The organism is Verrucomicrobiia bacterium, from assembly GCA_035495615.1.
In the GTDB taxonomy this organism is placed as follows: domain Bacteria; phylum Omnitrophota; class Omnitrophia; order Omnitrophales; family Aquincolibacteriaceae; genus DATJFP01.
Genome location: DATJFP010000017.1, coordinates 1 through 52923, shown reverse-complemented (window position 1 = coordinate 52923; position 52923 = coordinate 1). Strand labels below are relative to the sequence as shown.

General features: G+C 58.3%; 47 protein-coding genes. 5 read left to right on the top strand and 42 right to left on the bottom strand.

Going from position 1 to position 52923, the window contains the following annotated elements; genetic code table 11:
- From VL688_02055 to VL688_02030, 6 genes are all read right to left on the bottom strand, one after another.
- Positions 1-801, bottom strand: an 801-nt coding sequence (locus VL688_02055; protein ID HTL46827.1) for an ATP-grasp domain-containing protein, incomplete at its 3' end; no start/stop codon positions are given.
- Entirely contained in the window at positions 798-1970 is a 1173-nt protein-coding gene (locus tag VL688_02050) for a citrate/2-methylcitrate synthase (protein ID HTL46826.1), read from the bottom strand. The genes VL688_02050 and VL688_02055, both read right to left, overlap by 4 nt.
- 86 nt (positions 1971-2056) lie before the next feature.
- Positions 2057-2581 carry a gamma carbonic anhydrase family protein gene (locus tag VL688_02045; GenBank protein ID HTL46825.1) on the bottom strand — a complete coding sequence of 175 codons (525 nt, stop codon included), beginning with the start codon at positions 2579-2581 and terminating at the stop codon, positions 2057-2059.
- On the bottom strand, positions 2581-5334 hold the full coding sequence (gene acnA / locus VL688_02040; protein ID HTL46824.1) for an aconitate hydratase AcnA: 2754 nt from the start codon (positions 5332-5334) through the stop codon (positions 2581-2583). The genes VL688_02045 and acnA overlap by 1 nt, the downstream gene beginning before the upstream one ends.
- A gap of 48 nt (positions 5335-5382) precedes the next feature.
- Positions 5383-6318: a malate dehydrogenase gene (gene mdh / locus VL688_02035; GenBank protein HTL46823.1), complete on the bottom strand. Its 936-nt coding sequence runs from the start codon at positions 6316-6318 to the stop codon at positions 5383-5385.
- Positions 6319-6323: 5 nt separating this feature from the next.
- Positions 6324-7424, bottom strand: a complete 1101-nt coding sequence (locus VL688_02030; protein ID HTL46822.1) for an isocitrate/isopropylmalate dehydrogenase family protein — start codon at positions 7422-7424, stop codon at positions 6324-6326.
- A 197-nt stretch (positions 7425-7621) separates the two neighbouring features.
- Between VL688_02030 and VL688_02025 the strand changes: the two genes are divergently transcribed.
- Positions 7622-8401 carry an inositol monophosphatase family protein gene (locus VL688_02025; protein ID HTL46821.1) on the top strand — a complete coding sequence of 260 codons (780 nt, stop codon included), beginning with the start codon at positions 7622-7624 and terminating at the stop codon, positions 8399-8401.
- 50 nt (positions 8402-8451) lie between these two features.
- On the opposite strand, the gene VL688_02020 is transcribed toward VL688_02025, so the two are convergent.
- Together VL688_02020 and amrS are read right to left on the bottom strand one after the other, a co-directional pair.
- Positions 8452-9204: an alpha/beta fold hydrolase gene (locus VL688_02020; protein HTL46820.1), complete on the bottom strand. Its 753-nt coding sequence runs from the start codon at positions 9202-9204 to the stop codon at positions 8452-8454.
- A gap of 34 nt (positions 9205-9238) precedes the next feature.
- A complete protein-coding gene (gene amrS / locus VL688_02015) occupies positions 9239-10345 on the bottom strand; it encodes an AmmeMemoRadiSam system radical SAM enzyme (protein HTL46819.1) in 1107 nt (368 codons plus the stop codon).
- A gap of 67 nt (positions 10346-10412) precedes the next feature.
- Here amrS and mutY point away from each other — a divergent pair, with 67 nt between their 5' ends.
- A complete protein-coding gene (mutY, locus tag VL688_02010) occupies positions 10413-11462 on the top strand; it encodes an A/G-specific adenine glycosylase (GenBank protein HTL46818.1) in 1050 nt (349 codons plus the stop codon).
- Complete coding sequence (locus tag VL688_02005) at positions 11443-12426, top strand: hypothetical protein (protein ID HTL46817.1); 984 nt, start codon at positions 11443-11445, stop codon at positions 12424-12426. The genes mutY and VL688_02005 overlap by 20 nt, the downstream gene beginning before the upstream one ends.
- Here the strand turns inward: VL688_02005 and VL688_02000 are convergent.
- From VL688_02000 to VL688_01870, 27 genes are all read right to left on the bottom strand, one after another.
- Positions 12423-14000: a glycosyltransferase family 39 protein gene (locus tag VL688_02000; GenBank protein HTL46816.1), complete on the bottom strand. Its 1578-nt coding sequence runs from the start codon at positions 13998-14000 to the stop codon at positions 12423-12425. The genes VL688_02005 and VL688_02000 overlap by 4 nt on opposite strands.
- Positions 14000-15520 (bottom strand): hypothetical protein, encoded by a 1521-nt coding sequence (locus VL688_01995; protein HTL46815.1) that lies wholly within the window; start codon positions 15518-15520, stop codon positions 14000-14002. Before VL688_01995 ends, VL688_02000 begins: the two co-directional genes overlap by 1 nt.
- Positions 15517-16227, bottom strand: a complete 711-nt coding sequence (locus VL688_01990; GenBank protein HTL46814.1) for a class I SAM-dependent methyltransferase — start codon at positions 16225-16227, stop codon at positions 15517-15519. The genes VL688_01995 and VL688_01990 overlap by 4 nt, the downstream gene beginning before the upstream one ends.
- Complete coding sequence (locus VL688_01985; GenBank protein HTL46813.1) at positions 16214-16915, bottom strand: glycosyltransferase family 2 protein; 702 nt, start codon at positions 16913-16915, stop codon at positions 16214-16216. Before VL688_01985 ends, VL688_01990 begins: the two co-directional genes overlap by 14 nt.
- A gap of 86 nt (positions 16916-17001) precedes the next feature.
- Entirely contained in the window at positions 17002-18759 is a 1758-nt protein-coding gene (locus VL688_01980; GenBank protein HTL46812.1) for a hypothetical protein, read from the bottom strand.
- Between the two features lie 40 nt (positions 18760-18799).
- Positions 18800-20542, bottom strand: a complete 1743-nt coding sequence (locus VL688_01975) for a hypothetical protein (protein HTL46811.1) — start codon at positions 20540-20542, stop codon at positions 18800-18802.
- A complete protein-coding gene (locus tag VL688_01970; GenBank protein ID HTL46810.1) occupies positions 20539-21276 on the bottom strand; it encodes an SDR family oxidoreductase in 738 nt (245 codons plus the stop codon). The genes VL688_01975 and VL688_01970 overlap by 4 nt, the downstream gene beginning before the upstream one ends.
- Positions 21273-22844: a hypothetical protein gene (locus VL688_01965; GenBank protein ID HTL46809.1), complete on the bottom strand. Its 1572-nt coding sequence runs from the start codon at positions 22842-22844 to the stop codon at positions 21273-21275. The genes VL688_01970 and VL688_01965 overlap by 4 nt, the downstream gene beginning before the upstream one ends.
- A complete protein-coding gene (locus VL688_01960) occupies positions 22826-24142 on the bottom strand; it encodes an FAD-binding oxidoreductase (protein ID HTL46808.1) in 1317 nt (438 codons plus the stop codon). The genes VL688_01965 and VL688_01960 overlap by 19 nt, the downstream gene beginning before the upstream one ends.
- Before the next feature lies 1 nt (position 24143).
- Positions 24144-25025 (bottom strand): decaprenyl-phosphate phosphoribosyltransferase, encoded by an 882-nt coding sequence (locus VL688_01955; protein ID HTL46807.1) that lies wholly within the window; start codon positions 25023-25025, stop codon positions 24144-24146.
- Positions 25022-27457 carry a polysaccharide biosynthesis protein gene (locus VL688_01950; protein ID HTL46806.1) on the bottom strand — a complete coding sequence of 812 codons (2436 nt, stop codon included), beginning with the start codon at positions 27455-27457 and terminating at the stop codon, positions 25022-25024. Before VL688_01950 ends, VL688_01955 begins: the two co-directional genes overlap by 4 nt.
- Positions 27454-28629: a DegT/DnrJ/EryC1/StrS family aminotransferase gene (locus VL688_01945; protein ID HTL46805.1), complete on the bottom strand. Its 1176-nt coding sequence runs from the start codon at positions 28627-28629 to the stop codon at positions 27454-27456. Before VL688_01945 ends, VL688_01950 begins: the two co-directional genes overlap by 4 nt.
- Positions 28626-29246 (bottom strand): GNAT family N-acetyltransferase, encoded by a 621-nt coding sequence (locus VL688_01940; GenBank protein ID HTL46804.1) that lies wholly within the window; start codon positions 29244-29246, stop codon positions 28626-28628. Before VL688_01940 ends, VL688_01945 begins: the two co-directional genes overlap by 4 nt.
- Before the next feature lie 27 nt (positions 29247-29273).
- Positions 29274-31139 (bottom strand): asparagine synthase (glutamine-hydrolyzing), encoded by a 1866-nt coding sequence (asnB, locus tag VL688_01935; GenBank protein ID HTL46803.1) that lies wholly within the window; start codon positions 31137-31139, stop codon positions 29274-29276.
- A gap of 19 nt (positions 31140-31158) precedes the next feature.
- Positions 31159-32241 carry a UDP-N-acetylglucosamine 2-epimerase (non-hydrolyzing) gene (gene wecB, locus VL688_01930; protein HTL46802.1) on the bottom strand — a complete coding sequence of 361 codons (1083 nt, stop codon included), beginning with the start codon at positions 32239-32241 and terminating at the stop codon, positions 31159-31161.
- A complete protein-coding gene (locus VL688_01925) occupies positions 32238-33449 on the bottom strand; it encodes a glycosyltransferase family 4 protein (protein ID HTL46801.1) in 1212 nt (403 codons plus the stop codon). Before VL688_01925 ends, wecB begins: the two co-directional genes overlap by 4 nt.
- On the bottom strand, positions 33446-34831 hold the full coding sequence (locus VL688_01920) for an AMP-binding protein (protein ID HTL46800.1): 1386 nt from the start codon (positions 34829-34831) through the stop codon (positions 33446-33448). The genes VL688_01925 and VL688_01920 overlap by 4 nt, the downstream gene beginning before the upstream one ends.
- Entirely contained in the window at positions 34828-35868 is a 1041-nt protein-coding gene (locus tag VL688_01915; GenBank protein ID HTL46799.1) for a glycosyltransferase family 4 protein, read from the bottom strand. Before VL688_01915 ends, VL688_01920 begins: the two co-directional genes overlap by 4 nt.
- Positions 35865-37319: an O-antigen ligase family protein gene (locus VL688_01910; GenBank protein HTL46798.1), complete on the bottom strand. Its 1455-nt coding sequence runs from the start codon at positions 37317-37319 to the stop codon at positions 35865-35867. Before VL688_01910 ends, VL688_01915 begins: the two co-directional genes overlap by 4 nt.
- Positions 37309-38457: a glycosyltransferase gene (locus VL688_01905; GenBank protein ID HTL46797.1), complete on the bottom strand. Its 1149-nt coding sequence runs from the start codon at positions 38455-38457 to the stop codon at positions 37309-37311. Before VL688_01905 ends, VL688_01910 begins: the two co-directional genes overlap by 11 nt.
- The gene (locus VL688_01900; protein HTL46796.1) at positions 38454-39593 is read right to left on the bottom strand and encodes a glycosyltransferase; all 1140 of its coding nucleotides are present in this window, start codon (positions 39591-39593) and stop codon (positions 38454-38456) included. Before VL688_01900 ends, VL688_01905 begins: the two co-directional genes overlap by 4 nt.
- Positions 39590-40789, bottom strand: a complete 1200-nt coding sequence (locus VL688_01895; GenBank protein HTL46795.1) for a glycosyltransferase family 4 protein — start codon at positions 40787-40789, stop codon at positions 39590-39592. The genes VL688_01900 and VL688_01895 overlap by 4 nt, the downstream gene beginning before the upstream one ends.
- Positions 40779-41945 carry a glycosyltransferase family 4 protein gene (locus tag VL688_01890; protein HTL46794.1) on the bottom strand — a complete coding sequence of 389 codons (1167 nt, stop codon included), beginning with the start codon at positions 41943-41945 and terminating at the stop codon, positions 40779-40781. The genes VL688_01895 and VL688_01890 overlap by 11 nt, the downstream gene beginning before the upstream one ends.
- Before the next feature lie 14 nt (positions 41946-41959).
- Complete coding sequence (gene asnB, locus VL688_01885; GenBank protein ID HTL46793.1) at positions 41960-43828, bottom strand: asparagine synthase (glutamine-hydrolyzing); 1869 nt, start codon at positions 43826-43828, stop codon at positions 41960-41962.
- Between the two features lie 16 nt (positions 43829-43844).
- The gene (locus VL688_01880; protein ID HTL46792.1) at positions 43845-45635 is read right to left on the bottom strand and encodes an ABC transporter ATP-binding protein; all 1791 of its coding nucleotides are present in this window, start codon (positions 45633-45635) and stop codon (positions 43845-43847) included.
- A 190-nt stretch (positions 45636-45825) separates the two neighbouring features.
- Positions 45826-46383, bottom strand: a complete 558-nt coding sequence (locus VL688_01875; GenBank protein ID HTL46791.1) for a UpxY family transcription antiterminator — start codon at positions 46381-46383, stop codon at positions 45826-45828.
- Positions 46384-46510: 127 nt separating this feature from the next.
- Positions 46511-46666 carry a helix-turn-helix domain-containing protein gene (locus tag VL688_01870; GenBank protein ID HTL46790.1) on the bottom strand — a complete coding sequence of 52 codons (156 nt, stop codon included), beginning with the start codon at positions 46664-46666 and terminating at the stop codon, positions 46511-46513.
- A gap of 308 nt (positions 46667-46974) precedes the next feature.
- On the opposite strand from VL688_01870, the gene VL688_01865 reads away from it, so the two are divergent.
- A complete protein-coding gene (locus VL688_01865; protein HTL46789.1) occupies positions 46975-47475 on the top strand; it encodes a hypothetical protein in 501 nt (166 codons plus the stop codon).
- Positions 47476-47553: 78 nt separating this feature from the next.
- Here VL688_01865 and VL688_01860 read toward each other — a convergent pair whose 3' ends face one another.
- From VL688_01860 to VL688_01845, 4 genes are all read right to left on the bottom strand, one after another.
- Complete coding sequence (locus VL688_01860) at positions 47554-48699, bottom strand: DegT/DnrJ/EryC1/StrS family aminotransferase (GenBank protein ID HTL46788.1); 1146 nt, start codon at positions 48697-48699, stop codon at positions 47554-47556.
- A gap of 94 nt (positions 48700-48793) precedes the next feature.
- On the bottom strand, positions 48794-49003 hold the full coding sequence (locus tag VL688_01855) for a helix-turn-helix domain-containing protein (protein ID HTL46787.1): 210 nt from the start codon (positions 49001-49003) through the stop codon (positions 48794-48796).
- A gap of 117 nt (positions 49004-49120) precedes the next feature.
- Positions 49121-49675, bottom strand: coding sequence for an orotate phosphoribosyltransferase (gene pyrE / locus VL688_01850; protein HTL46786.1), 555 nt, complete (start codon positions 49673-49675; stop codon positions 49121-49123).
- Positions 49676-49709: 34 nt separating this feature from the next.
- Complete coding sequence (locus tag VL688_01845) at positions 49710-50465, bottom strand: RNA methyltransferase (GenBank protein ID HTL46785.1); 756 nt, start codon at positions 50463-50465, stop codon at positions 49710-49712.
- Positions 50466-50535: 70 nt separating this feature from the next.
- Between VL688_01845 and VL688_01840 the strand changes: the two genes are divergently transcribed.
- Positions 50536-51324, top strand: coding sequence for a glycerophosphodiester phosphodiesterase family protein (locus VL688_01840; protein HTL46784.1), 789 nt, complete (start codon positions 50536-50538; stop codon positions 51322-51324).
- Between the two features lie 27 nt (positions 51325-51351).
- Here the strand turns inward: VL688_01840 and VL688_01835 are convergent, their stop codons facing one another.
- From VL688_01835 to VL688_01825, 3 genes are all read right to left on the bottom strand, one after another.
- Positions 51352-51717: a hypothetical protein gene (locus tag VL688_01835; protein HTL46783.1), complete on the bottom strand. Its 366-nt coding sequence runs from the start codon at positions 51715-51717 to the stop codon at positions 51352-51354.
- Positions 51718-51762: 45 nt separating this feature from the next.
- On the bottom strand, positions 51763-52137 hold the full coding sequence (locus VL688_01830) for a hypothetical protein (protein ID HTL46782.1): 375 nt from the start codon (positions 52135-52137) through the stop codon (positions 51763-51765).
- 55 nt (positions 52138-52192) lie between these two features.
- Positions 52193-52923: RsmB/NOP family class I SAM-dependent RNA methyltransferase (locus tag VL688_01825; protein HTL46781.1), on the bottom strand; the 731-nt coding region annotated here is incomplete at its 5' end.

Here is a 52923-nt window from a genome sequence, read left to right as displayed (position 1 = left end):
TCCGTTCACGATGCAGCCGATGTTGCCGGTGAGGCCGACATAGCTGAGATTGTGCTTCTGCGCCTCGAGGTCGCGCGGGTCTTCCTGGCGCGGATCGTGGAGCGCCGCGATTTCCGGATGACGGTAAAGGCCGTTCTCGTCAAAATTGATTTTGGCGTCGATCGCGATGACTTCCCCGTTTTTCATGACCGCCAGCGGGTTGATTTCGATGAGCGAGCAGTCGAGGTCCACGAAAATCTTGGCCATGGCCACGAAAATATCCGCGAAAATTTTGGCTTTCGCCGGATCGCTGATGAGACGGTCGGCCGTGCGGCGCGCCTGCGCGGGATCAAGCCCGGCGGAGGCGGCGAAATGCGCCTTGAGAATCTTGGACGGGTCAGTCGCGGCGACTTCTTCGATGTTCATGCCCCCGGACTCGGAAACAATGAGGCAGGGCTTGGCAAAGCTGCGGTCCAGCACCACGCTCGCGTAATATTCCTTCGCGATGTCGGAGGTCGCTTCGACCAGGACCTTGTCCACGGGCTTGCCTTCGGGGCCGGTCTGCGGCGTGACCAGATTTTTGCCGAGAATGGCCGCGGCTTTCTCGCGCGCTTCTTCGGGCGTCTTGGCGATCTTAATGCCGCCGCCCTTGCCGCGCGCGCCCGCGTGCACCTGGGCCTTCACGACGAAATAATGGCCGGCGTCCGCGAGCTTCTGCGCCGCTTCGAAAGCTTCGTCCGGAGTTGAGGCCACGGCGCGCTTGTGGCCGGGAATGCCGTAGCGGGCGAAAATTTCCTTGGCCTGATATTCGTGAATGTTCACATGCGCTCCTGAATGGGAACGTAATGCTGCCCCATGGGGCCGACATACTCGGCCGAGGGACGGATCAGGCGGTTGTCTTTTTCCTGCTCAATGACGTGCGCGGTCCAGCCGGCCACGCGGCTCGCGGCAAAGACCGTGGTGAAATAATCCACCGGGAATCCGAGGATGTAGAGGACAGATGCGGAAAAGAAATCCACGTTGCAGGGAATTTGTTTCTTCTCCCACATGACTTTCTCGACCTTGTTCGAGATTTCCAGCCACTTGGTCTGGCCCTTGGACTCGCAAAGTTCACGCGCGATGCCGCGAAACGCCTCGGCGCGCGGGTCCTGCTTCTTATAAATGCGGTGCCCGAAGCCCATGACTTTCTTTTTGTGCTCGAGAAGGTCCATGACATAGGCCTCGGCTTTTTCCGGCTTGCCGATGTCGAGGATCATTTCCATGGCGTGCTGGTTCGCGGAGCCGTGCAGGTCGCCCTTCAGCGTGCCGACCGCGGACGTGATCGCGGAATAAAGGTCGGATTGCGTGGCGGTCGTGACGCGGGCCGAAAACGTCGAGGCATTGAGGCCGTGATCGGCCAGGAGAATGAGGTACGCGTCGAGCGCGGCTTCCATTTCCTTTTCGGGCAGCTTCCCGTTCATCATATAAAGGAAGTTCTGGGCGTGGGACAGCTTCGGGTCAGGCGCGAGGGGCTTCTTGCCCTGGCGCAGCCGGTAAATCGCGGCAATGATCGTGGGAAATTTCGCGGTGAGGCAAAGCGCCTTTTTCTGCGTCTCGACCGGGTCGAAGGTCTCGGCCTTTTTGTCCCAGAGCGCGATGGACGAGCACGCGGTCCGGAGCGCGGCCATGGGATGCGCGGTCTTCGGAAATTTCTTGATGATGTCGAGGACTTCCTTGGAGATTTCGCGCTCTTTGGCGAACTTGCGCTTGAAATCTTTCAGCTCGGCCGCGTTCGGGAGCTTGCCGAACCACAGGAGGTACGCGACCTCTTCGAAATTCGAGCGCCCGACGAATTCCTCGATCGAGATGCCGCGGTAATAAAGCCTGCTGTTTTCGCCGTCGACAAGGCTGAGCGAGGTCTGCGCGACCATAACGCCTTCAAGGCCTCTGACGACCTTGGATTCTTTGTGCGCGTCCTGCGCCGGAGCCGGTGATGATGAAGCTGTTCCCATAATTCCTCAAATTCCCTTGAATAAAGTAAGGGGTTATTATATCCAAATTCGAAGTTTGATCACGAAAAAAAACCGCGCGCGCGAAATTACAGCCGCGCGAACTTGCCGTCCAGATGGTCCGCCGCGTAACGCACGTAGCGCTGGGCCCATTTTTTCAAGCCCGCGATTTCCTCGCGCGAGAGCTTCCGCACTTTTTTCGCGGGCCTTCCGAAATACATGTGCCCGGCCTCGAGTTTCTGGCCGTGCGTGACCAGGCTTCCCGCGCCGAGCAGCACGCCCTTGCCGAGCACCGCGCCGTCGAGCACGATCGAGCCCATGCCGACCAGGCACTGGTCTCCGATTTTGCACGCGTGAAGGACCACGTTGTGTCCGACCACCACGTAATCGCCGACGATGCACGCCTTTTCGCGCTCGACATGCAGCACCGAAAGGTCCTGGACGTTGGAATAGCGGCCGACCACGATCTTGTTGATATCGCCGCGAAGCACGCAGCCGGGCCAGATGCTGGAATAATCGCCGAGGCGCACGTCGCCGATAACCTGGGCGGAAGGATCCACGAAGACCCGCTTGCCGACCCGGGGAAGGAGCGGTTCGCGCGGGCGCTTTTTCATTATTTTCCCAACAGCTGCCGCAGCACATACTGCAGGATGCCGCCGTGCTGGTAATAGGCAAGTTCGACGGGAGTGTCGATCCTGCAAACGGTCTGGAATTCTTTGGTGCCTTTGTCGTCAAGCGCCGTGACCTTGATCTTCTTTCCGGGTTTCAGATCGCCGGCGATGCCGTAAAACGAAAACAACTCTTCGCCCGTAAGCCCGAGCGACTGCCAGTTTTGCCCGGGCAAAAATTCGAGCGGCAGGATGCCCATGCCGATCAGGTTGCTGCGGTGGATGCGCTCGAAGCTCTCGGCGATCACGGCTTTGACGCCCAGAAGCATGGGGCCTTTGGCCGCCCAGTCGCGCGACGAGCCTGAACCGTATTCTTTTCCCGCGATCACGACAAGCGGCGTCTTGCGCTGCTGGTACGCGACCGAGGCATCGTAAATCGTCGTGAGCGAGCGCTCCGGAAGCAGGCACGTCATGCCGCCTTCGGTGCCGGGCGCGAGCAGGTTTCGCAGCCGGATGTTCGCGAAAGTCCCGCGCACCATGACTTCGTGGTTGCCGCGGCGCGAGCCGTACGAATTGAAGTCCTGCGGCTTCACGCCCTTGCCCATCAGGTACTGCGCGGCCGGAGATTTTTTGGAGATATTGCCGGCCGGCGAAATGTGGTCGGTCGTGACCGAGTCGCCGAGGAGCGCCAGGCAGCGCGCTTCTTTGATGTCTTTGAGCGCTTCCGGTTTCACGGGCATGTTCTCGAAATACGGCGGATGTTTCACGTACGTCGAATCCGGCTGCCAGGCAAAGGTGTCGCCGGTCGGGACTTTCAGCTCTTTCCAGAATTTGTCGCCGTCGAAAACGCTGCTGTACTGCTTGCTGAACATTTTCGCGTCGACCAGCTTCACCGCGTCGTGGATTTCCTTCTGCGAGGGCCAGATGTCCTTCAGGTAAACCGGATTGCCCTTTTGATCTTTGCCGAGCGGGTCATGCTGGAGGTCGATGTCCATGGTCCCGGCCAGCGCGTAAGCCACGACAAGCGGCGGCGACGCGAGATAATTGGCGCGCACGTCCGGGTTCACGCGGCCTTCGAAGTTGCGGTTGCCGGAAAGAACGGAAACGGCCACGAGCTTTTTATCGTTGATGCCCTGCGAAATCGCTTCGGGCAGCGGCCCGGAATTTCCGATGCAGGTCGTGCAGCCGTAGCCCACGAGATAAAATTTTAATTTTTCCAGCGACGGCAGCAGGTTGCTGGCCTTCAGATAATCCATGACCACTTTGGAGCCGGGCGCGAGGCTCGTCTTCACCCACGGCTTCACGGACAGGCCTTTTTCCACGGCCTTCTTCGCCAGAATTCCCGCGCCGAGCATGACCGCGGGGTTCGACGTGTTGGTGCAGCTCGTGATCGCGGCAATCACGACCGAGCCGTGCTGAAGCTGGAAAGACTGCGGCTCCGCCTGCACGGCCACCGCCTGCGCCAGGCTTCCGGCTGAAGAAAAAGATTCCGGGGCGGGCTGCTTGCCGCCTTCGAACCAGGGCTCGAGGCGCTTGGTGTCCACGGATTCATCCGCGGCTTTCACCATGGTGACGAGCGCTTCGCGGAACGCGCGGCGTGATTTTTTCAGAGGCACGCGGTCCTGCGGGCGCTTCGGCCCGGCAAGGCTGGCTTCCACGCTGCCGAGATCCAGCTCCAGCGTGTCGGAATAAACGGGTTCGGGCGACTGCGGCGTGCGGAAAAGGCCCTGCTCTTTGCAATATGCTTCAACGAGCGCAACGGTTTCTTCCGGGCGTCCGGTGAGCTTCAGGTAGACGAGCGTTTCCTGGTCGACCGGGAAAAAGCCCATGGTCGCGCCGTATTCCGGCGCCATATTCGCGATGGTCGCGCGGTCGGCAAGCGGCAGGCTGTCCAGACCCGCGCCGTAAAACTCCACGAATTTTCCCACCACGCCTTTTTTGCGCAGCATCTGCGTCACGGTGAGGACAAGGTCCGTCGCGGTCGTGCCTTCGGGAAGCTGGCCGTGCAGCTTGAAGCCCACGACTTCCGGGATCAGCATGGAAATCGGCTGGCCCAGCATCGCGGCTTCGGCCTCGATGCCGCCCACGCCCCAGCCCAGAACGCCGAGGCCGTTGATCATGGTGGTATGCGAGTCCGTGCCGACCAGCGTGTCCGGGCACGCCACCAAAGCACCGTCTTTTTTCTGCGTGAGCACGACACTCGCGAGGTATTCGAGGTTCACCTGGTGCACGATACCGGTTCCCGGCGGCACCACGGAAAAATCTTTGAACGCCTGCTGGCCCCAGCGCAGGAACTGGTAGCGCTCGACGTTGCGCTCGTATTCTTTCTTGATGTTTTCTTCCAGGGAAGTCGCGGTGCCGAACGAGTCGACCTGCACGGAATGGTCCACGACGAGCTGCGCGGGCTGAAGCGGGTTGATCTTCGCGGGATTGCCGCCCATTTTGCGGATCGCGTCGCGCATGGCCGCGAGGTCCACCACCGCGGGCACGCCCGTAAAATCCTGCATCACCACGCGCGCGGGCATGAACGCGATTTCCTTGTCGGACTTTTTCTTCGCGTCCCATTTCGCCAGCGCTTCGATGTCTTCCTTGCGCACGGAAAGGCCGTCTTCATTGCGCAGCAGGTTTTCCAGAAGAATGCGGATGGAATACGGGAGCTTTTCGAGGGAAAGGCCGGCTTTTTTCAGCGCGTCCAGCCGGTAAATCGTGTACGTGTTCTTGCCTGCTTTGAGGTCTGACTTGGCGCCGCAACTGTTCATGGCTCTTCTGATGGGTTGGGGAAAGGCGGGGGCAGGCCTTCCGAAAATTTAAACCGGGACGCTCAGTTTTCCGCAATTTTCGCGCACGTGATCGGCCGAAACCTGCAGCGCCTTCAATTCTTCGGGCGCAAGCTTCAGTTCGACCACCTGCTGCACGCCGCTGCGTCCGAGCCGCGCGGGAACGCCGCAATAAGTGTCCTTCACGCCGTACTGGCCGTTCAAATAAACGCAGGACGGGATCACGTCGCCGCGGTCCTGCAGCACCGAGCGCACCATGCGCACCACCGAAGAAGACGGCGCATAAAACGCGCTGCCGGTCTTGAGATACTTCACGATTTCGGCGCCGCCGTCGCGCGTGCGCTGATTGATGGCTTCGATTTTGTCTTTCGCAATGAGTTCCGTGATCGGGATGCCGCGCACGGTCGTGTACCTCGGGACCGGGACCATCTCGTCGCCGTGTCCGCCAAGCACCAGCGCGGAAACTTCCGCGGGCACGCATTTGAGCTCATCGGCGATGAAGTAAGCGTAGCGGGCGGAATCCAGCTCGCCGGCCATGCCGAAGACGCGCTTGGAATCAAAACCGGATTTTTTCCAGGCGAGATACGTCATGACGTCCAGCGGGTTCGTGACCGTGATGATGATGGCGTTCGGAGAGCGGCGCGCGGCTTCGGTCACGATGCCGCCTACGATTTCGGCGTTTTTGAACAGGAGATCGTCGCGGCTCATGCCCGGCTTGCGCGCGAGGCCGGCCGTGATCACGATCACGTCGGAATTTTTTGTGTCGTCGTAGCTGTTCGTGCCGATGATCTTCGCGGAAAATCCTTCGACCGGCGCGGACTCCATCATGTCGAGCGCCTTGCCCTGCGGCAGGCCTTCCACGACGTCGATCAGCACCACGTCGGCAATGTCTTTTTCAACGATTCGCTGCGCGGTCGTCGCTCCGACGAACCCGGCGCCTACTACGGTAACCTTGGGCTTGCTCATGGCAGTTAACCTTTTACTTTTGCGGTTTTGAGTTTGCGGATGATGGCGTCGCCCATTTCGCGGGTGCCGACGGCCGTGGGATCATTGCGGCTTTCTTTCATGTCGTACGTGACGTCTTTCCCTTCGCGGATGACGTCCGCCACCGCGCCTTCGAGCGCATCGGCCGCGCTTTCTTCGCCGAGGTAACGAAGCATCAGGACGCCGGAAAGGATGAGCGCCACGGGATTGACCTTGTTCAGGCCTTTGTATTTCGGGGCGGAGCCGTGCGTGGCTTCGAACATCGCGCAGCCGTCGCCGATGTTCGCTCCCGGCGCGACGCCGAGGCCGCCGATAAGTCCGGCGCAAAGGTCGGAGAGGATGTCGCCGTAGAGGTTCGGCAGCACGAGGACGTCGTACAGGTCCGGCATCTGCACGAGCTGCATGGACATGTTGTCGACAATGCGGTCGTCGAATTCGATGTCGGTATAGCTTTTCGCCACGTTGCGCGCCACTTCCAGGAACAGGCCGTCCGTGAACTTCATGATGTTGGCCTTGTGGACGGCGGTGACTTTCTTGCGCTTGTACTTGCGGGCGTATTCGAACGCGGCCTTCACGATGCGCTCGGTACCGAAAACGGAAATGGGCTTGATGCTGATGCCCGAATCCGGGCTGATCTTGCGCTTGGATAGTCTTTCAATATGGCCGATAATTTCCGCGGCTTCTTTCGTGCCCTTCTGGAATTCGATGCCCGCGTAGAGGTCTTCGGTGTTTTCGCGGACGATGACGAGGTCGATGTTCTGGTAGCGCGAGCGCACGCCTTCGTAAGATTTGCAGGGACGGATGCAGGCGTAGAGGTCGAGCTCTTTACGAAGAGCGACGTTCACGGAGCGGAAACCCGTGCCGACCGGAGTCGTGATGGGCGACTTGATCGCGACTTTATTCTTGCGGATGGACGCGAGGACGCTGTCGGGAAGCGGGGTCCCGGCCTTCTCCATGATGTCGATGCCCGCGTGCTCGATGTCCCACTTAATGCTGACGCCGGTGGCATCAATGCATTTCTTTGCGACTTCCGCGAGTTCGGGACCGATGCCGTCACCGGGGATCAGGGTCACATTGTAAGTCTTCATTGCCTGCTCCTTTGTTCTATATGATTGCGTGTCTAAAGTCCGGAATCCGATCCGAGACTGGAAATGATCTTCCGGGGACCCTGCGAGGGATTTTCTGTTATTTAATTTCTTCTACTTTTATGGTAGAAACCTTAAACACAAGCTACCGCCGCTTTTACGTGCGGATAAACCCTCAAAAAAATTGAAAGTTATTGTATATGAATTATCCCCAAATTAAAAGCACGCTCTTTAAGGCCCTGCGCGAGGCCGGGTCCCTCATGAAAGAGGCCATCGACAGGCCTAAAGACATCCAGAAAAAATCCGAACTAAGTCTCGTGACCGAAACGGATTGCGCCTGCGAGAAGGCCATCATCGCGGCCGTGCAGAAAGACTTCCCCGACCACGCTTTTCTCACGGAAGAATCCCCCGCTTTCGGCAATTCGCCTTCGCGCTGGATCGTGGACCCAGTCGACGGCACGACCAACTTCGCGCATGGCTATCCGGTCTCCTGTGTCTCCATCGGCTTCGAGCATGAAGGTGTCGTTCGCATGGGCGGCGTGTACGATCCCTTCCGCGACGAGCTCTTTTTCGCGGAAAAAGGCAAGGGCGCGTTCAAGAACGACAAACCCATCCGCGTTTCGCAGGTGAAAAAACTCTCCGAGTCGCTGATCGCCACGGGTTTTCCGTATGACGTGCGCGAGAATGCGGATTATTACCTGGCGACGTTCAAGGACTTCCTGATGACGACCCAGGGCATCCGGCGCGCGGGCGCGGCCGCGATCGACCTGTGCTATGTCGCGTGCGGGCGCTACGATGCCTTCTATGAAAAGAACCTGCAGCCCTGGGACAAGGCCGCGGGCATGCTGATCGTGGAAGAAGCGGGCGGGCGCGTTACGAACTACACGGGAAAACCTCTGGGCCTGAACGACCACGGCAACCTCGCCACCAACGGTCTGCTGCACGCCGAGATGATCGAAATCCTCAAAAAAACAACCTGACTCCCCTCACCCTTCCCTCTCCCCTCAGGGGAGAGGACAAAGGAGAGGGGTTACGTCCTGCGATATCTTTCAATGAATTCCACGGGCTTGTTCCAATAATTCTCTCCCGCTTTCATGGGAAGATCATTGTGCACGCCCTCAGCCACGGTCATGAATTCCTTGGGCTGCGGGGCTTTTTCGAAGAGCTGCTGCGACATGGCATACGGGCAGATCTCGTCATGCGTGCCGTGCAGCACGAAAAGCGGGGCCTTGATCTCGGGAATATACCGCACATTGTCGAAAGCAAAGTCCTGGATCATGCTGCTGGGAACAAAAGGATAATGGAGTTTCCCCAGCTCGATGAAGGATGGGTACGGCGCTTCGAGGATCACCGCGGCCACGGGAAATTTTCCGGCAAGGCGTATCGCGGGATGCGTGCCCAGCGATTCGCCGTAGAGAACGATTTTTTCCGCGGGATACTTTCTCTCCTTCATGAGCCAATCCAGGGCCGCTGACGCGTCCTGAAGAACATCGTCCTGATGCTGAATGCTGCCCGTGCTCTTCCCGAAGCCGCGGTAATCCACGAGAAACATCGAATACCCGCGCTTCACCCATCCCTTGGCCTTGAACACCCGCGCCGAAATATTGCCCGCATTGCCGTGCAAAAAAAGAATCACGCCCTTTTCTTCCGGCGCTTTCAGGAACCAGCCGTGCAGCTTGACCTTCGACGAGATCGCAAGCGAAACGTCTTCGTAGGAAAGGCCGTAGTCCGACGGCGTTTCGTAAACCGTCTTGTCCGGAAAAAAAATCATGGATGTGATCATAAATTTCAGCAGGAATCCCAGACAGTTTTTCATCTCACATTAACGGCTGCACGCCGCCGCCCAGCGGGCTCGCGGGAGATTGTATCGTCCAGAAGCCGGGAATCTTGCAGCCGCATTTGAAGCACTTTCCGCCATTGGGAGAAACCGCGTCGCTGGTCACGTGAAAGCCTTCGCGCTCGATCAAGAGCTCGGCGCATTGCGGGCAATAAGTATTTTCCCCGTCACCGACTTTGCCGGGAAGATTGCCGGGATAAATGTAGCGCAGCCCGGATTTTTTGCCGATCTCCGCGGCGCGGAGCAGCTGCACGGCTGTGGTATTGTCGTGATCGGTCATCTTGTAATCCGGGTGGAACGCGGTGACGTGCCAGGGAATCTCGGGCGACACCGAGGCCACGAAATCCGTGAGGCGGCGCACTTCGTCGTCGGAATCATTGAAGCCCGGGATGAGCAGCGTGACGATCTCGAGCCAGAAGCCGCGCTCGTAAACGCCGCGCACGGTCCTGCAAATATTTTCAAGCGAGCCGCCCAGCTCGCGGTAGCGGCGGTCGTCAAAACCTTTGAGGTCGATTTTGTAAAGGTCGGTCCAGGGACGGATGTAATCGAGGACTTCCGGCGTGCCGTTGCCGTTGGAAACGTAAGACGTGACCAGTCCCTCGGCCTTGGCTTCCTTGAAAATTTCCACGGCCCATTCGCTGGTGATGAGCGGCTCGTTGTACGTGCTCGTGATCACGCGGCAATGACGCGCCTTCGCCAATTCGATCAAGGCTTCGGGCGTTATCTTGACCGGCGGCGAATTGGCCTCGGGATCGCGGAGCGCCTGGGACGTGATCCAGTTCTGGCAATAGCCGCAATGAAAATCGCAGCCCAGCATGCCGAAGCTGAGCGCGCGGGCTCCGGGCATGGCGTGGAAAAAAGGTTTTTTCTCGATGGGATCGTCCTGAAGGGCGCCGACGTAGCCGTAAGGGACGAAGAGTTTGCCGCCTTTATTGAAGCGCACTTTGCAGACGCCGGGGCGGCCTTCGGGAATGGGGCAGCGGTGGCCGCAGGCAAAGCATTGGAGGCGGCCGTCGGGCATGACTTCGTAGAGGTCGCCTTCGCGCGTGTACGACGCCAGGACTTCTTCAAGGGGCCTTGCGTTCATGGGTCCTCCCTGCTTCTATTATATCAACCGCCTTGCAAAACCGCGGTGCCGATTTTAAGATAGCACGATGAGCAAGCAAGCGACCCCGCTTCTCCAAAAAAATCTTCTCGCCTGGTACGGCCGCGAGGCCCGGGACCTTCCCTGGCGCCGCACGCAGGACCCTTATAAAATCTGGGTCTCGGAAATCATGCTGCAGCAGACGCAGGTCGCGACGGTCATCGATTATTACAATCGCTGGATGCGGCGGTTTCCCGACGTGAAAAGCCTGGCTGACGCTCCGCTCGCGGATGTCCTCGAACATTGGGCAGGCCTCGGTTATTACCGCCGCGCGCGCATGCTGCACCAGGCCGCGCAGCTCGTCGCCCGTTCGTACGGCGGCAGGCTTCCCCATACCGCGGCGGCGCTCAACGAACTTCCGGGCATCGGACGCTACACCGCGGCTGCGATCGCCAGCATCGCCTTCGGCGAAAGCTCGGCCGTCCTCGACGGCAACGTGATCCGCATTCTCACGCGGCTTTTCGCGCTGCCCGACGACGTGGGAAGTCCCAAGACGATCGCGAAGCTCTGGGACATTGCGCAGGAATTAATCAAGGACCAGGCGCCCGGCGATTTCAACCAGGCCATGATGGAGCTGGGCGCGACCGTCTGCTTTCCGAAAAATCCTTCCTGCGGCGTTTGTCCCGTTGCCGATTCCTGCAAGGCGCGCGCGAAGGGTGATCCGACGGCATTTCCATTCAAGAAGCGGAAAGAAATCATCGAAAGCCTCACCAACTTCGCGCTGGTCTGCCGCAAGGACGGCCGCGTGCTGCTGCGCCAGCAGCCCGAAGAAGGCCGCTGGGGAGGGCTTTGGATGTTCCCGTTCTGGGCCAAGCGCGAGCACATGGTCCGCGAATTTGATTTAAAAGCCAAACGACTCAAGCACCTTATGACCGTGAACCACGGTTTCACCAAATACCGGATCAGCCTGAAAGTGTACGAGCATCCGTCCGGCGGCGCGCCCGGCTCTGCGCGGTCAAAATGGGTTCCGATCACCGACCTTTCGAAATACGCCTTCCCCTCTCCTCATCAACGCATCGTGCGGGAAATCCTGAAAACTCATGCCGGAACTGCCTCTTAATCCTTATTGGAAATCGCTCGGCGCCCGCTTCGCGGCCGAAGGGACGTGGAACGTTCCCGCGAATTTCGGGGACGTCAAAGCGGAATACCTCGCCGCGAAAGACACCGCGCTGATCGACTTTTCGTGGCGCGCCAAAATCAAAGTGACCGGCGGCGACCGGATCCTCGTGCTCCACCGCCTGCTCACCAACGACATCAAATCGCTTGGGCCCGGCCGAGCATGTCCGGCCGCTTTCCTGACCGCGCAGGGAAAGGTCGTGGCGGTCATGGACGTCTACGTGTTTGCGGACCACGTGCTGCTCGACGCGGAAGCGGGGCTGGGAAAAAAAATCATCGACCGGCTCGGCGCGCTCATCATCACCGAAGACGCCGCGCTGGCGGAAGCGGAAGATCTCGCGCACCTGGGACTCTGGGGGCAAAATGCGGAAGCGCGGGCGCGAGCCTCCGGCCTGGCGTTTTTCCGCCGCGATTTGCCCGAAGGCCCGGCCTTTGATTTGTTCGTGCCCGCGGCCGGGGCAGAAGCCGCGGCCAAGCGCCTTGTGAACGCCGGCGCCAGGCCCTGCGGCGTGGACGCTTACGAAATGCTGCGCATTGAAAAAGGCCTTTTGCGTTACGGCCGCGACATCACCGAAGACATGACGCTCCCGGAAACCGGGCTGGATAGAATCTCCGCCAGCGAAACCAAGGGATGTTATCCCGGCCAGGAAGTCGTGGCCAGGACGAATACCTATCATGGCCACGCGAAAAAAATCGTGCGCGTGGAATTCGAAAAAAGCGCGGGCGCCGCGGCGGGCGATAAATTTTTCGTGGAGGGCAAGGAAGCGGGCTGGCTGACAAGCGTGAGCGTGCCGCCGTCCGCGGAAAAAGGCCGCGGCCTGGGCTACGCGCTGAAGGGTTATTTCGACGCGCCTCTCGACGTGCGTATCGGCGCGGCCGCCGCAAAAGGCCGCATCTTTCCTGATTAAGAAACTTTTTCCGGCCGGAACTCGAAAATGTCGGCCTGCCCGTCCCAAAGAGTCTCCGCGGAAACAGTCTTGTAAAGCCGGAAGCGGCTGTCCCCGCGCAGCTTTTGGCTCATGAGCCTGCCCTTGGGATCCACGTCCCCGTAAAACAACAGAAGCTTTCCGCTTTTGTTTTTCTCGAGCTCCGCGGCAAGATCTTCGGGTTCGCCGCAATGCTTGATCGCGTTTCCCGGCAAATCCAGGTAAAACAAGACATAGACCGAAGCATGCATGGCCTTCCGGCTGCAGGCCGCCTCCGTTGCCCCGCCTCCCAGTTCCCGCGCGGTTTCCGCGATTTTCCGGTAAGGATTCGTCTGTCTTTGAAAAAGGCGCGGGACGTCGTGATAAAGCGCGGCCAGCGGCGGGAACGCAAGCGACAGGAAAAGCGCGGCGGACAGCAGGAGCCACAAGGGCCTGGCGAGGTAGGCGGCCGAGACTTCCCATCCTTTGAACGTGAAGAGGATCATGGGGACCAGCACCGGCAAGAAAAATCTTTCTTCGTAAGAAGGGACGAACAAGTAGCCGCCGGTGTAGACAACGGCGGTGAGAAGCAGGATTTTGTAGAAAAAAATGCCGCGGTTTTTCCTCTGATGCGCCACGAGGACCGGCAGCGCCAGGAATGACATGAGCAGCAAAGGACCGCGCGAGCACACGCTTTGAAGAAAATAAAAAAAAGCTTCGCGGCAAAGGCTGGCCTGCCATGCAAAATATTCCCAGCTGTGAAAAGGCGACCAGTCTTCCCCGTACCCGCCGATAAAATCAGGAGGCGCAACCCCGAGATGCGCGCCGCTGCCGGAGCAGCCGAAGGTAAAGCGGCCGAGCTTGATTGAAAAGGCAATCACATACGGCAGCGCCGGAAGGAGAAAAGCGCCAAGCCCGATCAAAAAGGCTCTTACCGCTTTGGCCCGCGCTTTTTTGTCTTCCGCTTCCGCGGCTTTGAGCATCAGGAAAAGCGGGTAATGCACGCAGAAAAACGGGAAGGCGTACTGTTTGGCGAGATAAGCGGCGCCGGCGGTGAGCCCGGCAAGGGCCGCAAGGCGCGGGTCGTCGAGAAAGCGTTCGCCGCAAAGGAAATAAAGATAGGCCCAGATCAGGGCGCAAAGCAGAAGGTCGGGCGTGGTGATCTGCGCGGAGCCGTGCGCAAACAGCAGGGCGAAAAAAAGCAGCGCGGCAAACCGGCTGCTTTCGCGGAGCTGGAATCTGCGGGCGAGGAAAGCGGCGGCCGCGAGCGCCGCGGCGCCGGACACGGCCATGGCCGCGCGGGCCGCGAACAGGGCCTCGCCCCGGAAAACGGGCGATTCCACGAGCGGCGCAAGCAGCCAGGAGAGCAGCGGCGGACGCCGCACGTCCACCGAATCCCACCACCGGCCATGAGCCAGAAGCCTTGCGAAGCTGAGATAGCGGACGCCGTCCCAATTGATTTGATAACGATTGGCGATGTTGAAGACGACGGCCAGCGCGGCATAGACGGCGAGAGCCGCGGGCAGGCTCCGCAATCCCCCGGTTTTCGGCGGCGCTTCCGGCAAGGCAGGACGCATCAGCCGCCTCCTTTATGAAGCTCAAACACTTCCACTTTGCCCGTCCATCCGTCCACCGGCGGCAGCGTGGCGCGCACGAAAAAGCGCGGGTCGTTTTTGAGTTTTTCGCTCAGCCGCGTGCCGGGCTGATCGTGGCTTCCCGAGAAGACCACGAAATCCGGAGCGTTTCTCGCTTCGAGTTCGGACACAAGATGGTCGGGCGACGGGCAATAAGGAATGGTCTCGAAGGGCTTGCCGCGGTAGAACCCGATGTAAACGGCGTTGTGGGCATGCCATCTCCAGCACGTGACCGCGGCCGCGTGCCCGCTCATCCCGGAAAGCATGCCGGCCATCTCGCGGTAAGGATTCTTCCGCGGCTGAAAAATGGCGGGCCAGGTCATGGCCAGGTTTTCGATGGGCCTCACGACGAGCGGAAAAAATAGAAGGCCGGCCAGCGCGAACCGGACTTTCCAAGAAAGTTTTCCGCCAAGCTTTTCCAGCCCCTGGCAGGCTAAAAAATAAAGCAGGATCATGACCGGCCAGAAATAGCGCTCCTCGTAACAGTAGATGCCGCAGTACCCCGCGACATAAACGGCCGCGGCCGCGAACAGGGTTTTGTAAAAAATTCCGGCCTCTTTGCGGAAGAAAAGGAGCGCGAGCGCGAAAAAAGACGCGACGAGGACGATCCCGCCGAAGCCGAACGCGCTTACCGAGAAAAACAAAAGGCCGCGCAGGCAGACCGCGGCCTGCCATAGAAAAGCGGCCGGGTTGTCGAGCGGCGACCAGTGCTCGTCAAGGGGCGACACCCAGTAGGGCGGCGCCACCATGTCCCTTTTTTCGAAACCGCCGAAAGTCCAGTACCCGAGCTTCCAGCGCAGCAAGGCGAGGCCGGGCGAGGCCAGGAGAAAAAATCCCGCGAGCCCCAAAGCCAGGGCGCGCAGGCTCGCGGCACCGGAACGGTCCCTGGAGCGCAAAAAGACGGCCAGCGGAAAGTGGACCAGAAAAAACGGGAAGGCGAAATGCTTGGATAAATAAGCCGCACCGGCGGCGAGGCCCGCGGCGAAGGCGGTGCGGGGTTTTTCGATGAGCCCGTCATCGGTGACGTAATAGAAATACAGGAGAAGGCCCGCGGCAAGAAAGGCGTCTGGGGTGATCAAAAGCGAGGACCGGTGCGCCAGCAGCGCCGCGAGGCAGGACAGCGCCGCAAATTCGAGGCCGCCGCTGAGACGGAACCTGCGGATGAAGACTTTCGCCGCCGCAAGCGCCAGGATGCCGGAAAATCCCATGACAAGACGCGCGGCAAAAAGAGGTTCCTCCCGGAAAAACGGCAGGCGCACCAGGGGCGCGAGAAGCCAGATGATCAACGGGGCGCGGCGCATGTCCACGGATTCGAAGATCCGGCCTTCGGACACGTGCCGCGCGAGCTCGAGATAACGGATGCCGTCGCGGTTGATCTGGTAACGGTTGGCGGCATTGAGCGCAAAGGCAAGGACCGCGTACAGGCCGAAAATCACGAGGGTGTTCCGGCGCGCGCGGGTCATGTTTTTTTCAGCACCATGGCCAGCGACATGCCCAGCGGCGGCTTGACCAGGCTCTCGAGACGCGAAACCGCGGGAAGGACAAGATTCATGAATCCAAAATCGGATTCCGCGATCCGGGTCTGTCTGAAAATTTTTCCTTTCACAAACCAGCCGAACAGCCCCGCGAAATTGAAATAATGGCAGCGGACGGTTTCGAGGCCCGCGTCACGGGCGAGGCGCAGGAGATTTTTTTTCGTGTAGCGCCGGAGATGGCCGTCTGCGGTATCGAGCGCGCCGAAGAGAAAAGGCAGCGCCGGAACAAGCAGGCACACGTGCCCGCCCGGGACAAGGCCCTGGGCCATGTGAGAAAGCGCGCGGGCATCGTCTTCGATGTGCTCGAGAACGTTGACGCAAAGCACCGTGTCGATCTGGTGCGCGCGCAGCTCGAGGACCGCCTCGGGATGGGTAACGTCCGGGAAACGGCTGAGGCGGATCGTCGGACCGGCATAGCGGCCCTGAAAATATTCCGCGAGCGCGGGATCGGGCTCAAAACCCAGGTAGCATTCTTTATTCAGGAAGAAGGGCGTGAAGTTTCCCACGCCGCACCCGATGTCGGCGACGCGCTTTCCTATATAAGGGGCGAATTGAAGGGCCTGCCACTCAAAGTAGCGGCCGGCTGAGCGGTTCCAGCGCTGGTAGTAAAGAAGCCGGGGCTCAGCCGCGAGCATGGGAGGAAAAGGCCATAGAAAGCGTGCAGCAGAGGTACCGCCATCCGTCCTTCCACGTTTTCAGATGCGGCGGGCGCTCTCTTTTGTCGCGGTTCAGGTTGCAGGGAACTTCGGCGATGCGCAGATCGAGGAGCGCGGCGCGAATGACCTGCTCGATGGCGAATTCCATGGCCTCGGCCCGCGGCTTGATCTTCAGGCAGGCTTCGCGCGTCATGGCCCTCATGCCGCAATTGGTATCGCCGATGCCGGCCTTGAAAAAGAAATTCACGGCTGCGGTGAGAAAGGGCGTTCCGAGGTAACGGTGGAGAAAAGGCATGGCGCCGTTTTCGATCGTGCCGCGGAACCGGTTGCCGATGACGAACTCCTCGCCTTCCATTAATTTCTCCCAGAAAGGGCGGATGTTGCCGAGATCGTAGGAATCGTCGGCGTCGGCCATGAGGATGTAGCGGCCGCGCGCGGCTTCGAAGCCGGCCATGAGCGCGCTTCCGTAGCCGCGGACGGGCTCGCGGATCACCCTCGCGCCGGCGCGCGCCGCGGCTTCGGACGTTCCGTCTTCCGAACCGTTGTCCACGACGATGACCTCGCCGCGGACATTGTCCATGGCGCTGAGCGCATCGAGCGCCTTGCTCACGCAAAGATGGACGGTCCTTTCCTCGTTCAACGCGGGAATGACGACTGACAGGTCCATGGAACCTTTTTCCATGGCGCTATAATAAAAAATCCGGGAGCGGGACGCTAGAGGAAAGAAAGGGCTTGGGGGCCGCGGGGAAAAGCTCATCGTTTGATGCCGCCGGCAGCGAGGCGGTCGATCCGGGCGCGGAGCTCTTCGGGGGAAGCAGTCAATTCCGAGGCCATGGGAACGGACGGATGCATGACCGGCCAGCCTTCGGCCACGGCCTCCTTGATGGCGGCATAATGCGGGCTGCTCTTGCGCAGGGCGATGCCGTACCGGAAGCCGCGCGGGTAATATTCGTAATCTTCCCAGAACCGGGGAAGGCTCCAAAAGCCTTTGATGGAACCGATGTAGTCCCAGTGAGGGAGCCAGATCAGGTCGGGTTTCTGGTCCAGGACGTAGGCGGCGGAAAAGCCGTGATGCGCGATGTACGGCTCATGCAGGCCGTTCATGTCGAGGATGCGCAGGCCGGGATTTCGGGCGGAGATGTAGCCGTCTTCGGTCGCGGCCAGAAGAGCGCCGCGCGGCAGCTTTTCGACGACCTGGTTCATCGTAAGAATCACGCTCCACCAGGTATTGAGGTTCGGATTTCCCGGAAGCTTGCTCACCAGAAAATAATAAGCCGGCAAATCATACGGCGTGCTGTACAGCGCCTCGTTCTGCCGGCGCGCCACGGCAAGCTGCGCGCGGTCCAGCAAGGGAGGGCCGGCGAGGAAGAGAACCAAAACACAGGCGCCGCGCACGAGAAAATGACGGAGGCATTCCCTCGAAAAAGGCCGCACGCCTTCGAAGCTCTTGTCGAATACGGAAAGGGCCGCGGCAGCGACAAAAGGCAGGCCGGGCATGTAAAAGCGGCCTTTCACGCCCATGATCTGGACCGCGTTGAACAAAATGACCGAAGTCACCGCGACCGGCAGCAGGAAGACCGCCGCGACTTTCCAGTATTTCAAGGGGCGCCCGATCAGGAGGAGCGCGAAAAGCGGAAAACACGGCAGCAGGAAGGAATTAAAAATCAAAACCGGATTGATGAAGTACCGGCTGAAATATTCCACGTAAAAGCCCGGCTTCTTGACGTGGGCCGGAAGCGGCAGGACGTCTCCGAAGAGAGCGCCTTTGGCCGCGGCATCGAGTCCCACCAGCAGAAAAAAAACGCCGGCAAAAATAAGCAGCGCGCGGGTCCTCCCGGAACGCTGCAGAAGGAGGATGCCGAGAACCGGAAAGGCCAGCGCGTAAATGAAATTGTCCGAGCGGCAGAGATAGGTCAGGTAGGCGGCAAACGCGGTCAGAACCGCGTTCCTCGCACGCGGCTTTTCAAAAAGGCAAATCCCCGCGTAAACCAGCGCGGCATTCGTCAGCATCGCAAGCGTGGTGTCCATGCCGCTCCGGGCCTGGTAACGCAGGTCCACGCTTATCATGAATCCGCCCGTGATCACGGCCGCCAGGAAGAAAAAGCTTTTGAGCCAGGAGAGCCTGACGATTTTCCGCGCGGACGCGGCCATCACCAGGCAGGCCGCAGCGGCATTCGCGAGAGACGCGGCCGCCAGCAGTCCGGAGCCGGACGCGCCGGTTATTTTCATCAGGCCCGCGATCTGGAAAAGATACAGGAGCGAGCTGACGCCGAAGGTCGGGGGGCCGCCCGGATTCCAGCAAATCCCCCGCCCGTCCAGCAGGTTGCGCGCGTAGCGCAGGAACATGTACGCGTCGTCGAATTGCGTCACGCGGTTGGCCGAGATGTAACTTACAAAACCGCGCAGCGCCGCCAGAAAAAAAACGGCGGCGGCCAGCCCCAGCAGGAAACGGCAGCGGGCGGATTTTTTTTCGTCCAGGACAGGCGCGGCGGCGCAGGCAGAGAGCGGCATGGGCCTATGATAAAAAAACACGGGCGGGGATGCTACTAAATTAGCGCGGGGACTGCGGAGAAGACTTCAAGGCCGCCATGAAGTCGGAAATGCGGCGCTGGAGGATTTCGGGCGACGCGGCGCGTTCCTCTTCGAAATCCGAGCCGGGATAGGTTTTTTGCCATTCGGCTTTCACGGCCTCCCGGATTTCGCGGTACTTCGGGCTCCCCTTGCGGATCGCGATGCCGTAATTGAATGCCCGGGGGAAATATTCGTAATCCTTCCAAAGGCGGTCGGAATTCCAAAGCGCCCGGACCGAGCCGGTATAGTCCCAGAAGGGAAACCATATCAAGTCGGGCTCTCTCGAGAAGACATATTCCGCCGAAAATTTGTTTTTGGCGATTTGCGGATCGTGCAGTCCGTTCATGTCGATGATCGTGTCCTCCGGATGACGGCTCGACAAAAGCCCGTGTTCGGTGGCGGCGAGGACAAAGGGGCCCGGGATTCTATCCAGCATCTCGTCCATCGCCAGGATCGAATCCCACCAGGGCAGGTCGCGGATCTTCCCTTCCGACAAATAAGTCCTTAACTCCACGTCATAATGCCCCGGCGCCTTGCTGCGCAGCCACCCGTGGAACATTTCTTCCGAGCGGCTGTACCAGGAAGGCATGGCCAGCATGATAAAAAAAAGCGCGGTGGCGCGGAGAAAGTACCCTACGAAATTTTCTCTTCGAAAATCGCGGTCCCTGAGCGCTCCGTCCAGCGCCAGGTAAACGCTGATCACGATAAACGGAAGCCCCGGAAAATAAAATCTTCCTCTCCAGCCCATGATCGGATGCGCAAGGAACAGCGCGGCATAGCTGATAAGAACGGGAACACCGAAAACCACGGCCGTTTTAAAAAACTTCCGGCGGAAGAAAAGAAAGCCGGCCGCCAGAAAAGGGGCGCAGGTCACCAAAAAATAATTAAACAGCCGCACGGGATTCAGGTCGTAGGCCCCGTAAAACCCTTCGTAGAATCCTTTGGCTTTCACATAAACCGGAAGCGGCATGATGTCTCCGAACAGGGCCCATTTGGCGGCGCTGTCCGCCGCGGCCAGCCCGGCAAGCGTCACGGCCCACACCAGCGTGATTTCCTTTTTGCGCTCCATGTCCAGAATCCAGAAAGCGAGCAAAGGGAAAAGGCCTGCATAAAAGAAATGGTCCGGCCGGCAAAGGACGCTCAAATACGAGACAGCCGCCGTGAGCATGGCGCCCGCGCGGGAAGGGGCATCCCACAAGCGGAGGACGCACAGGACAAGAAGGGCGTTGATGAAAATGGAAAGCGTCGTGTCCATGCCGGTGGCCGCCTGGGCGCGGAAATTTTCTTCGGCAAGCAGGAGCATTCCGTTGATGCCGCAAAGCAGCGGAAAATTTTTCAGCCACGGCGACCGCACCGCCCGGCAGGCCGCAAACGTGATCATAAAAAAGGCCGCGAGCCCGTTGGCCGCCGAAACCAGGAGCAGGGTTTTATAGCCGGGCAGCGGGCTCAGGAAAACGGACGCCGTCACTTCCAAAAGGTAAAGCAGGCTGGTGGTCCCGTAAGTCATCGGGCCCGCCGCGTTCCACCGGAGGCCGTGGCCTTCGAGAAGATTGTGGGCATAGCGGAGGAACATATAGGCGTCGTCGAACTTCGTCATTTCGAGGGGGATGAATCGCGCCGCGTATTTTAAAAGCGCGAAGACCGCCAAAGCGGCCCCGGTGCAGGCGAGGACGCGTCTTTCACGGGCGGAAGGACCCTGGACGGATTGGGGGTTCGGATTCAAAGGCGCAGTTTCTTGAACAAGGCTTCGGGGCAGCATCGGATCGCCAGCATGACGTACCGCCAAAACCATGGGGTATAAATCGTATCTTTTCCCGCGTCCACGGCCCGGACGATGTCCCGGGCGACTTTTTCCGGGGAAGCAAAGAGAGGATTTTTTTTTAAATGAGCGGTCATGGGCGTGTCGACGAAGCCGGGCTTGATGGTGAGCACGCGGACTCCCGCATGATAAAGCCGGTTGCGCAGCCCGCCGAGAAAAATATTCAATCCGCCTTTCGCGGCGCCGTAGACGTAGTTGCTCATCCGCCCCCTGTCTCCGGCCACGGATGAAATCACGGCGAGGGTTCCTTTTCCCCGCGCTTCGAACCCTTGGGCCGCATACGTCAGAAGGGATACCGTGCTCAAAAAATTCGTACGCAGCTCTTTCTCGGCGAGCGCGGGATCGCGTTCGCAGGCCTTCTGGTCCGGCAGCGTGCCGTGCGCCACCAGCATCAGGTCGATCTCTCCAAGATATTCTTTCGCGGCTTTAAGGAGTTCCGGATGCCGGGCCGAATCGGCAAGGTCCAGTGTCATGGCGCCCGCTTTCCCGGCGCCCCGCGCCTGGAGGTCTTCCGCGAGAATCCGCAGGGCTTCCGCATCGCGCCCGGCGAGGAAAAAGCACGCCTTTTCCGCGGCCCACAGGCGGGCGGACTTTTGCGCGATTGCCGAAAGCGCTCCCACGATCAGAATGTTTTTCAAACAGCCTCCGTCTTCCGGTACAGCAGGAAATCCCCGACCTGTCCGGCCGGGTGGTAATCTTGAAGCCGGCGCGCGAAATCCGGGTCCTGGGAAAAGTAGCCCAGATAATCAAAAGGCGCCGAATGCCCGTTGTGAAAAAAAGCGCGGCGGCGGACGATCAAAGTATCGGCATCCTGAGAAACAAAATCGCGGACGACACGGTCGAAAAATTTCCTTTCGCTTGCGGGCATGTCCTCGATGCGCCTGTAATCCAGATGGCCGTCATGGAAATCGTCCAGGGTATAAAGCCCCCGCAAAGGGGTCAGGAAAGGGAAAGCGCTCGAAGCCGGCGATTTCAATTCATAGAGGATGGGAATGGACGGCGTCACGCTCGTATCCAGGAAAAAGATTTTTTTCTTCCCTCCGTTTTCTTCGATCCACTTGAGAAGCGGCGAGGTTTCTTTCTCCCAGTATTTTGAAGACGCGACGCGATAGACATTCTGGGCTTTCGCGGCGGCAGCAGACAGGAAGAGCACGGCGAATGCGGCCATGACGACCATGCCGGCATTCCACTTACCGTCAGTTCCTCCAAATCCCTCGAGCCCGTCCGCGAGCGACATGACCATCAGAAAGCTGACGGCCGCGACATACGGGTAGTAGTGGTAACTCCATCCTTTCATCTGAAAAGCCATTCCGGCCCAAAACGCGGCGGCGGCCAGCCAGATCAGTTCCTTCGCTCTTGCGGAAGGCGCGCCGGGCGGCACGAACGCCGCCAGAAGACCCACGGCCAGACCGCCATTCAGGCGCTTGAGAAGAATACTGCCGGCCGTCCCTTTCATGCCCTCGTAGCAAAGCCTGTGAATGTCCATCATGGAGAAATAATCGCGCATGCTGGGAAGGCTGACGGCCGCGGACAAGGCAACTCCCGCCAATAATCCGCCGTTTTGAGCGCTCAGGATCCGGAAACCCTTTCCCCGGAAGAAAAAGAATCCCTCAGTGACCCCCCATAAGACGGCGTAAAAGGGTTTTATCGCCGCGCCGAAAGCGAGGAGCATGCCGGCCGCGAATAAAGACCCCGCGGAAAGATTTCTTCCGCCGCCCCTGGCGATGGCCGCCGCGATATAGGGAAGGCTCAGCAGAAAAACAATGTGGTCTTTTTGCCCGAAGTCGCGATAAGGAAGGAGCAGCACAACCGCCGTAAGCCCCGCCCTTACAAACGTCCGGGACATCGTTCTTCCATAGCCGAGATGCGGTCCGGCGGCGCGGTCAAAAAAAAGGACGGCGGAAAAGCCAAGCGCCGCGACAAAAAAGTCGTAGGTGATCAGACTGGAGAAGGAGAACGCGCGGGCAAAAAGCACGGGCAGCGCCGCGAAAACGAAAATAAACGGCGGGCTGTGGTCATAAAGGTCGCGGTACAAGGCCGTGCCGTCGAGAAGGCGCTCGGCGGCATACACGTAAAACAGCACGTCATGGTTGGGGATTTTATTCCGGAGGATGACAAGAGAAAGGACCGCGACGGCCGCCGCCGGGAGCCACGCCGCCAGCAGCGTTCCCCATTTTGCCTCTTTGTTCAGGACGTCTCCGCGCACCGGCGCCAGAATTGGGAAGAAAAACGTTCGTCTTTGAGTTTTCTGAACTGCGGAAGCCCGGGAAAGGAGGACTCGAACAGAGCGGCGGACATTCTTGCGTCTTTGGCGGGATAAACCGCGCCGTTGGCTTCTTTCACCACGGCGTCCAGCTTGTCCATCAGCGCGAAAGACCGCGGGCCGCCGTTTTTGATGTCGACCGACAGTGTCAGGCCCTTCCTCGGAAAAGACATCAGGCCGGGCGAGCGCGCGTCTCCGAATTTTTTGAGCACCGCCAGAAATGAACCGAGCCCCGAAGCGGCGATGATTTTCAAAAGCCCGGCGACGGTTTTCTCCGGAACCGATCCTTCCGGGATCACGCATTGATGCTGGAAAAAACCGCTCTTGCCGTAAAGGCGGTTCCAATCGGAAATGCCGTCCAGGGGAAAGAAAAACGGATCGTAATGCATCCTGGAACGGCGCGGGCCGAGCGCCTGTTTGCGGAAATACAATTCGTTGAACACGCCGACGGTCCACCGGTTCAGGAGAAAACCGGGCGCGTCAAAGGGCATGGCGAGTTTCAAGCGCCGCTTTCCCGCTCCCGACGATCCGGCGTCGGGCGCCCAGTTGCCGCGGAAAAAAACACCGCGGCCGAACCGCCCCCCCGTTCCGAGCGTGTCGATCCATGCCACGGTATGCTCGAAAGCCTTGTCGGATTCTTCCGAAATTTTGAAAAATTCTTCGAGGGATGAGAACGGCACGGTTTCGGCGTCGATGAAGGGCCCGGCAATTTTTTTGAGCCGGAATTCCGCCCAGGTGATGAGCCCGGTGAGGCCGAGGCCCGCGATCGTGGCTTTGAAATAATCCGGATTTTTTTCCGGCGAACAAACCAGGCGCGTCCCGTCCGAACGCTGCAGTTCCAGCTGCGTCACATGGCAGCCGAACGTTCCGGCGCGGTGGTGATTTTTTCCGTGAATGTCGTTGGCGATGGCGCCTCCGACCGTGACAAACTTCGTCCCGGGCACGACGGGAAGGAACCAGCCGGCCGGCACGATGATCTTCAGGATTTCGTCAAGGCTTACCCCGGCTTCACAGCGCAGGACGCCGCTTTCCCGGTCGAACGAGATGAGATGATCGAGTTCCCGCGTGGGAAGAATGCAGCCGCGGTCGTTGAGGCAGCAGTCGCCGTAGCTTCTGCCCAGGCCGTACGGGAGAAGCGGCGCCGGGGCCGCGGGTTGGGGAAGCGCGCCCGAGCGCGAAGGGATGCGAAGCGCGGTTTGAACCGCTTTGGGATAGCGTCCCCAGGAGCCGAAATTTTCCATGTCAGATCCCGTAATAAATGACCGCGATGCTGGAGGCCAGCCAAAGGAAGATGTTGATCTGGGTCGGAAAATCACTCAGGACGATTCGGGTCGGGTCTCCTTCCGAGCTGCGGACGTGGATGAGATACAGATAACGGAAGATTCCATAATAGACGAACGGAACGGTGGCCAGGAGATGCTTTGTCCCAAAGGCCGCCACGGTGCGCGCGTCCATGGCATAAAGCGAATAGGCGATCACGATGGAAGCCGTAATCACGCCGATCATCTGATCGATGAAGTAGATGTTGTACCGCGACAGAACGGCCCGGTGTTCCTGCGCGTCACCCTTCAGCCACTTGATCTCCTGCCGCCGCTTGTTGAATCCCAGGAAAAGCGCTAAAAGGGCGGTCATCATGATGATCCACGGCGACAGCGCCACGCCGCTCAGGATGCTCCCCATGAAAATTCTCAGAAGGAAAAATCCGGCGAGGCAAAACACATCGAGGATGACCCAATGCTTGATCAGAGCGGAATACACCAGATTGAAAATCACGTAGATCAAGACCACGGCAAAAAAGCGCGGGTTGAGAAGCCATGCCGCGGGCGCCGCCGCGGCCAAAACCGCGGCCGCCATCACGCGCGCCTCGCCGGGAAGGACTTTACCCGAGGCGATCGGCCTCAGCCTCTTGGAAGGGTGCAGCTTGTCGCGCTCGAGATCCAGGAGGTCGTTCCCCATGTACACGGCGCTGCAAACGGCGCAGAAAATCAAAAATCCAAGCGCGGTTTTCGCGACGACGCCGGCCTCCAGCAGCGCTTTGCCGAAGACAAGCGGCAGGAAGATGAAAAAATTCTTGATCCACTGCTGAGGCCTGAAGGCCAGGAGATAATCGCGCAGCCGGCTCATGAAAACATCCAGGGCTGGTATTCGGGCACGATCTCCCTGATTTTCTGGATGACGGCGTCGCGCGAAGAATCGCCGCAGGCGGCCGCGATCAGGTCCTGGATCTGCTTCTGGATTTCCGCGGACGGAGGATCCGATTTCCAGATCCGTATTTTTTCATGCGCCGTAGGAAGAAGCGTTTCGCTTTTCATTTCGATTTCCTCTTCCATTTTTTCTCCGGGGCGGAGTCCCGTGAATTTGATGGGGATGTCCTCCGGGGCATACCCCATGAGCTGGATGAGGTTTTTGGCCAGATCGACGATCTTGACCGGCTGTCCCATTTCCAGCACGAAGACCTCCGCGCCCTTTCCCAGGATCGTGGCTTCGAGGATCAGGAACACAGCCTCGGAAAGATCCATGAAATAACGTTTCACGTCGGGATCGGTCACCGTGAGCGGGCCGCCCGCTTCGATCTGCCGGCGGAAAAGCGGCACCACGCTCCCGCGGCTGTTGAAAACGTTGCCGAAGCGCACGGCCATGAATTTCGTCCCCTTTCCCCGCAGGGTCTGGAGATAAAGCTCGCAGATCCTCTTGGTCGCGCCCATGATGCTGCGCGGCCGGATGGCCTTGTCGGTCGAGATCAAGACGAACGATTCGGCGCCGTATTTGGCGGCCGCGTCCGCAATCACCTTCGTGCCCAGGACGTTGTTGACGACGCCTTCGCCGTAATGGGTTTCCACCATGGGCACGTGCTTGTACGCGGCGGCATGATAGACGATTTCAGGGCGGTGCTGCTCGAAAATCTTTTCGATCTCGTTTTCATCTTTGACGTCGCGGAGGTAGCAGTACACCAGGGGCTCGGTCCCCCTGCCGCGCAGCTGCATTTCGATTTCGTAGAGATTGTTTTCCGAATTATCGACGAGGATGATCTCCCGCGGATTGTTCTGATGGATGAGCTTGACCAGCTCGGAGCCGATCGAGCCTCCGGCCCCCGTGATCAGCACCCTTTTGTCCGCGAAGAAATGCTGGATGCCTTCGATGTCGCCTTTGACCAGGCTCCGGCCGAGAAGGTCCGCGATGTCGACTTCCCGCAGCTGGAGCGGCGCGGCGCGGGGCGAGACAAGGGGCGTCAGCCGCGGCACGATCTGGCACGGCAGGCCCAGGCGCCGGCATTCCCTTACGATGCCCTTGATCACTTCGCCCGACGCTTCGGAAAGCGCGATGACGACGACGTCGATTTTTTTGACGCGGATGATCTGCGAGAGCTGCGACATGTTGCCCAGCACTTTGATGCCGTGGATCCTCATGCCCAGCTTGCGGGCGTCTTCGTCGATGAAGCCCGCGGGCCGGAAGCCCAGGTCCGGGCGGCGAATGAATTCGCGGATCACGAGCTCGCCCGTGTCTCCCGCGCCGATGATGAGCGCGTTTTTACGGTTCTGCCCGAGCCGCGGCTTTTTCAGGCGGTCCACGGTGATCTTGAAAATCATGCGGGAAAGGCCGAGGCCCAGGATCAACAGGAACCAGTCCATGATGAGCGTCGAGCGCGGCTGCATGTTCATCTGCAGCAGGAACGAGGCCGCGGGGATCAGCACTGTGCCGACCGTCACCGCTTTGATGATCGAAATCAGCTCTTCGATTCCCAGGTATTGCCAAAGCGTCTGATAAAGGCCGAAGTAAACGAAGCAAAGCGCGCGCAGGAAAATCACGAAGGGAATCATGCCTTTGAGAAAATCCATGTCCGCGGCCGAAATCTGGTTCTCGAACCTGAGGGCAAAGGCGCCCCAGTAAGTCAGCGCGCAGATCAACAGGTCGAACAGGAGGAAGAAAAAGCGGCGGCGGCTTTCGAAGATGTACGTCCATTTGACGGAGCTGAAAACAACCGAGGCGCCTCCGCCCAGCAGGATCTTGATGTCTTTGAGCGGATCGATATTCTGGATGTAGGCCAGATCCCGCGCCAGTTTTTCGGGCAGGATCTTTTCCATGTAAAACTTTTCGATGTCCCCGTTCTCGGGCATGATTTCGGATTCGTGCTGGTAATGGACCTGGCTGGAGCCGAGGATGCCGGGACGGACGCTCAGGATTTTTTTCTGCTCCTCGGTATATTTTTCCACGATCTCGGGAAGCTCGGGACGGGGCCCAACGATGCTCATGTCCCCTTTGAGGACGTTGAAAAATTGCGGCAGCTCGTCCAGCTTCAGCCACCGCAGCACGTGTCCGATCTGCGTGATCCGGGCGTCGTTGCGCGCCGTGATCGAGGGGCCCATGGCCTGGGCGTTTTCCACCATGGTCCTGAACTTGTAGATTTGGAAGAGGCGTCCGTTCCTGCCCGAGCGCGGCTGGCTGAAAAAAATGGGGCCTTCGGAATCCAGCCGGATGAGAAGCGAGATCAGCAGAAAGAGCGGGGACAAAATCAGCAGGGCCGCGCTTGCCAGGAGGAGGTCGAAAAGCCTCTTCACGACGCGGCCCGCCTTCCTTTTTGCAGGATTTCGGCCACGCTTTGCGTGACGTATTCGACTTCATCGCCGGTCATGGAAGGATAGATGGGAAGCGAAACGATCCTTTTGTAACAGTCGGCCGCGTTGGGGTAATCCTGGGATTTGAGCCGCAGCGCTTCCTTATAATAAGGATGTTCCGTCAGCGGGATGAAATGCACGCTCGTCCCGATCCCGCGGCTTTCCATCTCCCTCACAAAGTCGTCGCGCGTAATCTGAAGGTCTTCGATTTTCAATTTGATCACGTACAGGTGCCAGGCATGCTCTTCGAAGCGTTCGACTTTCGGCGTCTCCAGGAAAGGGCATTTGCCCAGGATTTCGTTGTAGCGCCTGGCGATGGCGCGGCGCCGTTCGAGAAAAAGATCCGCTTTTCTAAGCTGATGGATGCCGATGGAAGACTGCAGGTCGCTCAAATTGTATTTCCGGCCGAGCGCTACGACGCGGTACTGCCAGGCCGACGGCTTTTTGTAGCGGTCCCACGCGTCGCGCGTCATGCCGTGCAGCGACAGGAGCCTCGCCTTTTCCGCGTATTCCGCGCAGTCGGTCGTCATCATGCCGCCTTCTCCGGTCGAAAGCGTTTTCGTCGCGTAAAAGCTGAAACAGGTCATGTCGCCGATGGACCCGATCATTTTCCCTTTATAAGACGCGGGAAAGCTGTGCGCCGCGTCTTCGATCACTTTCAGGCCGTGTTTTTTCGCGACCGCCAGGATCTTGTCCATTTCGCACGGCTGGCCCGCGAAATGGACGGGCAGGATGGCCCGCGTCCTTTTCGTGATTTTTTCTTCGATCCTGTCGGCCATGATGTTGAAATTCCCGGGATGGCAGTCGACGAAGACCGGTTTCGCGCGGCAATACAAAATAACTTCCGTCGTCGCCACGAAAGTAAACGGCACGGTGATGACTTCCTCCCCTTCCGAAAGGTTCATGGCTTCCAGCGCCAGGTGCAGCGCGGCCGTGCAGCTGTTCAGGCCGATGGCGTGTTTCGCGCCGACATAGCGCGCGAACTCCTCCTCGAACCGGTGCGTTTTTTCCCCGGTCGTGATCCAGCCGCTTTTGAGCGTGTCCACGACCTCGTCGATCTCGCTCTGGTCGAACGAGGGCTTGTGGAAGGGAATGCGAAGAGCGTTTTTTTTCATGCGATTTCCTTTTCCAGATTTTTGATCATGCAGCCGTTCCAGTCCGTTCCGTCCCCGGTCTTTTTCCATCCGAGGCTTTCATAAAAGGAGATCGCGCCGCGGTTCGAAGGGTTGACCGAAAGGTCCATCTTCAAAAATCCGCGCGCAAGGGCGATTTCCTGGGACGCATCCATCAGCTTCCTGCCGAGCCCTTCCCTGCGCCTGGCCGGATCCACGGCGATGGCCGAGATCCCGAAAGAATCACAGGGAACGGGCGCGGGAGCCGCCTTTGCGCCGCGCGGACAAAACCGGAACATGCCGCGGATCGCGGCGGCCTTCCGCCAGAACCTGCGCTGGGTCCACAGTGACGGGCTCGAAAATAATTTTGCCGCAAGCCATGCCCTGTTTTTCCTCACAAACCCTTTCATCGCCCCCTGAAAAATTCCTCCCAGGCAAAACGCCGCGAGGCGGCCGTCCATGAACAGACCGAGAAACGCGATGTCGTGCGGCCCGGACAGCTGCCAGGCATAATACCGTTTCACGGCTTCAGGCCCGAACAAGGTCAGGATGCTTTCCGGGAACGCCGCGCCATGCACCCGGACGATCTCGTCAAGATCGGCCGCGTTCAGCTCTCTCAATTGACAGGAATTCTCCTGCGTCATTTTTTAATACTGCAGCGAAGCATTTTCGACAAGGCTCTGGGTCACCGCTTCCGGAGATTGCTCCGCCGCGAAAATTCTTCCGAAGATTTCCACGGAAACGGTCTTTGACAGAAAATCGGCCGGCTCGCCGGCGCACATCAGTTCCAGAGCCGGCGCCGAAAGGCCGAGAAGCTCTTCCAAAAACCCTCCCTTAAAGAACGCGGGTTTGACCCGCAGATGGCGGTGGCCGTACATCGGAAAACCCATCTTCCGCTTGAACGCCAGGCGCGCCGGGACGCGGCGCGCGGCCTCGAGCCTCAGGATTTTTTTGTCCATCATGAACGGATGCTTGATGTCGAGCGCCTTCAAAGAAAAACCCCGCCGGAAGCGCGCCGGGAGATTCAATGCGAAACGGACCAGGGCGTCGTCCAGATAAGGAAACCTCGACTCGATCCCGGAGCTCATGCCCATGCGGTCATTGCGGTGCAAAAGCGAAAGCAGGCCGTGCTTCATCATCTCGAGGCTCTGCGCGTAGGCTTGCCTCTGTCCCGCGGGCAGAAAGGAGTACGCGTCCTGCGCCGCGCCGCGCGTGAGCACGGGCTCGAAAGCGCGCGCGGTCCTCTCGAGAAACGGATGGATGGAATGCATCTCGTCGTAGACGCGGTTGCTGAGGCCCGGGACGATGCCGTAGAGTTTTTTGCTCAGCTCGAGCGGGAAACGCAGCGCTTTTTTCCAGCGGCCCCAATGGAGATGCGGGTAGCCCCAGAATAATTCGTCGCTTCCTTCGCCGGTCAGGACGGCCTTGACTCCGGCGCGGCTCGCCAGCTCCGCGACCTTCGCGAACGGGATCGCGTTGATGTGCGTGACCATCGGACATTCGTAATGGTAAGTGCAGGAAGCCCAGCCCGAGAGCATCATCTCGGGCCGGAATTCAAAGGCCTCCAGCTTCTTGCCCAAAAATGCGGCCAGCATTTTCGCGTCTTCATACTCCGAATAGGCTCCGACGACGTTCGCGGTGAAAAGCGTGTGCGGCGCGTCGAGCTTTGCGGCCCAAAACGCGATCAGCGAGGAATCCACGCCGCCGCTCACGAAAGATCCCATGGGCACATCGCTCATGAGCATCCTGCGGACGCTGTTTTCCACGAGCCCGCCGAAAAGGCCCTGCACTTTTTCAAAAGGCATGCTGTCCAATTCCGCATGATAATGCGGGTCGATCTCTTGCCGGAGGTCGTGATAGCGGCGCGTCTCCGCCCGCTTTCCGCCTTTGCAGACGAGATAAGTTCCCGGCTGCACCTGCCTGACGCCTTTGAAGACCGTGTACTCGCCCGACTGGTCCCCGAGGCCTGACGCGGAAAAAAACGTCCGGACGGGTTCGACTTCCAAAGGCGCGACCGGCTTGAAGGCCTTGGCTTCGGAAGCCCAGTAAATCCCTTTCTCGTTTTCGAGCCACAGAAGCGGCTTGATGCCGTAACGGTCACGGCACAGGTACACGACGTCCCCGTCGAGGTCCGCGAAGGCGAACGCGTACATCCCGCTTATCTTTCGCAGCGTCTCTTCGACGCCCAGATGGACGAGGGCATGAAACAGCGATTCGGTGTCGGAGCCGGATTTAAAAACAATCCCTTTCGCGGAAAGTTCTTTCCGGAGATCCTGATGATTGTAAATCTCGCCGTTGTAAACAAGCACGCGGCGCCCGTCCGAAAAGGGCTGGTGGCCCGCGGGCGAGGGATCGACGATGCTCAGGCGGTTGTGCGCGAAACCCAGATTTCCTTTCAACACAAATCCGAAATGGTCGGGGCCCCGGTGCTTCTGGAGCATCCCCATCTGCTTCAGCGCTTCTTCGCCGGCCTTGTGAGGCGGCTTGAGCTGCATGCCCGCTATGCCGCACATCGCTGCTGTCCTCCAGTTTTCATGATGCCGCCTTCCAGGCCTGGATGACATCGGCGACGCGTGCCGCGGCCTTACCGTCCCACAGGGAAGGAACCCGCGCTTCTTTGCGCTGCCCGCCGTTCAAGGCCGACCGCACTTCTTCGGCGATGCGTGCGGGATCGGTGCCGATGACGCGGTTGGTGCCCTCTTCGATCGTCACGGGCCTTTCCGTATTGCCGCGCAGCGTGAGGCACGGCACGCCAAGCGCGGTGGTTTCTTCCTGAATGCCGCCGGAGTCGGTCAGGACAAGCCGGGCGCGCGCCATCATGCCCAGGAAATCCAGATATCCGAGAGGCTCGCAGATTTTGACGTGCGTCCACCGCATGTTCAGTTCCGCGAAACGGGCCTTGGTCCGCGGGTGCATCGGAAAAATCAGCGGAAGGATTTTCCCCGTCTCTTCGAGGGCGGCGTGGATGCCCGAGAGCTTGGAAGCGTCCTCCAGGTTTTCGGGGCGGTGCAGCGTGACCAGTCCGTATTTTTTCTCTTCCAGCCCTTTCGCTTTCCAGGGTTCCCTCGCCAGGCTCCTCGCGAGAAATTCACGCAGGCTGTCGATCATGGTGTTGCCCACGAAATGGATCTTCGAATCTCCGATGCCTTCCGCGTTGAGGTGTTTTTTCCCGCTCGGCTCCGTCGTGAAAAGGAGCTCCGCGAGATGGTCCGTGAGAATGCGGTTGATTTCTTCCGGCATGCCGCGGTCGAAAGAACGCAGACCCGCCTCGAGGTGCGCCACGGGAATGTGCAGTTTCGCCGCCGCAAGCGCGCAGGCGATCGTCGAGTTGACGTCCCCGGCGACGAGCACAAGCCTGGGCTTCACTTTGATGCAAACCGGCTCGAAACTTTCCAGGATCTTCGCCGTCTGCGCGGCATGGGTTCCGGAACCGACGCCGAGATTCATGTCGGGCGCGGGAAATTCGAGGTCCCTGAAAAAAAGGTCCGACATTTCGCGGTCATAATGCTGGCCCGTGTGCACGAGGACCTGCGGCATTCCCCTCCGGATCATTTCCTTGACGACGGGCGCCATTTTGACGAAATTCGGACGCGCTCCTACGACGTTCAGAATCACAACGGCAGCTCCTCTTCGAGCAGAGCGGCGAACCGCTCTGAGATCGTTTCTTTATTGAAATGCTCCATAGCGGCCCTGCGGCCCGCCTCGCCCATGGAATCCCGGATCTCTTTGTCCGAACACAGGGCCTCGATCGCGGCCCGCAGGCCCGCGAGGTCGCCCGGTTCGACGGCGATGCCGCAGCGGTATTTGCGGACGATTTCAGCCGGCTCGCCCGCGGCCACGAGCAGCACGGGCTTTCCCGAGGCCATCCCCTCATAAAGTTTCGACGGGACCGCGCCCGGAAGATCGACAGCCAGCGGCACCAGGACGAAATCCGCGGAAGCCAGGTACGCAGGCACTTTATCGGCAGAAACGCCTTCGCGGAATTCGACATTACGCAGGCCCATGTGCCGGCTCTTTTCCAGCAGCGCTTTTTTCTCGGGGCCGTCGCCGAAGAATATCGCCCGGAAAGAACCCGGCGCGGCGCCGGCCGCGTCGAGGATCTGATCCAGTCCCTGAGCGAGGCCGTGGAGCCCCGCGTAAACGGCGACGCAGGACGATTCCGGCCCGAGTTCCCGGCGGGACGTCTCGTTCGCTTTTTCGGGATCGAAAGCCCGCGCGTCCACCCCGTTGGATAAATGGAAGGTCCTGATTTCCGGAAATCTTTTTTGGATGTCGCTCACGATCCCCCGGGCCTGTCCGCTCACCATCCAGCATTTGCGGTAACAGAAATGCTCGAGACGGGACGCAAGCCTGTGCCCCAGGCTTCCGGCGCGGATTTTTTTCAGCCGGACCGCGGACTCGGGCCATAAATCCGAAACGTTGAATATCCAGCGCGCGCGCTTCAGGCGGCTCAGCAGGTAGCCGGTGATCCCGAGAAAAAGCGGCGGGCTCTCCGTCAGAAGATAATCGGCCCGGGGAAGCAAAAACGCCCCCACGGCAAGCGACGAGAACACGAACGAAAAATAATTCGTAAGTCGCGGCAGGGTCGCGGTCGACTGCGTCGGATAAATCCAGCTCCGCAAGACCCGGACGCCGTTCCGTTCCTCTTTCCGGACAAATCCGCCCCAGCCCGGGAAGATCCGCCCGGTCGGATAATTCGGCATGCCGGTCAAAACCGTGACGCTGTGGCCTTTCCTCACCATGGATTCGGCCAGAAAGGAAAGCCGCGACTGAGGCGCGCCCGTTTCCGGCGGATAATATTGAGTCAGGAAAATAATTTTCATGCGCCGGCCCCGGAAAGCGGCGCCGGACACCTGACAACCGCCCTGAATTTTCCGTTCGCTCCGCGGGGAATTTTTTCCAGGATTTCGACCGCCACCGTGACATTGCCGACATAGTCTTTGAAAGCCTTGACCAGCCTCTCCTGCGCCGCCGCGTCATAGCCGCCGGCCGGCACGATACGCAGCAGTATTTTCAGGGAATCGTCCTGGACAATCTGCGCCTCGCGGATCGGGAACCCGGCCTTGAAAACAGGGTCGAGCCTCCCGATGACCCGGCCTTCGGGCGTCACGATGAAGTCGTCGCTGCGGCCTTCGATTCTGCCGATCGCCGGAAGCGTGCGCCCGCAGGAGCAAACAGTCCCCGCTTCCGCGGGCACGCCGCGGTCGCCGACACGGTAACGGATGAGCGGCATCTGTTCGTTCATGAGCCCGGTGCAGATCAAATCGGAAGAACGCCCGGGGCCTCCTTCCATTTCCAGAATGCCGGCTTCCGGCCACAGATGAAGCGTGCCGGCCGCGCATTCTCCCGCCGCGGCGACCCGTTCGGACATCCCGTAAGTCTCGCGCACGGGACAATCGAAAACGCGCGCGATGATTTTGCGCTGCTCTTCGTAAAGCGGTTCGGCGTTGGTCAGGACGACTTTCAGCCGCGGGCCTTTCGCGTTTTCTCCCGCGGCCTGGCACAGCGCCTGGAGCGCGGAAGGATAAGCGTAGATGTATTCGACTTTATGCTGGTGTAGGGCGTCGAAATAAGCGCCGGCCGTCTCCGCGGAAATATGATAGGAAGACAGATAAAGCTGGTGAAACGCCCCGTTCCACACCCAAAATGGCGGCTTGGTCCGGCGGGCGGATGCGACGCGCTGCCCTCCGAGAATTGCCCAGCGGCTCTCGAGATTGACCCCATGCCAGCGGCGCCAGCGGGCTTCGAAAAGCGCGTACCACGCCCGCAGCGTCTCAAGCGAAATCCAAATGTCCAGCGGCGTTCCCGTCGAGCCGCTCGTGGAATCCTGCACCAGCCGGCGCGGGGACGCGCCGCGGACGACGAATGCGCGCGCGCTCCTGCGCAGCGTCTCTTTTTCGAGGATGGGCCAGTTGCGAAGGTCTTCCCAGGAACTGCGGTCTCCTTTTTGCCGGCGTTCGCGCCAATAGTTTTCATAATAAGGAACTTGGGTCGCGGCGGCGTGCAGCATGGCCGCGAGGCGTTCCGAGGTCCACTGCCGCCACTTCTCCGGTGTCCAGGTCTCGCGCTCGAGCGCCTGGCGCACCTTTTCTTCCGTCTCGCCGCCGTAGCGCCGGCTCTTCAGATGCCGCCCCCAAATCGTTGCGGCGGCGCATTTCAGCGGATACGGCAGGCTGTGATACGTCTCGATGAAAAGCGGGTTCATGCGTCCTCCGAATTTTCGGAGAGCAGCTTTTCCCAGGAGTCCATGACCCGGGACCAGTCGAAACTTTCTATTTTTTTCCGGGCATTGCCCGTAAGCTTCGCCGCGAGCCCCGGATTTTCAAGGGCCCGGACAACGGCGTCCTGCATTCTTTCCGCGTCACCAACGGGCGCGAGGAGGCCTTCCGCCCCGTCTTCGACGAGAAACCGCATGCCCCCGGCATCGGTCGAAACAACGCACAGCCCGCAGGCCATGGCCTCGATCACGCTGAGCGGCATATTGTCGATCGACGCCGTGTTCAAAAAAATGTCGGACTTGGAAAGCCAGCCGGGAATTTCCGCATGATCCACGGCCTGGAGAATTTCGACGCGGCCTTCCACGCCGAGCGTTTTGGCCGCCTCCCGCGTTTCTTCGAGCGAGCCGTCTTTTTTGTCCGGGCCGAGCATCCGCAGGCGCGCCTGGGGATAACGTTTCGAAAGCCCCGCGAGGACGCGCACGGCCAGGACGGGATTGTAGATCCGGTGAAACGCGCGGACCCAGCAGAGCTCCGGCTGGAAGCGCGCGCGCGGCTTGAAGGCGTATTCGGACGCCGCGAAACCATTCGGGATCACGCGGATTCCCCGCGGCCCGGCATGCGTTTCCAAAGCGCGCTGAAGATAAGCCGACGGCGCCACGACGCAGCTGGCCTTGCGCAAAAGGCGCGAAACCCGTTTGGGATGCCTGGCTGCAAAGGCGGGAAGATTGCCGCCGTGAAGGTGCACGATGAATTTTTTTTGGGCGAGGCCGAGCGCCGCGCAGCTTGCTTCCGCCCACACGAAAGCCTGCCCGCTGAAAAGCGAAACAACGGCAAGGCGGTATTCCCTTTTCCATTTCCAGATGGAGTGGATCATGTCCAGAAGCCGCGCCGGTTTGGCCGTGACCGTGGAAGTGAAGAAGACCTTTCTCCCTCGGCGTTCGAGCGCGTTTTTGAAATCCTCCATGAGACGCGTCGTTCCTTTGGCCGGAAGGAAATTGCTGACCAGCAAAACGGGGGCGCTCATGCTCCGGGACTCCGGGGTAAATCCAGGGGCGGACCGGCCGTGTCCATTGGAGGAACCGGGAGATCCGGCGGGGCCATACCATCGCGCGGGGATTTCCCGGGCGGAAGAATCGTACAGGCGCAGAATCCGCAAAGGACGCTCGGCGCGGCCACTCTCATTCCGTAAACGAGCATGAAAAGGGCGCTCCAGGTCAGAAATCCTGCGATCACCGCCTGGGCGTTGACATCCTTGGCCCGGTAAAAATATTTCATGCCCATGCACAAAAGGGTCATCAAAGCCGCCAGCCCAAGCACGCCATGCTCGGATACGAGCCTCGAAAATTCCGTGTGCGCGGCGATCGGTTCGCCAAAAATCACCCGGTGGTTCTTGGATTGCCCGGGGCCCACGCCCAGCAGGAAATGATTCAACCAGATATTCATGTCGTCGCGAAAAATTTCTTCGCGTCCCGACAAGGACGTCTCCGAAAATCGTTCCTTGATTGCGCCGCCCGTAAAATTGACCAGACGCGGCACCACGACGATTTTCGCGATTAAAAAGACGACAACGACTGAAAGCAGGAACCGCAGCCGGGCCTGAGGGTTCCGGATCATGACTATAAAATAGACGGCTGCGCTCAATCCCGCCGCATATACGCCTCCGCGCGAAAACGTCAATGCGGACCGCATCGCCATGAAAGCGCCGCACGCGAAAAGAATTATTCCGAGGAACCTGTTTCCGCGCGGCTGCGTGAGCGAAACAAGGCAAAGAAAAGCGCCCAGGCCCAGCACGGCTGAAATCTGGTTCGGTCCGAAACCTCCGCTTGTCGTAAAATTCGAATTGGCGGAAAATCTGATCTCTTCGGCCGTGAACATGACGAAGTAAGTCAGCAAAGCCACGCCGAGAGCGGGCCCAAGGTAGATCCAGAGCAGCTTCTTGAACTGCGCGGGGGTCAAGCTGGCCTTCGAGAAAAAAAGAGCGCACGCCGTCAGTGTCACGGGACCGGACAGGTTAAAGCTGATATCTTTGCGCGCGACCTCCGTGAGAACGACGCCGGAATTGCTGTGATACAGGAAAATCATCGTGGAAGGCAGCAGCAGGATGAAATAGGTCAGCGGAAGCCCCGGCCTCCTGAATCCCCGCTTTAATATCCCCAGGCTTGCGATGAGCAAGACCGCATATTTCCCATATTCCCAGAAAAGATGCGCTCCCGTCATTCTCCAAAGGACTTCGGCGCCGGCAATGTAAAAGCAGACGCAGATCGCTTTGAAAGGGGTCTTCTCTCTCAAAATAAAAAACACGCCCAGCGCGGTCACGGCAAGGCCGTGGTAAGTCGAGAGGCTGCGGACCCTGAAAAAGATAACCGCGAGCAGGACGTGGCCGAGCATAAACAGGACCGGAAAAATCACGGGATCTTTTTCCGGATTTTTGCGCATCGCGTGAGGCATCGGGCGTCCCATGGGATCAATTTCCACGAGCGCCTCCTTCCAGCCATTCGACGCGGAGCTTCTTCAGAAAATACTCGTACGTGAAAACATCGGAAGCCTTGGCGGCTCTCTCCGATTCTTTCTTCCATAAATCAGGGTGATGCGAATAATCCGAGAGCGCTTCGGCATAAGCCGCCGGTTCCGCGGATCCGAAAGATCTGCCGGTTCCCGCCGCTTCTAGATATTCGGGAATGCTCCCAGCTTTGTTGGCCAGCGGAACCGCGCCGAAAGCCATGCCTTCGCTCAACACCTTGGGCCAGCCTTCGGTCTTCGAAGGCAGCAGCACGAAATGGGCCGTCTCATAAAGGCCGAACAAACGCCTCCGGCCGATCCATCCGTGCACTTTGATTTCCGCGCCTTCCGGCAAATCTCGGGCGGCGGTTTCCATGCTGCCGCGCAGAACGCCGTCTCCAGCGATATCGAGCCTGAATTTGATTCCTTTGGCGGGCAATAGCCGCGCGATCTCCAGGATGCAGTCCGCCCCTTTCGCGGCTTCCAGCCTCCCCGCAAACAGCAGCCTCACGGGCGAGCAAAGGATTTTTGACGAGGCCTTCATCCCGGCCTCCGCGAGCTGGTTCCGGCTCAAACACGGATTATGAAAACTCCTGACGTGCGGGGGCTGGTCCGGCCACATCCCGTTGATCGTGACGAAAGCGTGGGCGAACATGCGCTTCAAGATCCATTTTTGAAGCGCATAAGACGCGGGCCGCCCGGGATATTTTCCCCAGCTTCCGGCATATTTGATCCAGATTTTTTTTCTGTATCCCGTCATCAAAAGAAGAAAAAGTGCGAGCAGGGAAATATTCGCCGGGCATCTGACGTGGACCGCGTCCGCATTTTTTATTTCGGCGAGAATGACCCGCGCATATCCGGGAAACGCCGCGAAAGCACGGATCTTATCGGAAAATGTTTTCCCGCCCGAAGGCCTGACGGGGATCAATCTCACATTGCCGCTCGTGTACGGGAGGAACGATTCGGGCGCTTCTCCGGGGTGAAGGCAGGCCACATGGCGAACCTCGTCGAACAGCGCCGCAAGCGAAGAAATTTCTTCCGCCGCCGCGCCCCAGCCGACCAGACTCCCCTCCCTTTTATAGTGGGCCATATTGGAAACAATGAGAAGGTTCATGCGTGCGCGGAAGCGGCGGCCTGCTGATAGAGATGGATCCATTCGTCAATTTTTTTGCGAAGATCGAACTCCTCACGGGCAAATTCGGACTCTTCTTCCCTCAGACGCCGAAGCTCCTGGAGGCTGCAGGCAAGAAGCTGTTCGATCTTCCCGGCAAGAAGATCCGGACGGCCGGGGGGAACAAAACGATCCGGAAATCGTTTGGCGGTCCTGCACGCGATATCGCCCACCAACGAGGATACGAAAGGAAGGCCGGCAGCAAGATACTCGATCAGAACAAGAGGCCCCGACTCAGAAAGCGACGGCATGACGGCGAAATCCGCGTTTTTGAGAAGTCCCGGAGCATCCTCGCGCTTTCCGAGAAATATCACCTTGTTTTCAAGCCCGCCTTCCTGCGCTTTTCTGCGGCACTGATCGGCATAGGCAGGATGGCTTTGGCCGCCGGCGATTACAAACACGCAGTCCGCCGGTTTCAATTGCGCGATCGCATCAAGCAGCACGTCGACGCCCTTCTCGGGCCGCAGGTCGCACACCGCGATGAACAGCCGCCGGCCGGCGGGAATATCCAGCGCTTTCCGCAAATCAACGGGCTCCGCGCTCTCCAGCCGTCCCAGGTCGATAGCGTTTCCGAAAATGCGCACCCGGTCTTTGGCAAATCCCGCTTTCTCGGCCCATGCCGTCAGCCTCTCGTAAACTCCCACGTAAACCGCGGCATAGCGTTTTGCCCAGCATTTCATCCATAAAGGAACGGAAAAATCCATCTCTACTCCGTAATGGTCATGAAAAATCAAGGGCTGGCGTATCATGCCGAGAGATTTGAGAAAAACCACGAAAGAGAAAGACGAACGTCCATGGATATGAAGCACTTCAGGTTTTTCCAGCTTCAAGGCCTTCAGAAAATGCAGCATCCCACGCACATCGAATGTCGAGCGCCTCTTCAGGACGTGAAGCCGAACCTGTTGATCCAGCCCGGCTGCAAGATCCGCTTCGCAGCGCGTTACGCACATGGAAACATGACAACCTTTGGCCGAGGCCGCATTCGCGAGATCCACAGCCATGCGTTCCTTGCCTCCTATCGCGAGGCTGTCGATCACATGCATGACACGGACGAGGCTGGAGCTCGAGTTAGAATTCATCGTTGAGGCCCGCTCGCCGCGCCCTCGTGCCGGCCCGCCCATTGTCCATAAACGCTTGCAAGCTTCTTATGCTGGCTGGACCAAAGGTAGTGATCGATAATTTTTTGCCGCGCCCGGCGGGACACGGCTTCGAGATCCTGCGCCGGCATTTCGAGAATCTGCTGCAGCGTTTTTTTCAAGGCAAGCGGTTCCTCTGCCTTGAAGAGGAATCCGTCATTCCCGGATGACAGCACCTGCGAAATTCCTCCGACGTCGGAACCGATGACGATCTTTCCCATGGCCATGGCTTCCAGAAGTTTCGTCGGGATAAAATATTCCGCGGACACAAAGCGCAGCCTGGGAATAATCAAAAAATCACACTGCGCCATAATACGGGACACTTCCGAATGGCTGACCTGCCCTTTGTAATCGATTTCTTTCTTACGCGCGGCTTCGATGACCCTGTCTTGATGCTCTCCCGAGCCGACGACCGAAAAGCTGAAGCCGGGTATTCCGGCAGTTTCCAGAAGCCTCAGCAAAAAAGTGATCCCGTTCATCGTATCCAGAAGACCGATAAAAAGGACTTTGAACGGTCTGCGGGCAGCGGCATACCTGCCTTCTTCATACTTCCCCAGATAGTCCGCATCTGCTCCGTTGGTCACTGCATGGATCTTGGAACCGGCGATTCCGAAAGACCGGCTGATGGCGTCCTTGGCCGCTTCGGTTTGCGCGATGATCACGTCGGCCTTTTCAAAAACAATCTTTTGCTCGATTCGCGCCAGGGGATTAAACCGCCATTTTTCAGAGATTTTCCGGGGCAGTCCGAAGAGGCCGTTGGCTTCCCACAGAAGCGGCACGGGGCGGGACAGAAGTTTTTTAAGATGATCGAGAATATGAAAATTGAAAAGCTGGGAATGTCCGAAAAGAAGATCGGGCCGGAGGTCCGTCCGCTGCATGAAGCCGTGAATGCCCCGGGCAATTTGCTCCGCGAGATAAAATTTGTTCCAGAATCTGAGGCTCTTGGCGGCTACCCCGATGCTGACAATCCGGAGATGCCCCCGCACCTCTTCTCGCACGCCGTTTTCCCCCATGTGACTGGTAAAGATGATGTGGTTGTTTTCTTTGTCGTCCGTTTCATGATAAATGCGCGAATAGCCTCCCAGCTGGGCCTTGCCGGGGCTGAAATCCTGAGAAAAATGAACGATGTTAAGCGCCATACTCCTTCATGTAGCGGCTGATCTGCGCGGCGACGGTATGTTCTTTCTGCACCACGGCCCGTCCCGCGGCTCCGTTTTTTTTCAAATCTTGCCGGTTCCGGCTGAGCCGAAGGATGAGGCCGGCCAGTTCGTCCGGATCGCAGCAGGGCGTGAGAAAGCCGTTCCTTCCATGCTCGATCACTTCTTCCATTCCTCCCGCCCGCGTCGAAACGACGGGCACTTCCATGGACATGGCTTCCAAAGCCGCGTTGCTGATGCCTTCATACACGCTGGGCAAAAGAAACACGTGGCACTTCTCCAGCTTTTCCCGGACCGCTTCACGGCTGGCACGTCCGGCAAAAGACACCTCGGCTTCCAGATTAAACGCTTTCACCAAATAAGACAGCTCGTCGTCGGCCGGCCCGCCGCCGACAATCTCGTAATGGAAACGCGCGCCTTCGAGTTTCGCTTTTTTCAACGCCAGGAGAGCAAACACATAACCTTTCTGCCAGGACAGACGACCGACCGTGATCAGGCGCAGGACGCCGTCTTCCACGAAAGGTGATTTGCGTGAAAAATAAGCGCCGTCGATCGCCGGCCGGTTGATGAAGACTTTTTCTTTCGGGATGCCGTAAGGCTCGAGCGTGCGCAGCATATCTTCCGAGACGCAATGGATCCGGTCGATTCCCTCGAAAGCGCTTTGCAATTCCGCGGCTCTCTTCGGATCCACAAGCAGCCTCAACTTTTCGGCACTTCCCCGGCAGCTGAAATAAAGGCGCGCCGGCCTCAGCAGTATGAAAGCGGCCCGGTAGCGCACGGCGATCCCGGAAAATTCGAAATGGATGACATCAAAACGGAAGGGAATATACGGAAGCGCCTTGATCCATGCCTTCAATGCCCCCATGAAATTTTTCGACTCCTGAAACGAAAGAGCCAGCGCCTTCAGACATGCAAGCGGACGAAGAACGAGCGCCTTGCAGCACCCGCCCGCGGCCCCGCCTCCGACGGCGGGGACGATTTTCACGCCGGCTTTTTTTAGAAACGGGTCTTCTCCGAAAAATGAGGCGTCATGGTCCCGGTCATGAATAAAAACGCGCACTTCGCATCCCGCCTTTGCGAGGCCTTTGACCTTCTCGTAAATGAAGGTTTCCGAAAGAGCCGGAAACCGGTTTGTCACGACCGCGATCCGCATCAGGCCCCGAGCCAGTATTTCCTTTCCCAAAGCGCCAGGCTCAACAGGCTCCACAAAGACCAGGTGTCGCGCGCATCGCCCCGCCGGGCATTTTCCAGCATCCGCGTGACGGCGCCAGAATCGACTTCGAAGCCCAGAAAATCTTTCCGGTCGATCAGGTATTCCTCGATCCATTTCTTGAGAGGCCCGAGAAGCCACCGCTCCATCGGAAAGGAAAAACCTTTTTTTTCGGCAGCCTGGAATCCGATCCTGGAATCCAGCAGCTGCCTGAGGGGCAGCTTTCCGATGCGTTTACGGGCATCGAGACAATTCTTCCAATCCGTCCTGCAGGCGGCGTCGATGATTTCTTTGTCGAGCAGCGGCGTCCTGACTTCCAGAGAATGGAACATGCTGGCGCGGTCCATCTTCAGCAAAATCCTGCCCAAATGGACTTCGAATTCATTCCAGCGGCTCCAGAAGGCCGCGTCATCCCGGCGGCTCGCGGCGCAGTGGAAATACTTCGTCTCGGGAAAGACGGACACCTCCGGCACGTTTTTAAAATATTGAAAGACATTCCCGGTCGCGATCGTATGTTTCCGGCGGTACAAGTCTCCCAGGCTCGGCGCGAGCACTTCCCGCGTAGGAAAATAAGCGCCCGGCAAAGCGTGCCGGAAAGCAATGAGCATCTTTCTTAAAATTTTCGGGAAGCGGAAATAGCCGGCCTGTTCGGTCGCCGCGAGAAACCGCTCGGGATATCCCCAAAACAGCTCGTCGCCGCCATCGCCCGAGAGAACGACTTTCACATGTTCCGCGGCCACTTTACTGAGCATCAGGGCGGGAATAATCGAATAATCGCAGGTTGGCTCGCCGCAGGCTTCCATGACGTCCACGACAAGGCGCGCTGCGGCATCGTCATTGAGAATTTCGACGTGATGTTCGACTCCCAAGGCCGCCGCGAAACGGGCGGCCATTTCGCTTTCGTCCTTCTGCCCGGGATAATCAAAACCGAGCGTGAAGGCTTTCAAGCGCGCGCCGGATTGCTTGCTGGCTTCCGCCGCGACCAAAGGAGAATCGATTCCTCCGGAGAGAAAAACACCCACTTCAACGTCGCTCACCATGTGACGCTTCACCGCTCTCGGCAGGGCTGACTCGAGGGCTTCCAGAGTTTCCTCACGCGAGCAGGGATTGTCCTGCCGGGAAGGAAAATCAAAATAGATTCCCTTCTTGGCCGGGTTTCGCAGTTCAAATCTGAGCCAGGCGCCGGCTTCCAGCATGAACACGTTTTCGAGAAGGGTATCCGGCGGAGGCACGTAGCCCAGATTCAGATAAAGCGCGAGGCCTCGATTGGAAATCGCGGTCTTGCGGGTTTTTGCGAAGGCCAGGACTTGATCCATTTGGGAAGCAAAACAAACTTCTCCGTTGTGATGGTAATAGTACAAAGGCTTGATTCCCGCGTGGTCGCGCGCGAGCAGAAGGACGTTTTGTTTCGCGTCATACAAAGCCAGGGCAAACATGCCGTTGAACCGCGGCAGCGCGTCTTCTCCCCACCGGACAAGCGCCTGCAGCACGACCTCCGTGTCTCCGGAAGAATTAAATCTGACGTTTTCGGCTTCCAGCTGAGCGCGGATGTCCTGGTAATTGTAAAGCTCCCCGTTGTAAACGAGAGCGTAGCGTCCGTCGGAAGTCACCATGGGCTGGCCGCCGCGCTTCGAGAGATCCAGAATCGACAGCCGCCTGAATCCCAGGGCACAATACTTTCCATCTGACCATCGCCCCTCGTCATCGGGTCCGCGGCGCGTCATCATGGAAACCATCTTGCCCATGAGAGCGGCGTTTCCTGAAGAGGCAACGTCACCGCGGATGGAAAATAAACCTGCTATGCCGCACATGCTCTGACTTTTCCCGTTAGCTTTGCTGCTGCGCCGACCAATAGGAGAAAAAAGGTCCCTTTGCGGATAAAAGCTCCTCGAGGCTCCCTTGCTCGAGGACGCGCCCTTCGCCGATGACGATGATTTTGTCCGCCTTGCGGATGGTCGAGAGCCGGTGCGCGATGATGACGGCCGTGTGGTGGCGGATGACTTGGTCGATGGCTTCCTGGACCACGATTTCGGTTTTCGAATCCAGAGCGCTCGTCGCTTCGTCGAAGATGTAGATCTCCGGTTTTCTTAAGACGGCCCGGGCGATGGCGACGCGCTGGCGCTCGCCTCCGGAAAGCTGGATGCCGCGGTCGCCGACGACCGTCTCAAGGCCCAGCGGGAGGCTCTTGATAAAGTGGGCCAGCTTTGCCTTTTCGCAAACGTCCCAAATCTCCGCCTCGTCGACCGGACGGTTCAAGCCGTAGGTGATGTTGTAGCGGATCGTGTCGTGGAACAAATACGCGTCCTGGCTGACAAGCGCGAAAATCGACCGCAGCGATTTTGAAGTCAGATCCTGGATGTTGATGCCGTCCAGTGAAAGGGTTCCCGAATCCGGCAAATAGAACCGCAGGAGGAGCTGGGCGATGCTCGTTTTTCCGGAGCCTGTGTCTCCCACAATGGCCGTGACCTTTCCCTTTTCGAAAACCAGATCCAGGTGATGCAGGACGGGAGGCCGGTTGCTGTAAGAAAAAGTCACGTCGGAAAAACGGATTTCGCGCTGGAAACCGGCAATGTCCACGGTACCGTCTTTTTCCACGGAGACTTTTTCCTGCTCGAAAAAATCGACGATGTCGAACATGGGACCGTGCACGCGCGCGATGATCGCTTTGAGATTTCCGATGCTGCTCACGCTGTTCAGCGCCCGCCTGAGGACGACAAAAAAAACAAGGTATCCCGCGATTTCATTATGGCGGCCCGGCTCGTAAAACATCGCCATCACGCAGATGAGCAGGAGAAAAGAAACGATCGTTAGAATCTCCTGGATGGCGGGAATGAGCCCGGCCTTCTTTTCGATACTCAGCCGGGCCGCGGCAACGAGGCTGTTCAGGCGCGCGAACTCTTCTCTTTCGGCTTTTTCCATGCCGCATGCCTTGATCAGAGGAATTGCCATCAGGACACCGGAAAACCTTATCCCCAGCGCATTCTGGATGTCGATGGAATTGCGCGAAGAGGCGCGGAGCTTGTGAATGACCCAGTTGATCGCCAGATGCAGGGCGGGAAAAGTGATGACGCTGATCAGCGTCAGCGGCCACGAAATGATTCCCATGAGGAGGAGGTAAGGCAGCAACATCAGGATCGCCGTCAGATGGCGGTTGAGATTCTTTACCGACGTCACGATTTCCAGCGTGTGCCCCAAAATAAGATTCGAGAGATGCCCCAGGCTGTGCTGATCGAAAAAAGTCTTGTTCAAAGAAAGGCATTTCGCAAAAAGAAGTTCGCGCAGTCTTTCGTAGAATCTAAAGAGAACACGGTCGAGAGAATAGACGGAGAAGTACTGGAAGCAGCTCTTGAGCACCGCGGATGCAATAATGACCACCACCAGGAAAATGAAGATTCCGGCATTCGGCCTGTCCCCGTTCCAGAAAATCTTGGCGAACATCCTCATGGGTGCGGGTCCGGATTCCAGAAATTTATAGCTCCCGCTCAAAATCCCCTGCGTCAACGGCATCAACAGCCCGATGCTGAGGCCTTCCAGCAAGGCTGTGATGAAAGAAAGCACAATGGGCACGAAGAACAGATAGACGTTTGTGTTCGTGGCCTGGAGAAGCCGTCTGAACAAAAGCCAATCCGAATCGCCGGGTTCCGGAGGCGTTCGGGCGGATGGGAGGGACTTGTCTATTTAAAACCCCGCATGAAATGTGTTTTGGCAATCACGATTGCTTCTCATTTCGTCCGCGCACAGCTTCGCCCTCTCGGTCACACCCGTAAGGCGGGCCTAGAAGGTCTGGGTCAGACAACGGCCGTTATATTCAGACAGGCTCGACGCACGCCTGATCGATTTCGATGGAAACCGACTGCATCAAAACTTCCAAAGAAAGGATCAGGCGGCAGCGGCCGTCCTTACGAACGATAAAGCCTTCGGTCCCTTTGAAGGGGCCGGCGCGTACGTACACCTTGGTTCCCTCTTTTAAATAGGGAAAAGGATCGATGTCGATTTCTTCTTTGACGAAGCGTTGAATGGCCGTGATGTCCCGTTCCGGGACGGCAATGGGATTCCCCGGGGAAGGCCCCACGAACCTGACGACGCCCTGGGAATTGAGGACGTTCCAGCGCCTGTCCAGCGCGGTATGGACGAAAAGATATCCCGCGAAAAGGGGTTGCTGAATAATTTTCTTCCGGTCGGACCAGCGGCGCGTGATGGTGCGCAGCGGCAAAAAGGTCTGGATGTTTTTCTTGGCGAGCTGCTCAGCGGCAATTTTTTCGTGCCGGCTGCGCGTGTACAGAGCATACCATTGCGGGACAAACCATCGGAGGTCTTCCCTCTGGGTCGGAGCGGATTCCAGTATTTCGGTGAGGGATGCTCGCATAGGAACCTTCGTAGTCGCACCCCAAAAGGGCACACTTTTCCCGGGACGGAATGGCATACGGGCGTGGGTGAGCTTCTAGGGAACTCAGCGGCGCAGTTTAGAGTACAGGTTCACGACAAACTTGCCGTTACTTCATGCGATTCATCAACCAAGCGTCCAGAACGTCTTTTTTAAAGCGCCACTGCCCGCCGATTTTCGTTGCGGGAATTTCACGCTTTTTCAGAAGACGGTAAATCGTGACGAGGTGAAAGCCAAGGTACTTCGCGGCTTCTTTGGGAGTCATGATTTGGGTTCTTTCCGGACGTTTCTGAGGATTTTGTTTTGATTCTTCCATGTTCGAGCACCTGTTTATTTTTGTTATTTTTTTGGTGACTAGAGTCTGTTTCTAGGCTAAATAGTACGATTAAAATTATAAATAGTCAAGTTTTGATAGATATTATTATATTTGTTTCCCGTTGTAAGTCCTTGAGCGTCGCGCAGTTAAAGAAATCTGTTGATTACAATTATGAAATGCTATAATGTTTCCCGTGTCTTACTTAAATAGGCATCCGTGTTTGCGTCGTAAACTGTAACCCAAAGGAGTTAATCAAAATGAAAAAGGGAGTGATCGTTTTTTTGATGATCCTCAGCATGGCCCTGATGCACGCGCCCCGCGCTTCTGCAGACAGCGTTTGGGACATGGCTGAATCCGAGCACTACGGCAGGAAGGCCGGCGGCATGTTGGGCCGCGGTCTTGTGAATGCCGCCACCAGCCCCATGGATTTGATTGTTCAGACGGTGGAAAAAACCCAGGAAGGGCCCCCGCTTTTCGGGACGCTGAACGGCCTCGCTTCGGGTTTGGGCTGCACCGCTCTCAGGGCCTCGTCGGGTATCCTTGACGTGGCTACCTTCTGGGTTCCCGGCTGGAACGGTTTCACGGTTTCGCGTTCCTATTCAAACTGCCTTGCCGAGTCTGCGCCCGCTCCTTATGTCGAACCGCCCGCTCAGAGCGCTCCCGTTGTGGTCGAAGAGCATAATCCCATGGATTATGTGAAGAAAGGCCTCTACGATCAGCCGGCGCCGCAGCAGGAAAGAGCCCGTTACATTAAGTAATTCACGATCTTTTGGATAAAAAAAAGGCCCTCAAAAATTGAGGGCCTTTTTTTTTGCCTTTTTATTTTTATGTTCCGCTTACTCGCCAAAAAACTCCGCGATCTGCGCCACCACATATTCCTGCTGCTCGCGCGCCAATTCCGGATAAATCGGCAGGGCCAGGGTTTCGCGGCTCGCCTTTTCGCTTTCGGGGAAATCCCCTGCCTTATAGCCCCAAAACTTGAAACATTCCTGCAGGTGCAAAGAAAGAGGATAATAAACCTCGCAACCGACGCCCCTTTTCTTGAGATGCTCCATGAGCTCGTCCCTGCGCTGCGCCCGGATGACGTATTGATTATAAACATGCCGGTCATGAACCTGAACCGGAAGAACCACCTTCTTGCTGCGGACGAGGCCGGTATTTTCGAACAGCTTCTGATAGGTCCCAGCATTGGCCTGCCTTTTTGCGGTCCAGCCGTCCAAATGCTTCAGCTTGATGCTGACAACCGCGGCTTGCACCGCGTCCAACCGGAAATTGCCGCCGACAAGGCCATGATAATATTTTTTTTCCGACCCATGGTTGCGGAGCGCCTTAAGGCGCGCCTGTTTTTCCGCGTCACGGCAAACCACCATGCCGCCGTCTCCGAAGCATCCCAGGTTTTTTGACGGAAAAAAAGAAAAGCAGCCGTAATCTCCCCAGGCGCCGGCCCGGATGCCGCCGTGCCCGGCCCCGATGGCCTGGGCCGCGTCTTCGATGACGGCAAGCCCGTGCTTCTTCGCCGCCTGCATGATCGCGGCCATGTCCGCGCATTGTCCGTATAAGTGGACGGGCATGATGGCCTTGGTCTTGCGGGAAATCTTCTTTTCGATTCCGGAAACGTCCATGTTGAACGTGACGGGATCAATGTCCGTGAAGACAGCTTTGGCGCCGACGCGCGCGATGCAGCCGCTCGTCGCAAAAAAAGAATAGGGCGTGGTGAGGACCTCGTCGCCCGGGCCGATGCCTTCGCTCATGAGCGCCATCAGGAGGGCGTCGGTTCCCGACGAAACGCCGCAGCCAAAAGGGACGCCGCAATAATCCGCGACAAGCTTTTCGCAGGCTTCGACTTCCTGGCCGAGAATGAATTGCTGGCTTTTGAACAGGACGTCGAGCCGGGACAGGATCTCATCCTGAATTGCCTGATACTGCTGTTTGAGGTCGAGCAGAGGCACTTGCATGATTTTTTTGGGCATTACGTCCCGCACGAGGATCTCCGTTGAAAGGCAGAAAACGGAGGTATTCTACCGGCAATCCGGGTGTTTGTCTTTACTTGCGATAGGGAAGTAAACGGCGAGGAAATTACTGACGATTCATCCGGTTCATCAGCCAGGCATCGAGGACGTCTTTCTTAAAACGCCACTGCCCGCCGATCTTGGTCGCCGGAATCTCCTGCTTTTTCAGCAGGCGATAGATCGTCACCAGATGAAAGCCGAGATATTTAGCGGCTTCCTTCGGTGTCATAATTTGAGTCCGCTGCTTGCGAACTTGGTCGGATTGTTTTTCTTCCATAAAGGTCCCGTGTGTTGGGCTATGTCAGGCTATAGGATAGAGTGGATAATAGGGCTGAAATTATAATTTGTCAAGAATTGTTACCGGCTACTTTCTAAAGGCAGGAAAAATAAGAAGTTACTCTTTTTTAACACCGATGTCCGAAAGAAAAAAGATGGGCGTGTAATTATAGGGAGCCAAGGTCTTATCCGCGCCTTCGTCGCGATCCACCAGGCAAACGACCCGGACGACTTTGGCCTTGAGCTTCTCGATTTCCTGGATGGCTTTCAGGACCGAGCCTCCGGTCGTGATCACATCCTCGACCATCACAACCCTGTCCCCTTCTTTCAAAGCCGGCCCTTCGATCATTTTCTGGGTGCCGTGATCTTTCGCCTCTTTCCTCACAATTAAGGCCTTGATGGGATGCCCCGATTGGGAGCTCAGCAGGGAAACCGCGGCAACGATAGGGTCGGCGCCCAGCGTCGGTCCGCCGATCGCGTCGGCCTTGTTTCCCTGGATCAGGTTGTGGATGAGCTTGGCCGTGAGGAAAATGCCTTGCGGATCCAGCGTAACTTGCTTTCCATCGATGTAAAAGCTCGACTTTTTCCCGGACGCAAGGGTCCTTTCCCCTTTGATCAGGGCCTTTTCCTTGACGAGCTGCAGTAAGTCGTCTCTAAGCTTTTTGTCTTCCATCTTTTCCCTCAAAATGAGGCCCCATCTTAAAGCGTCATTTCTGAAATTGCAATAGCGTTCCTTTTTTGTCCGGGTTCCTGCCGGCGTACTTGGGCGTGGTGCGCTCCAGGATACGCCGCGAAAACCCTTTGAACATCTGCCCTTCGCTTTTGAGAAGCCCGGAACGCTTGATGAGCGCGCGGAACGTGCGGTCGATGCGGACCGCGATGTCGGGCTTGTACTCCAGGGCCTGCACCGCGCGGTTGAAATATTCCATGATGGATTCGAACTCCTCTTTCGAGACTTTGGTGACCGCGTCGTAGCCTTCGACCTTGAATTTCCCGGTGAAAAGCGAAAAACAGGCGATCATGGCGGCCTGGGCCAGATTGATCGAAGGGTATTCTTTTCCCGTCGGGATCGTCGTGAACCAGTCGCACAAATCAAGATCCGAATTCGAAAGCCCTTTTGATTCTTTGCCGAAGACAACCGAGGCATTCCGCTTTTTGGCCACACGCCGGCAGCGCCCCATCGCATCGTCGAATTCGAGAAAAGCGCGGCGCCGGTTTCCCTGCCTTCGCGTCGTCCCAAGCACGAAATGCGCATCCGCCAAAGCTTCTTTGAGGGAATCGAAGACCTTGGCGTGGGCCAGCAGGGGAAAAGCATGGACGGCCATCTTCTTGGCCTTTTCCTTCCACTTTGCGGGCGGCTTCACCAGCCTGAGGTCGGCGAGATCCATGTTCATCATGGCACGCGCCACGGCGCCGATATTATCCGGGTTTTCGGGTTCGACGAGGACGATCGAAACGGGCATATCCTAAATTTTCCTTTTATTCGACGGCTGCTTTTCTTATGATGCTTTTCAATTAACGGAGAAAACTTTGATGAATTCCCGTTCCCCTTTGGTCATCGGACACCGCGGCGCCTCCGCGCACCTTCCCGAAAACACCCTGCCGTCTTTCAAAATGGCTTTCGAAAAATTCAAAGCCGGCATGATCGAATTCGACGTGCATTTGTCGCGCGACGGCATCCCTGTCGTCATCCATGACGAAACGCTGGAACGGACTACGAACGGGAAGGGCCTGGTGCGAGATTATACACTGAATGAGCTGAAAAAACTCGATGCGGGTCATGGGTTTGATCCGGGTACCATGGGAAGGTGGCCGCAGCGCGGAAAGGGCATCCTGATCCCGGCTTTGGAAGAAGTGTTCGAGGCGTTTCCGGACAAAGAGCTGGCCGTGGAAATCAAAGCCACCGGTCCTGACGTAGTGGCCGCGGTGGCGGCCCTTGTCCGCAAATACGGCCGCGAGCAAAAAACCATTGTGGGATCGCTGGAGCATGCGACGTACCTGCAAATCCTCCGCACGGACATCGGAACCCGCGTTTTTTCGTCCCGCAAAAAGGCCTATCAGCTTCTCGCCGAATACTTCTGCAACCGCAGCAGGCCCCGCAAAGAGCCCCTGCTTGTCGCGTCGCTTCCCGTGGAGTCGAAATTCTTCGATCTCAAAAAACCGGCCTGGATCGACTGGCTGCACAAAAAGCAGGCCACGGTTTATTACTGGACGGTGAATGTGCCGGCGCTGGCACTGAAATTGGCGGCCTCGGGCGCGGACGGCATCATGTCCGACGATCCGGACATGCTTCAAAAAGCCTTGAGCGCCTCCTCCCTTTAACGAAATGAAGCCGCGCAAGAATGCGGTTCAGGATCCCTTGCCGCGGAATTGCTCCCACAGCCGGTTGAATCGCGCCTCGTAGATCATCTGGTAGGTCCCCATTTGCTGGGGGAAAAGGGCTTCGACTTTTTCGCGGAGCTGGACGCGCGCGATCTCGATGTCCACGTCCGGGCATCCGTCGTCCAGGATCATGCGGCAGATGTCTTCGGCGCCGCGCTGAATCTCCAGGGCCTTATGCCTCTCCTCTTCGCTCTCGGAAAAGCGCAGAAAATCCTCAAGAGTTTCCAGGAATGAGACATCGAGCTGGAAACCGCACTCACAATTCAATTTCGTTTCGCTTTCGAATTTGGCGGCGTCATGCTGCTTGCCGCATTTCGGACAACGGACCGGCATAAACGTCTCCTGAGAGTCTCCTAAGACAAGGATACTCGATCGCCGTCAGAACGCGGCGTCGTCCCATTGCCAGGGATAGTCGCTGAGTCCCATGGGATCCGTAAACGGAGTAATGTCGTCGGTGAAAGGAAGAACAAAGGGCGCCGCCACGATATCATAAATTCCGGATGCAGCCCGGGTAATGATATTGGTGATGAGCCTCGGCCAAAAGGTGACCGGCCACATGCGATGGTGGTTCTTGGATTCGAGAATGGGCGTGCGGACAAGCTCCATGGGCATGCCGACGATGTTAAGCGCTCCCCGCCCTTCGACCGCCAAAATGCGGCTGAAAACGCCGCGGTCGGTCCGGCCGGAATCGTAAGCTTGCGCGGGAACGGAGAAAATGAAAGACAAAACCAAAATCCAAGCGATCTTTTTCATGACAGCTCCTCGTTTCATGACGGATGAAAACAGCCCACGGTCCGGATAAACGGTCTTATATTTTTTCGACAACACCCAGAAAAAATCCATCGTTTTCATGGGCGGGCCATAGCCTGCGCCACGGCCCCGAAGCCTCGCCGAATTCGATGTCCACGACGGGAACAAGTCCAGCCTCTTCCTTCATCAGCCTGTCCATCACGCCTTCGTTTTCCACTTCTTCGATGGAGCAGGTCACATAATACAGCCGGCCGCCTTTTTTCAGGTAGCGAAGCGAATTCTTGATGATCTTGAGCTGGTCTTCCTGGTACTTGCCGAATTCTTCGGGGCTGAGCTTCCATTTCGCGTCCGGATTCCGCTTCAGCGTGCCGGTACCGGAACACGGCGCATCCACGAGTATTTTATCAAAACCTTTTTTGGCGAGCTTCATTTCGTCCATGCGGTCGAGGTCCGCGGGGAAAATATTGTAAACGCCGGCGCGGCTTGCCCGCTTTTTAAGGTCGTCCAGCTTGTGTTTGCGGATGTCGGTCGCCACGATGCGTCCTTTGTTCTGCATCATGGCCGCCAGCGAAAGACTTTTACCCCCGCTCCCCGCGCACACGTCCCAGACGGCATCGCCCGGCCGCGCGCCGACCGCCTCGCAGACTTTCTGGCTTCCCGCGTCCTGGACTTCGAAAAGCCCTTCCGTAAATTCCTCCAGATTGAAAACCGCGGCCCGCTCCTTGAAGACAAGGCCCATGGAAGAGATCGGCGAAACTGAGACCGGAAACCCGCCTCTTTTCAGCCGCG

Coding starts and splice junctions, on each gene's coding strand:
- VL688_02050 (HTL46826.1), bottom strand. CDS start 1,970: ATGGGAACAGCTTCATCATCACCGGCTCCGGCGCAGGACGCGCACAAA.
- VL688_02045 (HTL46825.1), bottom strand. CDS start 2,581: ATGAAAAAGCGCCCGCGCGAACCGCTCCTTCCCCGGGTCGGCAAGCGG.
- acnA (HTL46824.1), bottom strand. CDS start 5,334: ATGAACAGTTGCGGCGCCAAGTCAGACCTCAAAGCAGGCAAGAACACG.
- mdh (HTL46823.1), bottom strand. CDS start 6,318: ATGAGCAAGCCCAAGGTTACCGTAGTAGGCGCCGGGTTCGTCGGAGCG.
- VL688_02030 (HTL46822.1), bottom strand. CDS start 7,424: ATGAAGACTTACAATGTGACCCTGATCCCCGGTGACGGCATCGGTCCC.
- VL688_02025 (HTL46821.1), top strand. CDS start 7,622: ATGAATTATCCCCAAATTAAAAGCACGCTCTTTAAGGCCCTGCGCGAG.
- VL688_02020 (HTL46820.1), bottom strand. CDS start 9,204: ATGATCACATCCATGATTTTTTTTCCGGACAAGACGGTTTACGAAACG.
- amrS (HTL46819.1), bottom strand. CDS start 10,345: ATGAACGCAAGGCCCCTTGAAGAAGTCCTGGCGTCGTACACGCGCGAA.
- mutY (HTL46818.1), top strand. CDS start 10,413: ATGAGCAAGCAAGCGACCCCGCTTCTCCAAAAAAATCTTCTCGCCTGG.
- VL688_02005 (HTL46817.1), top strand. CDS start 11,443: ATGCCGGAACTGCCTCTTAATCCTTATTGGAAATCGCTCGGCGCCCGC.
- VL688_02000 (HTL46816.1), bottom strand. CDS start 14,000: ATGCGTCCTGCCTTGCCGGAAGCGCCGCCGAAAACCGGGGGATTGCGG.
- VL688_01995 (HTL46815.1), bottom strand. CDS start 15,520: ATGACCCGCGCGCGCCGGAACACCCTCGTGATTTTCGGCCTGTACGCG.
- VL688_01990 (HTL46814.1), bottom strand. CDS start 16,227: ATGCTCGCGGCTGAGCCCCGGCTTCTTTACTACCAGCGCTGGAACCGC.
- VL688_01985 (HTL46813.1), bottom strand. CDS start 16,915: ATGGACCTGTCAGTCGTCATTCCCGCGTTGAACGAGGAAAGGACCGTC.
- VL688_01980 (HTL46812.1), bottom strand. CDS start 18,759: ATGCCGCTCTCTGCCTGCGCCGCCGCGCCTGTCCTGGACGAAAAAAAA.
- VL688_01960 (HTL46808.1), bottom strand. CDS start 24,142: ATGGAAAATTTCGGCTCCTGGGGACGCTATCCCAAAGCGGTTCAAACC.
- VL688_01955 (HTL46807.1), bottom strand. CDS start 25,025: ATGAGCCGGCTGCGCGATTATCTCCTGGCCTTCAGGCCTCAGCAGTGG.
- VL688_01945 (HTL46805.1), bottom strand. CDS start 28,629: ATGAAAAAAAACGCTCTTCGCATTCCCTTCCACAAGCCCTCGTTCGAC.
- asnB (HTL46803.1), bottom strand. CDS start 31,139: ATGTGCGGCATAGCGGGCATGCAGCTCAAGCCGCCTCACAAGGCCGGC.
- VL688_01925 (HTL46801.1), bottom strand. CDS start 33,449: ATGAAAATTATTTTCCTGACTCAATATTATCCGCCGGAAACGGGCGCG.
- VL688_01920 (HTL46800.1), bottom strand. CDS start 34,831: ATGAACCCGCTTTTCATCGAGACGTATCACAGCCTGCCGTATCCGCTG.
- VL688_01915 (HTL46799.1), bottom strand. CDS start 35,868: ATGAGCGCCCCCGTTTTGCTGGTCAGCAATTTCCTTCCGGCCAAAGGA.
- VL688_01905 (HTL46797.1), bottom strand. CDS start 38,457: ATGAACCTTCTCATTGTTTCCAATATGGCCCACTATAAAAGGGAGGGG.
- VL688_01900 (HTL46796.1), bottom strand. CDS start 39,593: ATGAATTCTAACTCGAGCTCCAGCCTCGTCCGTGTCATGCATGTGATC.
- VL688_01895 (HTL46795.1), bottom strand. CDS start 40,789: ATGGCGCTTAACATCGTTCATTTTTCTCAGGATTTCAGCCCCGGCAAG.
- asnB (HTL46793.1), bottom strand. CDS start 43,828: ATGTGCGGCATAGCAGGTTTATTTTCCATCCGCGGTGACGTTGCCTCT.
- VL688_01875 (HTL46791.1), bottom strand. CDS start 46,383: ATGCGAGCATCCCTCACCGAAATACTGGAATCCGCTCCGACCCAGAGG.
- VL688_01870 (HTL46790.1), bottom strand. CDS start 46,666: ATGACTCCCAAAGAAGCCGCGAAGTACCTTGGCTTTCACCTCGTCACG.
- VL688_01865 (HTL46789.1), top strand. CDS start 46,975: ATGAAAAAGGGAGTGATCGTTTTTTTGATGATCCTCAGCATGGCCCTG.
- VL688_01855 (HTL46787.1), bottom strand. CDS start 49,003: ATGGAAGAAAAACAATCCGACCAAGTTCGCAAGCAGCGGACTCAAATT.
- pyrE (HTL46786.1), bottom strand. CDS start 49,675: ATGGAAGACAAAAAGCTTAGAGACGACTTACTGCAGCTCGTCAAGGAA.
- VL688_01845 (HTL46785.1), bottom strand. CDS start 50,465: ATGCCCGTTTCGATCGTCCTCGTCGAACCCGAAAACCCGGATAATATC.
- VL688_01840 (HTL46784.1), top strand. CDS start 50,536: ATGAATTCCCGTTCCCCTTTGGTCATCGGACACCGCGGCGCCTCCGCG.
- VL688_01835 (HTL46783.1), bottom strand. CDS start 51,717: ATGCCGGTCCGTTGTCCGAAATGCGGCAAGCAGCATGACGCCGCCAAA.
- VL688_01830 (HTL46782.1), bottom strand. CDS start 52,137: ATGAAAAAGATCGCTTGGATTTTGGTTTTGTCTTTCATTTTCTCCGTT.